Here is a 57671-nt window from a genome sequence, read left to right on the forward strand (position 1 = left end):
CCGCGCCAAGCATTACCGTAAATGCGCCATTATTAACCAACGACAGCACGCCAACAGTTACAGGCACCAGTGATGCACCTAACAGCACCATTACGGTTACGTTTACCGATGCCGCCAATGCAGTACAAAGCATTGATGTACAAACCGATGCAAGTGGTAACTGGAGTGCAACGCCAAGCGGCGATTTAGCGGAAGGTAATTACAGCGTCAGCGCCAGCATTACAGATGCAGCGGGTAACACAGGCACGGGTACAGACAGTGGCGAAGTAGATATAACACCGCCAGATCTGAGAATTATTCCTGGATTTGCCACAGGTAATTTGGTTTCACTATCAGGTACCTCTGATTTACCTGAAGGTACAGTGGTTACAATTACTCAGTATTTAGTAGGTGGCGCTGTAGGCGCGACTTACACAGCTACAACAAATGCTGATGGCTCATGGGGTGTTGCAAACATAACAGTCCCCTTACTTGGTCTTGCTTATGTAACAGCAAGTGCAAGTGATGCAGCAGGGAATATAAAGACGGTTAATACACTTGATTTTGATAACGTAGCGCCAGAACTAACCGTTAGTGTTGATGCTTTATCGAATGATAGTACGCCAGTAATTAGCGGAACCACCGATATGGGACAAGGCACTGTAATTGATGTGACTGTCACCGATAGTGCAGGGCAAAGCCAAGAGTTTACGGCGATTGTTCAAGCCGATGGTAGTTGGTCAGCAGATGTACCAGCAGAGCTAGCGCAGGGTCAGTATACCGTTGATGCAGAGGTTAGAGACAGTGTTGGTAACTTAACAACCGAGCAAGTGCAAGGCGAAATAGACAGTATTGCCCCTACACTAAGTGTGAACGAAGTTAACGCGACAATAGATACAACACCTACAATTTCGGGCACAAGTAATGAGATTGGTGCTGATGTAACCATTCTTATTGGCGGTCAAACACTAACAGCAACAGTGGGTACTGATGGTAATTGGCAAGTAGATGTACCTGTTGCACTTGTTGATGGTGATTATACGGCGCAAGTCAGTATTACCGATGACGCTAATAACACCAGCAGCACGACTATTGATTTAACAATTGATACCCAAGTGCCTGTTGTTGCACTTAATAATATAACTGTATTTAACACCGATACACCCATTATAAGTGGTACTTCAACTGAGCCACAGGGGACGGTGGTCGATATAGTCATTACAGATAGTAATAATGACACACACATTTTAACTGCATTAGTTGATGCTAACGGCGATTGGCAAGTTACAGCGCCAAGCTTACCGGATGGCAGCTATAATGTAGGGGTAAGTATTACTGATGACGCTGGCAATACAGGCTCCGATACAGGTTCGAGTTTTGTTGATACTCAAGCACCAAGTATTACTATAAATGCATTAGGTACAATCAATAACAGCACGCCAACTATTTCAGGCACATCCAATGAACCTGAAAACACGAGTATTACAGTAACTGTGACCGATGGAAATAGTACCGAGACTTACATAACAACCGTTGACGCAGGAGGTGCTTGGAGTGTAGATATAACAGACGCACTGACTGATGGTGAAGTTACACTTTCTGCAACTATTGTCGATATCGCAGGTAATAGTGCTTCAACAAATGCTACCGCAACGCTAAATACTAATGCGCCTACAATCAACATTAATACAATTGTTGATACTAATGACCAAACACCAGAAATATCAGGCACAAGTAGTGCGGCAGATAACACAGAAATCACGGTCGTTATAACTGACGTTAATAACATTTCACATACTGTAACTACTTCGGTAGTAGGCGGGATTTGGAGTGTTGATGCGACAAGTATTCTTCCTGAAGGTGAGTTTACTGTTTCGGCAAGTGTGGCTGAAGGAGGATTAACGAGTAATGCAGCGGGCGGTGGTGTTATCGATTTAACAGCACCAGCACTTAGTATTACACCGCTTGTAACTTTAAATGACACAACGCCAACTATTTCAGGTACAACCACTGCACCACAGGGCGCATTAGTTACTATTTTAATTACGGATAGCTTAGGTGCAGAGCAAACGGTTAATGCTACTGTTGGTGCAAATGGCACATGGTCAGTCGCAGCAAGTACAGAATTGAGCGAGGGTACTTACACTGTTTCAGCTTCAACCACAGATACTGCCGGTAACCCTGTAAACACAAGTACTACAGGGGGAGTTGATATAACAGCGCCAGTTGTAACTATTAATAATATTGTAGGAAGTACAGATCTAACCCCAGGTATTTCAGGAAGTGTGACAGGTGCCAATGTGGGTGATGCTGTTGCAGTGGTATTCACTGATGCACAAGGTAATGAGCATACTGTAAATACAACAGTTCAAATTGGTGGTGTATGGTCTGTAGAGGCAACTAGCTCTCTATCACAAGGAGATTATTTAGTTGAAGTCTCTGTTACTGATAGCGCGGGTAATACCGGGGACGCAACAAATACAGCAACTATCGATACAATTGCCCCCGAAATCAGTATTGATCAAAGTTCATTAATACTGACTCAAGATAGCACACCGCTAATTACAGGCACGTCTAACGAGGCAAATACAAACGTTATTGTTACCTTTACTGATTCTGCTGGAGCTTCTCATCAAATGACCGTTCAAACCGATGGCAATGGAGACTGGCAAGCGGCCGCTGATAATATTTTAGCTGACGGTGTTTACAGTGTTAGTGCAACTATTAGCGATACTGCGGGTAATACTTCGGTCGACAACAGAACAGGCGGTGAGGTTGATACCGTTGGACCGGAATTAACAATTGTTCCTTCGTTTTTAGTCGGAGGGTTATTATCACTATCGGGTACATCTGATTTGGGCCCCAATGAAACTGTAACTGTAACAACTAGACTGGCAGGAAGCTTAGTTGATAGTACTTATGAAGTACTAACTGATGCTAATGGAGATTGGGAATTACTTGGCCTTACAATTAATATTATAGGCTTGTCAACAGTCACTGCATCAGCTACAGATGAAGCGGGTAATACAACAACTATAACAACAGCAGATATAGATAACACAACGCCGGTACTCGATGCAGTAGTTAACTTTGTAACTGGAGAGGGGGATTTACCAATAATTAGTGGGTCAACCGATCAAGCACCAGGCACGGAAGTGTTAGTTAGAGTGGTAGATAGCGATAATGCAGTACAAGAGCTAGTTGCTATAGTGCAAGCCGATAATACGTGGGCTGTGCAGGTTCCTCAATCATTGGCTGAAGGTACATATAGTGTAACCGTAGATATAGTAAATGAGGTTGGTTTAACAACAACAATCTTATTGACCGAGGTTGTAGATACATTATCTCCTAGCTTAGGCTTAGAAGTTATTGGCACAACATCTGATTCAACGCCAATAATTCAAGGTACTAGTGATTTAATTAACGGCACTGTAAAAATTCAGCTTGATGATGGTTCAATAGTCGAGACGACAGTTAATGCTGCTGGGGTATTCACACTTCAACTAGATGCATTATCTGAAGGGCAGCACGTTGCCAATGTCAGTATTACTGATGATTCGGGCAACGTAGTAACCGATACCCTCGAATTTGTAGTTGATTCATTAGTACCAGTTGTGAGTATTCTACCATTGAGTATTAACAATACCGATTTATTAACTATTTCAGGCACATCGGAAGAAGCACCAGGTACAGATATTGACGTAACAGTGGTTGATAGTAACGGCAATGAAACGGTATTTGATGCGCTTGTTGGTAGCGATGGCACGTGGTCTTTAGTTACAACTAGCTTACCAGATGGTGTTTATGATGTGTATGCAAGTATTACTGATGCCGCAGGTAATACTGGGCAGTCAGCCACTGAACAAGTAACTATAGATACTTTACCCCCAGAGCTAGGAGTTGAGGCTATTGGTGTACTTAATACACTAACACCTACTATTACAGGTAGTAGTGATGAAGGTGCAGGTAGTTCAATTACTGTGAATATCACTGACTCAACAGGCGCAGTACAAACAGTTACTACTACTGTTTTGGGAGATGGTACTTGGTCTGTCATTGCTCCTTTATTACCTGAAGGAGAAATTACCGTTGAGGCTATTAGCATAGATAATGCCGGGAATGAGGCAAAGGCAACGCAAACGGGCACTATTAGTACAACCTTACCTGGTTTATTAATTAATCAAATTGTAGATACAAGCGATACAACGCCTACGATTACAGGTACCACCGATGTATTAGCAGGTGACGTACAGTTAGTTATTACCGATAGTAGCGGTACAGCAACTACTTACAACACACAGGCTATCGCGGGAGTATGGACGTTAATACCTACCGTACCATTAGCTGCAGGTGCGTTTACAGTTGATGCTACAGTCGAAAACTTAGGGCTTATCAGTTCTACAAGTCTTGGTGGATTAATTGATTTTACAGCACCAACAATTGAAGTTGACCAGTTATCAGTAACTAATAATCCGCTACCGACTATAACAGGTATAAGTGATGCATCAGCAGGTACCAGTGTGAGTGTTGTTATTACTGATGCTAATAACGATTCACAAACTATTACAACTCAAGTTGCAACTGATGGCACATGGTCTGTAACAGCTACCACCGCGCTTAGTGAAGGTAGCTTTAGTGCAACAGCATCAATAAGCGATACAGCGGGTAACTCTGCTAGCGATACTATGGGGTCAATCACCGACTACACCGCACCAACTGTAGTCATAGATCCAATATTGGTAGGGCAAGATACAACACCTACTGTTACAGGGTCAGTAACTGGAAGTTTTGCAGGCGCGTTAGTAATCGTTATGTTTACTGATTCAGCTGGTGCCACTCACAATGTTGGCGCATCCGTGGATCCAGATGGGACGTGGAGCGTGACATCAGCAGAAGTACTACCTGAGGGCAACTACCGCGTGGATGTAAGCATTGCTGATGGTCCAGGTAATACCGGTACGCAATCATTAAGTAGCGCAATTGACTCAGGTATTACAATTGACTCTGGGTTAGAAATAACAGCGGATCAAACCCCACTTATTACGGGAACTGCAGGCGCTGGTGAAACTATATTAGTCACCTTTAGTGGCGCTACAGAGGCAACTGAAACAGTAACTGCTAATGCATCTGGTGAATGGAGCGTAACAGCTAATACTACCTTAGCAGAAGGGGCTTATACTGTAACAGCGGTAGCAACTGATACATCAGGTAATACAACTTCGAGCGGTAGTTTATCTGGATTGGTTGTTGATACAACGCCAATCAACTTTACAGTAGAACCTGAGTACTTACTCAATTTATTGGGTATAGGGATATTAGTTGGTTACGAAGGTACATCAGATGGTGGCGAGGGAAGTAAAGTCTATATTATCGACTCATTAGCTTTAGGTATTGATTTAGCATTAACTTCAGCGCCATATGCAGTTGTAGATGCTCAAGGTAATTGGGACTCTACTAATTTAGATCTGAATCTTTTAGGTTTACTGGGTACAGGTCTTGAGAACACGTATTTCTATACTGTGGACGAAGCAGGTAATTATCAAGTTAAAAATGGTAATGATGTATTTATAGAGTCAGGCAATATCTACACCTCTGAATCTGGTGCTGGCGATACAATCCCTGAATCATTTAGCGAAGAGTCAGCATTGGGTGATACAACCCCTAATGAAGTTTCAAGCAACAACATATTAAGCACTGAAACGATTGATTTAGGTAATTTGAGTGGTCTGTCAACACCTGAGCAAACGGTGCAAATGAGTTCGGCAGAACCGCTTAATTTTAATGACGTAATCATTAACGAAGGTGCGGAGCAACTTATAGCGCTAAATACGCTGGTTGAGGATGAAGGTTCTGCAATTGCTTATACTCCAGCGAAAAGTGGGGGAAGCACTGATGCAGCGACACCTGCGGTTGACGTGCAAAATCAATCTGAAGAGATGATTAAACACTTAATTGAAAGTAGTAATAACCAAACGGACATTTAATATCAATATAGCCCTCTTAATTACTTATTAAAGGGCTTACATCATTAAATACCGAATGGGTTTATATTGATATTTAAGAATGGAAGCTATTAAAAAAGCCTTATTGATTAATCAATAAGGCTTTTTTAATGTAAATTTGTAGGCTAAGCTTTTAAATTTCGAACCAGTTTGCTTTCGGTATTTACTGACTTACCATCTTGGTCGTAGGTCATTGACGTTGGCGCGCCAATTAATATCTCTTTTAATTGTTTAACGCTTAGTTGCGCTTGGCGAGCCGCGTGAGCATTGACATTATTTTGTTTTTGGCATTCTACAAGTTGGGTTTTAACTTGAGCAATTAACTCAGAGACTTCAGGATTTTGAAAGTCATTACTAGCAATTAATTTACTTAGCTCTTTATCAAGAGAGCTTAATCTGGTTAAGAAAGACATTTTTTGTTGGGCAATTTCTTTTAAACCAGCACCTCTTCGAGAGGCTATCGTGCTAAGTTCTTCATTTAATAGCGCGTATAAAGCATCTAAACAACTCGCTTGTTGATTTAATTTTACGCTAATTAAACTGTTATGATCAGCCATATATATCAAACTCAAAATCAGCTAAATTTTTAGCAAGCTTTTCGCTGTCCACTTGGTAATTACCTTCAGTGATTGCTTTTTTAAGTTCAGCGACTTTTTCACTGTCAAAACCAGGCGACTGTTGTGCTTTATCTTGAAGTGTTTTTAATTGCTGTGCTTGCGGCGTTAAACTTACAGAATCACTTACAGCTTTCGGCGAAGGAGTCTGTGCAGTTTGCGTGTTTGCATTATCTTTTTTTAAATCAACGTGTTGCTGCTTTGCGTTTGTTAGCGCGTTAGCTTGTCGATTACTACCATTAACTTGACTAACCATAATAATAAACCTGTATATTACCCAACTGATGCCTAGTTATCGGCTTATACTTAGGATACTTTAGTATAAATTTAAATTAAATATTTACTTGAACAGACTCTACACCATCTACTCGCGCATTTAAAATTTTACCAGACTTTTTGTTTTTAATTTGTATTTGTTCACCCAAGGTGCCATCTTCTAAAGCAATACCTGTTGTCTTAATTCGAAGCCCTTTGAGGTTTGCGTAAATATTAACAGAATCTCCCTTACAAACCATACAAATTTGATTAAGCAACACTGGCGTACCACTTCTAATATTTCGCTTACTTCTGCTGCCAATTAATATGCTGGGATCTTTTAAATATTGCACTCTAATAAAATGAGACGGTTTCATTTCTATAGTTAGGTGTGATTTAGTAATTACTTCATCACGTGCTAGGTTTACAGTGGCTACGACAACAGGCTCCATTTCAACAATTCTTACGTGAACATATTGAGCCCAAGCTTGTTCATCATTACATTTTGCTTGAATAGTAACTTGGCGATTGTATGGAGGCTCACCTGCGGACATTAGGTCAAGAGGAGTATTACAGATACGGTCAGGGATCCGGCTATCCAGTGGCAGCGTGCTTAAATGTGTTTTAGTGTCGGTTGTGGTATCTATTTGCTCAGATACATAAGTAACGGCCATCTCTTGTAATAAATCCTTACTAAAAACTTTAGCTTGCAAAGGTAATACAAAGCAGATGCTAGCAAGAATATAAAAAACACTGTATCTTCTGATTTTTTTTAACAAACTCATAATGTTTCGGCTATGCTTATAGTTTAAAACAGGGTATAAATATTTAGCGTCAAATTATAAACGCTCTCGTTGTACTGTGTGGCTTTATAAAATAGAAGCAATTATTGTTCCGTATATTTTTTTTGGAGATTTGAATGGCAGGTGTTTTAGATTCAGTGAATCAACGTACTCAGTTGGTTGGGCAAAACCGCTTAGAATTATTACTGTTTAAACTCAGAGGGCGTCAACGTTTTGGGATTAACGTATTTAAAGTCAGAGAAGTGCTGCAATGTCCCCCGCTAACTAATATGCCTAAATCAAATGCTTATATTCGTGGTGTTGCCCATATCCGTGGACAAACTATTTCAGTTATCGACCTTTCTATGGCTGTTGGTGGGCGACCAATTGAAAATATTAAAGACAGTTTTATAATTATTGCTGAATACAACCGAACTGTGCAAGGTTTTCTTGTCGGTGGAGTTGAGCGTATTGTAAATATGAATTGGGAAAAAATAATGCCGCCACCTGCTGGTGCGGGACGTTATTCTTATTTAACTGCCGTGACTGAAATTGAAGACGAATTAGTCGAAATTTTAGACGTAGAAAAAATATTGAACGAAATCTGCCCAGTTAATACCTTAGTGAGTGAGGATGTTGCGGCTACACAAAGCGATATTCAAAAAGACTTAGGTGAGCGAATTATTTTTATTGCCGATGATTCTTCTGTGGCACGAAATCAGATTAAACGAGCATTAGAGCCTCTAGGTATTCATACTGAACTTGCCAAAAATGGTAAAGAAGCTTTAAAGCGATTGAAAGAAATCGCTGAAAATTGTGAAAAAGATATAACTGAGCGTGTAGGATTACTTATTTCAGATGTAGAGATGCCAGAAATGGATGGTTATACATTAACAGCAGAAATAAAAGCAGACCCTAAATTAGCTCCGTTACATGTTATTTTACACACTTCTTTGAGCGGGGTTTTCAATCAAGCAATGATTGAAAAAGTAGGTGCAGATGATTTTATTGCAAAATTTAATCCTGATGAACTCGCAACAGCAGTAAAAAAATGGGTTAATTGTGATTAATAAACATAGGTGTTATTGATTTGAATAATAAAGATTTACAGCAAAGTGAATACAATCAATTTCGATTATTTTTAGAACAGCAATGCGGTATTGTATTAGGCGAAAATAAGCAATACTTAGTCAAAAGTCGTTTGGCGCCATTAATGAAACGATTTAATGTTGAATCTTTGTCACAGCTAGTAAATAAAACATTAGGCCTGCATGAGCGTCAATTAAGAGCAGCAGTCGTTGATGCGATGACAACTAATGAAACGTTATGGTTTAGAGATCAATATCCGTTTGAATTATTAAAAACTAAATTTTTTCCTGAGTTTAAAGGACTTAACAGACCATTAAAAATATGGTCTGCAGCAAGTTCCTCAGGGCAAGAGCCATATTCAATTGCCATGTCGGTTGCTGAATTCCAGGCAAGCTCGCCGGGTGTGTTACGCATGGGGGCACAAATAGTCGCTACAGATATATCCAACACTATGCTTGATATGTGTAAACACGCAGAATATGACTCTCTAGCACTGGCAAGAGGTTTATCAGCAGAACGCCGTAAAAAGTTTTTCAAAGACAGCGGCAACGGTATGGCTCAGATAAACGATTCAATAAAAAAACAAGTAAGTTTTAGACACCTTAACTTGCTCGACTCATACGCACTTATGGGTAAGTTCGATATTATATTTTGCCGTAATGTGCTGATTTACTTTGCACCAGAAGTAAAAGCTAAAATTATCGCGCAATTCTCTCAAGCACTAAACCCTAAAGGTTATTTACTTTTAGGGGCGTCGGAATCTATGAGCGGGTTAAGTGATGAGTTTGATATGGTTAGGTGCAACCCTGGTATTGTTTATCAAAAAAAGTAATGCTAGTAGCTTATTACCCTTCTAATTTTTTATATTTAAACGACGCACTTAGCGTCGTTTTTTGTTTTTAGCGAACAGATAGAATTCAGATGTAGAGAAATTATCTCTCCGCAGTTCATTTAATTTAAATATTTTTATCTTACATATGTCCATATTAAAGCATTCTATAATATCTGAAGTCTCATACCTAAACCCTCCCATCTCTCTAAATTTAGTTTTTTAACACTGTGTTTAATTATTTGGATAAATAGCTTTAAACAAAAATAAATTTAATGGCTTATTTCTTGCTTTATCTAAGCTAAGTCAATTTTTTGGAGGTGGCTATGGCTATCAGTTTTGATAAAGCGCTTGGTGTGCACCCGCATGCTATGTTGATCCGTTCGCAAAGAGCCGAAGTGCTCGCTGCTAATATAGCTAATGCTGATACGCCTGGCTATAAGGCAAAAGATATTGATTTTGCCACTGCATTAAAAACGGCAAAATCTCACCAGTTAGGCGGCAATACTATGGTAAGAACAAACGATAAACACATTGCCGGAGGAACTCGAAGTGTAGGTGGTTCTGAATTATTTCGTACGCCAAATCAAACAGATACAGGTGATGGTAACTCTGTTGATATACAGGTGGAACGAAACTTGTATACACAGAATGCTATGGAGTATCAGGCGAGTTTACAGTTTTTAACTGGTAGATTTAAAGGTCTGAATAAAGCACTCGGCAGCCAAGGATAATAATTATGAGTTTATATAATGTTTTCGATATTGCTGGTTCAGCTATGAGTGCACAAAATGTGCGCTTAAATACGACGGCCAGTAATATATCTAATGCGAATACGGTTAGTTCTTCTCAGGATAAAACATACCGATCGCGGCAACCAGTGTTTGCTGCCGAACTTACTAAAGCTTCTGCCTCAGCAAGCAACCCACAAGGTTCTTCTGTAGGCGTTAAGGTGTTAGGCATTGTTGAAAGTAATAAACCATTACAAATTGAATATAACCCGAATCATCCTAGTGCTGATGAAAATGGTTATATTTACAAGCCTAACGTAAATGTTGTTGAAGAGATGGCAAATATGATATCTGCCTCTCGTTCGTATCAGACAAATGTACAAGTTGCCGATGCAGCTAAACAAATGTTGAGTAAAACACTGCTGTTAGGGCAGAGGTAACAGAGGGTAGGCTATGAGCAACGATATCAGTACATCCACCACATCCTATTTAGATTCTTTACGGTGGCAAGATAAGCAAGTAGACACTGAAGAGAAAAGTGATGCATTAACTCAGGAAGACTTCTTCTCATTGTTAACGCAACAATTATCGTTTCAAGATCCGAGTAACCCGGCTGATAACGATCAGATGATTGCGCAAATGACGAACTTTACGATGGCTGAAGGTATTTCAAATTTAAATTCTAATTTTGAAACATTAGCTGCATCAATGACTTCAAACTCAGCGTTACAAGCATCTACATTAGTAGGGAAAAAAGCACTTTTAGAATCTGATACTTTAGAGTTAAAAGAATCTGAAGAAGCGCGTGGTTCTGTTGTTGCAGAAAATCCAGTTGAGAGTTTAACACTTCGGATTGAAGATGAATCTGGACAGTTAGTGAGATCCATTGAATTAGGCGCACAATCAGCTGGTGCTATCCGTTTCTCATGGGATGGAAAAAATGAAGGTGGTGAGCGTCTGCCTCCAGGCGATTATAAAATTAAAGCTGAAGGTAGTACTAGCGGTGAGTTTTCAAGTTTGCCTATTGCTACTTTTAAAAATATTGAAAGTGTTAATATTAATGGTGCAAGCGGCATCATTATTAACACTAGAGAAGGTGCGGTTAGGCTGACAGATGTCGCAGAAATCGCGTAATAGATACTTAATATTTCTCACGTTGGCCTTTAGGCTAAAGTTTAATAGATTAGAGGTTAATTATGAGCTTTAACATTGCATTATCCGGCCTTGCTGCCGCACAAAAAGATTTAGACGTTACCGCAAATAATATTGCCAACGTAAATAGTACGGGCTTTAAAGAGTCACGTGCTGAATTTGCAGACGTGTACGCATCATCAGTATTTAGTACAAGTAAAACAAAAAACGGTGATGGTGTTCGAACAGCGATGGTTGCACAGCAATTTCATCAGGGTTCACTTCAGTTTACTCAGAATTCATTAGATTTAGCTATTACTGGTGAGGGTTACTTTGCTACCAGCGCTGTGCTTGGAGAGCAAGATTTTAGTTACACACGTGCGGGGGCCTTCAAACTTGATAAAGATAACTATATGGTTGACTCACAAGGGAATTTTCTTCAAGGGTTTCCTGTTAACCCAACAACGGGTGATACAACATCTGTTAGTTTAAGTACTTCGTCTGCTCTGCAAATACCAGATTCTTCAGGTTCACCGCGTGCAACATCTACTATATATAACTCATTTAATTTAGATTCACGCGAACAAGCAACCACAATTGCGTTCGATCCAAGTGTAAGCGCTAGTTATAATTCATCAACTTCAACAACAGTGTATGACTCACTCGGTGAGCCGCACGTATTGCAGTTTTTCTTTGTTAAGCCTGCGCCAGCAACACCACCAGTTGTAGGTGATGAAAATATGTGGGAAGTACATACAACACTAGATGGTAAGTCGTTTGACGAAAATGGCCTAGAGCAAACTGCCGCACCTTATACTCCTATTTCTACATTTCGCTTCGATGCAAGTGGCCAGCCACTCAGCACAAACGGTGTTGCAAATACAGGAACTACTTTTGACCCTCTTACTGTTACATCAGCCACACCAGGTCTTTCTGACCTGTTAAGCAATGGTGCTACGTTTCCAAATGATATCACTATCAATTGGCGCGATGAGGCTAATGGGGTTACTAAAATACCAACTCAATATGCAAGTAATTTTGAAGTGAAAACCCTTAATCAAGATGGCGCAACAGTTGGCCGTTTAGCAGGTATTGATATCGGTACAGATGGTAAGCTAGTTGCTTCATATAGTAATGGCGATTCTACTTTTTTAGGGCAAGTCGCTATGGTTCGCTTTGCGAACTCGCAAGGCTTGGAACAGGTTGGTAATACGAGCTGGAAAGAAAGTATAACATCGGGGGAACCTATTGCTGGCGAACCTGGTTCTGGTTCACTGGGTAAAATAAATTCATCAGCACTTGAACAATCAAACGTAAATTTAACTAGCGAATTAGTTGATCTGATCACTGCACAGCGTAACTATCAAGCAAACTCGCGTGCGCTTGAAGTTAACTCAACAATTCAGCAAAGTATTTTACAAATACGATAAACTAAAACTGTTTAATTTATCCTTAAAGGCTGCTTAATTGCAGCCTTTTTATTGGCTGATTCAACGTTGGGGTAGTTAATACCAGCCGGCATAAGTATTTATATAATTTAAGCAGATTGGTAAGACACATTTAAACCACGCCATAATAATTTCTTTATAGTATTAAATTTAATCTGGCATCTATATTGCATTTACTATTGCAGAGATTTTTATGTGAGTCGATGTTATGGATAAAATGGTCTATATTGCCGCGTCTGGCGCTAAGCAAAGCATGCTGGGTATGGCTCTTAAAGCCAATAATTTGGCGAACGCCAATACCACAGGCTTTAAATCTGATTTTGCTCAAGCACGATCGATGCAAGCATTTGGTGAAGGTCTACCAACAAGGGTGTTTTCTATGGAAGAACGCCCTGGTTCAGATATGACATCGGGCGGTATTGTTCAAACCGGCCGTGATTTAGACATAGCAATGAGCGACAACGCCTGGCTAAGCGTGCAAGACGCCTCAGGTAACGAAGCTTACACTAAAGTAGGTACGCTTAATATAACTGCCCAAGGTATGTTGGTTACCAGTGGTGGGCGTCAAGTAATTGGCGAAGGTGGTCCTATAATCTTACCTGTTCCGATTGAAAAAATCGGATTCAGTGAAGATGGTGCAATTCAAGTACGACCACAAGGCGCGCCAGCTAACTTTTTAGAAGAAGTTGATCGCTTAAAAATAGTTGAAGCTAATAATTCCACACTTGAAAAAGGTAACGATGGTTTATTTAGGCCAAAGCCAAATCAAACGGTTGAAACCTCAGCCAATGTAAAAGTATTAAGCGGTTCATTGGAGATGTCTAATGTTAACCCAGTTCACGAAATGGTCGATATGATCAGCCATCAACGACAATTTGAATTACAAGTAAAGCTTATGAAAACAGCCGAAGAAATTGACGAGCGTCAAGATCAGCTGTTGAGAATAGTTTAACTTTAAAATGAGGACTCTATTATGAACCCAGCATTATGGATCAGCAAAACTGGGCTTGATGCCCAACAAACCGATATCTCGGTTATATCAAATAACTTAGCTAACGCCAGTACGGTTGGATACAAGAAAAGTCGTGCCATTTTTGAAGATTTACTTTATCAAAATATCAACCAACCTGGTGGCCGTTCATCGCAAGATACCCAAATGCCCTCAGGTTTAATGTTAGGTGCGGGTGCTAAAGTTGTAGCCAACCAAAAAGAATTTACGCAAGGTAACATGTTGACCACTGAAAATTCGTTAGATTGGATGATTTCTGGCGAAGGTTTTTTTGAAGTACTTCAACCCGATGGCAATATCGCCTATTCTCGCAATGGTCAGTTTACTACTGATGGTGATGGTCGAATTGTGACATCGGGAGCAGGTTATGTTATTCAGCCTGAAATGAACGTTCCTGAAGACGCTCAGTCAATCACTATTTCTCAAGATGGCGAAGTGTCTGTACGTATTGCAGGCCAAGCCGACAACGTTGTCATTGGTCAACTTACTATTAGTGACTTTATTAATCCATCGGGTCTTGAGCCAATTGGTCAAAACCTATATACCGAAACAGCTGTAAGTGGCGCTCCAGTGCAAGGTAACCCAGGCGTTGAAGGATTAGGTAGCATTATTCAGGGCTCACTTGAAACATCAAACGTAAATGTAACTGAAGAGCTGGTAAACTTAATTGAAACTCAGCGTATTTATGAGATGAACTCAAAAGTAATTTCGGCTGTTGACGAAATGATGAGTTACATCAATCAACAGCTTTAATAGTGCAGGGGGAATTATGCGTAATATTATTTTATTTGCAGCAGGCACATTATTTTTAAGTGGTTGTATGTCTACGCAAAATAGTGAAATAGTACAGGACGATCCTTACTACGCCCCTATGTACCCTGAGCCTATTTTAGAGCCGATGGTGGCAACAGGTTCATTATTTAATACTCATACATCAAACGATTTGTATTCTGATAAGAAAGCACTGCGCACTGGCGATATAATTACGGTTAAATTGCAAGAGTCAACTCAAGCAACAAAAGCAGCTAAAACAGAAACAGACAAAGAAACCGAAGCAAGCTTAGACCCTGTTATTGGATTTGGTGGCCTACCTGTAAATATAGGTGGCGATAGCATTCAATTTGGTATAGGTAGTGATTCGTCGTTTACAGGCGACTCAAAATCAAATCAATCAAACAGTTTAGTAGGTGATATTTCGGTTAACGTAATGCGCGTTTTACCAAACGGAAACCTGGTGATCCGTGGCGAAAAATGGCTAACGCTTAATACAGGCGAAGAGTTTATTCGGTTAGAAGGGCTAGTTCGTCCTCAAGATGTAAGCGCCGATAATACAGTTGAATCAAACCGTATTGCTAACGCACGTATTCAATACTCAGGTAAAGGGCAGACGCAAGAAGCACAAAGTCCTGGTTGGCTCACACGTTTCTTTAGCAGTTCGCTGTTTCCATTTTAGAGGTAGTCACATGAACAGCTTTAAAACTTTATGCTTAATTGTATTATTAGGCTGGCAGTTTACTGCCAATGCCGAGCGCATAAAAGATGTATCTATGGTTGAAGGGGTACGTTCAAACCAGTTGGTAGGCTATGGTTTAGTAGTAGGTTTACCTGGTACTGGCGAACAAAATTCATATACTCAACAAAGTTTTAGAGGCATGTTGAATAACTTTGGTATCACATTACCTTCAACTCAAAGTCCTAAAATTAAAAATGTTGCTGCTGTCGCAGTGCATGCTGAATTACCTGCATTTAGAAAACCTGGGCAAACAATAGATATAACTGTTTCTTCTATTGGCAGTGCAGGCAGCTTACGTGGTGGTACTTTATTACAAACTTTTTTAAAAGGTGTAGATGGTAACGTGTACGCAATTGCGCAAGGTAGCTTAATTGTAGGTGGTTTTGGAGCTGAAGGCTTAGATGGTAGTAAAGTTGTTATGAACACTCCCACTGTTGGTCGTATACCCAATGGCGCAACTGTTGAGCGCACCGTAGAAAGCCCATTCATGCAAGGTGACTTTATTACCTTTAATCTAAACCGTCCTGATTTTACAACGGCTAAACGTTTAGAAAAAACAATTAACGATTTGGTTGGTCCAAATAGCGCGCAAGCAATTGACTCTGTTTCCGTTCGTGTTGTTGCACCAAGAGATGCCTCGCAACGTGTGTCGTATTTATCAACACTTGAAAATTTAGAATTTAAGCCAGCTGATATGGCAGCTAAAATAATAGTTAATTCGCGTACTGGCACTATTGTTATAGGTAAAAACGTTAAGCTTCAACCTGCAGCTATTACTCACGGCGGCTTAACCGTAACAATTGCAGAGCAACAAAATGTGACGCAACCAAACCCGCTAGGTGCAGGGGATACTGTTGTCACGCAGCAGAGTATTATTGATGTAAACCAAGATGACTCGCGCGCATTTGTATTTAATCCAGGCGTGAGCTTAGATGATTTAGTGCGTGCAATTAATGAAGTAGGTGCAGCACCTGGTGACTTAATGGCTATTTTAGAGGCATTAAAAGAAGCGGGCGCAATTAATGGCCAGTTAGTTGTTATTTAAATATTATAGGCACACAGATTACGTATTACTTAAAGCCCTATATCTTTCAAACAAGATATAGGGCTTTTTTATTTACAGTAACTCAAAATTATTATATTTATCATTTTATTCGGTAGTGGCTCAATTTTTGCATTTTTAACTGCATTATTCATTTTGTGTCAAAAAGCCGATGGAAACGAACCACCTCGATAAGCAAAACTTTTTTGATTTAGGCAACTTAAACTCACTTCGACAAGAAGCCTTAACAAGTGGCGACGCATCGACAGATGCTTCTAAAGCTGCGCTTAAAAAAGCGGCTGCACAATTTGAAGCAATATTTACGCAAATGTTGCTCAAAGGTATGCGCAAAGCAAATGAAGCATTTGAGGACAAAGAAAGCCCATTTAATTCAAGTAGCGTAAAGTTTTTTGAAGAAATGCACGACCAACAGCTTTCATCTGAATTGTCATCTAATGGCTCATTAGGGCTGGCTGATTTAATCGTTCAACAACTCTCCCCTGATGCTAAAAACTACACGCCAAGCTCAGTACTCAGAACGAGCAATGATTTTTTAAGTGATCAGCGTGCAGGCACAGAGTTGCCGCATCAACAGTATAAAAAAGAAACCATTCCATTAACTGATAACAAAATTACAGAAGAGGCTAAGTCGAATGACAATAAGGCAAACTTCGACACTGCCGAAGAGTTTGTAAGTTCAGTGTGGGAGCATGCAAAAACAGCGGCTAAAAAAATTGGTTTAAACCCAGCCGTTATGGTTGCACAAGCAGCACTTGAAACAGGTTGGGGCAAGCATATCATTAATAAAAGTGATGGCGGCAGTTCAAATAACTTATTTAATATTAAGTCAGATAAAAGCTGGGAAGGCGATAAAGCAAGCAAAGTAACGCTTGAATTTGAGCAAGGTACACCCGTTAAAAAACAAGCAAGCTTTAGAGCTTATGATTCAATTAAAGACAGCGTTAATGATTTTGTAGATTTTTTGACGCAAAACCCACGCTACAAAGAAGCATTACAAAATACAGCAAAACCAAATGATTTTTTAGATTCTCTCCAAAAAGCTGGTTATGCAACAGACCCAAATTATGCGGATAAAATTAAACAAGTACTTAATAGTACTGAGCTTAAAAATATTGCAACAAGCGTGATCCGCCAAGGAGTAAAGTAATATGTCGTTTAATTTATTAAACATTGCAAATTCTGGAATAAGAGCAAGTTCTGATTTACTGCAAACGACAAGTAAAAATATTGCCAATGTAAACACGGAAGGTTACGTACGTGAACGGACCGAACATACCACGATGATTGATAATCAAGTGGGGAGAGGCGAGACGTACCGTTTACTTAATGAATTTGCACAAAAACAATTAAACAGAGATACATCAAATAAAACATTTTTTGATCAGTTTGAAAGTGAAGCAAACCGAATTGATACACTATTCTCACAAGAGTCAAATAGTGTATCAACGAGCTTAAATTCATTTTTTAATAATGTTCAAGAAGCACTCAATCAACCATCATCATCTGTAGCTCGCTCTTTAGTTATGAGTGATGCAGAAAACCTACTTGACCAGATGGATAGGCTTTCGGGGATTGTAGTTGAACAAAAACGAGTAGTCGATGAGCAATTACAAATATTCTCCACTGAAGCTAATACTTTAATCGAAAATATTAGCTCTTTAAATCAAGAAATTGTCGGAATTAATGGTACTAATAGTGCCTCAGATGCTAGCTCTGCTTACAACGAGCGTGATAAAGCGATACGTAACTTATCTGAATTAATAGATATTGAAACGCTTGATGGGCCAAATGGTGAAAAGCTTGTATTTATGGGAACCGGTGAAGCTGTCGTTATGCAAAATGGTACTTTTAATCTATTTTCTATGAGTGCAGACCCAGATCCTAACTTTCAAGAGCTTCGCTTAGATGTCAATGGTGGAAAAGCGGTGCCGTTAGATGTTGATGCTAGTAAATTAAAAGGGAAAATTGGTGGATTGCTTGCTTTTCGAGATGATATTTTAATCCCTACACAAAATCAACTAGGTCAAATGGGGCTGGCAATAGCTGATTCTTTCAATCAACAAAATCATTTAGGTATGGATGCAAGTGGTCAGCTTGGCGGTGATATATTTGAAATTCCTAGTGTTGGAGGCTTTCCTTATCAAAACAATACAGGTACGGCCAGTATTACTGCCACTGTAGAGCCTGGTATGGGTAGTGAGTTACCAGCAAGTGATTTTATTATTACTTATACAGCAAATCCTAATGAAGTCAGTATTCAACCAATTGACAATAAAGGTGAGCCGCTTGGAAATCCTTCACTAGCTAATGTAGTGGCCGGTGTTATTGACTCGTCAACAGTTGTGAGCGGAGAGTCTTTTGGTTTGCAAATAAGTGTAGTGGGTGCTGGAAATGCAGGAGATCAATTTCAAGTAAAGTTAAACTCAGGTGCGGCTGGTAACATATCTTTGCTTACTGGGCGCGGTGAAGACTTAGCACTTGCCTCACCAGTGAGAACCGCCGCAGATGTTGATAACACAGGCACGGCTTCCATTTCTGCAGGAGAAGTTAGCGATGTTACAACGGGTAGCTTTACTACTTCCCCATTAGCATTAGCGAATGGACCTATTAATATAGTAAAAACAGCGAATCCAGACGAGTATATAATTTCAGACAACATAAATACCACGACGGTTACAATAATTCCTCCGGCTAATAATCTGCTTAATCAAGCTGGCGGCGCATTTGCAACTTATGGGTTTGACTTTAATATTGAAGGTACACCGGCGGCTGGCGATAGTTTTACTCTAGAATTTAATGAAGGTGGCTTTGATGATAATCGTAACGGTTTAAAACTCGCTGAATTGCAAAATGGCGACCTAGTGCGTCAAAATGTAGTCACTAGTACTAGTGCCGATAATCATAAAACGTTTAACCAAGCATATGCAGGATTGGTTACTGAAATTGGTGTGGTAACTAGTCAGGCTAGAACGAATGGAGCCGCATTTGATGCGTTAGCTGAGCAATCAGAGGCATGGTACGAGTCTTTATCTGGTGTGAACCTTGATGAAGAAGCAGCCAATTTACTACGTTTTCAGCAATCTTATGCGGCCTCAGCTCAGGTGCTTTCTGCCGCTCGTTCTATTTTTGAGACTTTACTCAGTGCTGCGAGGTAATTATGCGCTTATCAAATAACTTAATGTATCAAAATAATATTAATAAAATACTCGATAACCAACAAGGTGTGGCCGGTGCGCAAGAACGTGTAAATACAGGGCAAAAGTATTTAACTGTTTCAGAAGGCCCAGCAGCAATATCTCAAGGAATGTTGTATTCAAATAAAATTCAAACGAATGAGCAGCATACTAAAAATATTAATCAGCTAAAAGGTCGATTAGAAACCGAAGAAAGTATTTTATCGGGAATGAATGACGCTATTTTAGAAGCGCAGATGCTAACTATTCAAGCAGGTAATGGGTCACTCAGCAAAGATGCGCTAGCGTCAATTGCAGGAGAGCTACAAGAGTTACAAAAATCATTACTTAACTTAATGAATACTCAGTCAGAAGGTGGAGAGTACATTTTTTCTGGTTACCAAGATGATATTCAGACGTATACCTTTAATAGTGTCGATGGGAAATATGAATATCAAGGAGATCAAGGACAACATGAAATTACTATTGCAAAAGGGGTTGATATTAAATCCAGCGATAATGGTTTTAATGCCTTTGAAAAAGTAGATGCACGGTTAGATGTCACTTCAAACCAGGGAGTTGCAACAGGTACTATTACTTCTGGCACTGTGTACGTAGAAAACCAAGGTGAATTTGATAAGTTTCATAAAGATAGCTATAACTCAGATCCCGACCCTGCTGTTTCAGCAACAATCAATACTTATAACGTAGTGGTTGTTCCTGGTGCAACACCAGCTGATCCCGCTCAGTATGAGATTCTTCGGGATGGCGCATCTTTAACTCCACCTGTTATTGGCGAAGTAACAGATGAGCCAATTGAGTTTGCAGGTATGCAGATTAGTTTAGAGGGCACCGCGCCCGGCCAATTAGACTTTAGCCTTGAAAAACCACATAAAGAAAATGTACTAAACACCTTACAAGACTTAATTACTAGCTTAAATGATGAAGAGCTTGAGGGCGAGGGACTACAGCAAGCACTGTCAGATGGCCTTATTCAGTTGAAAAATGCCAGCGAGCAGGTTGTTTTTACTCAAGCGAGCCTTGGTGGACGTATGAATGTAGTGGAGCGAGTAACTGATTCAAATAGTGCTTTGGATATAAATAATAAATCAAACAAGTCAGATTTAGTCGAGATAGATACAGCTGCTGCTATTAGTGAGCTAACCAAACAAGAAACCGCACTACAAGCATCACAAGCTACATTTGGTCGCTTAGCTAAACTATCACTATTTGATTATATATAAGATACAGTCAACAGTTATTACCTTTACTTTATAAAGGTAATAACTTGCCTTTTCAAAGCGGCAAAAAATTGTCATCGCAAACCCCCTCTTCAAGTATAAAGCCTAAAAAAGTTAAAAACCTCTCATACTACCTAAAGTTAGTACTGTTAATTTGTTAATAAACAAGTAGTTAGGTTATTTAATTCGAGTTGGCACAACATGTGCATTTCTATAGTCATAGAAAGCGTGGTTCCTGCTAAGTAATTTGAACCACACTCTGATTAAACTAGGAGATGGTAAAATGGCTTTAAGTGTAAACACAAATGTTGCATCACTCAATGGGCAACGCAATCTAACTAAATCTAGCATGGCTCTGGAAACCTCAATGCAGAGACTTTCATCAGGTTTGCGTATTAACAGTGCAAAGGATGATGCGGCAGGCTTACAAATTGCTAACCGCTTAACGTCTCAGGTAAATGGTTTAACCGTTGCTCAACGAAATGCGAACGATGGTATTTCAATGGCGCAAACGGCTGAGGGCGCAATGCAAGAGTCGGCAAATATTCTGCAACGTATGCGTGATTTATCTCTGCAATCAGCCAATGGTTCAAATAGTGCGGTAGACCGTGCATCATTACAAAAAGAAATGAGTGCGCTTCAGCAAGAGCTAACACGTATTGCAGATACAACTAAATTTGGTAACACCAGCCTACTAGATGGCTCATTTGGTACTAAGCAGTTTCAGGTTGGTGCTAATGCCAATGAAACAATTAACGTAAGCTTGGGCAATATGTCGGCTGACGCAATTGGTGCAAATGAAGTTAAAGGCGGAGGCACTGCGTTAGGTGCGGCAGCTGCTGCTGGTACTTTAGCGAGTGTTGCAGCTACTGTTACTGCGGGTAATGTAAATATTAATGGTAAAGACATTACTATTGCAGCAGAAGGGGCTACTAAAATAGCAGACAAAGTCAATAATTCTGCATCGGGAGTTACTGCAACCGCTAAGTTAGATGTGACTATTGCAGGCATTACCAGCGCTGATAACGCAACGATTAAGATTGGTGATGATGAATATGACTTAGGCGGTTATGGCGGTGACATGATCCGCTTAGCACAAGACATGACAGCTGATGGTTATGATGCAGTGTTTGATCCAGACAGTAATTCTATTGCCCTTAAAGCAACTGGAACAGATGGTATTGAAGCCATTGCTGAAACAGTGGGTACCGCAGCGGGTACTTTAACATTTGATGGTGTGGCCGCAGCTACTGCTGATACAGCTAAAACATCACGAGTGGAGTTGTCATCGCCAAACGCGATTGGTATTTCTAATGATGGTACGGCAGATGAAGCAGAGTTTTTAGGTGCATCAAGCAGTACACTAACCACGGTTGAAGATATTGATATTTCTGGAACTACTAGTGTAGGTGCGCAAGCAGCTATTAATACTATTGATGCGGCATTGTCACAAATTGATGCACAGCGCGCTGATTTAGGTGCGGTGCAAAACCGCTTTGGCCATACTATAAGTAACTTAGCGAACGTTGCTGAAAACGTGGCAGGGTCGAGAAGCCGTATTCAAGATACTGACTACGCACTTGAGACTGCAACACTAACAAAAAACCAAATAATGCAGCAAGCCGGTACCACTATATTGTCGCAGGCAAATCAATTACCACAAGCCGCGTTAAGTTTATTAGGCGGTTAACGCCCAAAGCAAACCAGCTACCAAAAAAAGCCAAGCAAATATGCTTGGCTTTTTTTGTTTTATTTCATGGTCTTAAGTTTTTTATTGTTTTTATTGTTATTTATTTTAAAAAAAAGCTAAAGGTAATTTTATAACGGCCGTTAACTTAATCAGAACGGAGCTTGAACAAATTAAATATGTGATGGCTCTTGGTTAAAATCAATTAGTTACATTACGAAAGTAATCAGGAGTTATAACATGGCTTTATCAGTAAATACAAATGTATCGTCTATCAACGCACAAAGAAACTTAGCAAAATCAAGCGAAGCATTAGGTACATCAATGCAACGCCTTTCATCGGGTATGCGTATTAATAGCGCAAAAGATGATGCGGCTGGTCTGCAAATTGCTAACCGCTTAACTTCACAGGTAAATGGTTTAGGTGTTGCACAGCGTAATGCGAACGATGGTATTTCAATGGCGCAAACGGCTGAAGGCGCAATGACTGAATCAGCAAATATTTTACAACGTATGCGTGACTTGTCACTACAATCAGCGAATGGTTCAAACGATGCAGATGCGCGTGCGGCACTACAAAAAGAAGTAGGTGCACTACAACAAGAACTTACCCGTATTGCTGATACGACTAAATTTGGTGGCACTAGCTTGTTAGATGGCTCGTTTGGTACTAAACAGTTCCAAGTGGGCTCAAACGCAAACGAAACAATTAACGTAAGCCTACGTGATGTTTCAGCTGATGCGATTGGTGCAAATGTTATAACTGGAGCGGGCGGTGTTTTAGGTACTGCTGGTGATACTACATTAGCATTACAAAATGCGACTACTGCTGATGCCACGCTTAATATTAACGGTAAAGGCGTTTCGGTTACAGCAGGCGATGGTGCTGAAGATATTGCTGTTAAAATAAATACAGCAGCAGCTGGCGTGACGGCAACGTCAGAGTTAAGCACTACGTTAGAGGGTTTGAGTTCTTCTGATGTAGGTGATTTAAATATAGGTGAAGACACTTATAAGCTTGCTGAGTTTGGTGGTGATGCTGCACGTTTAGCTGAAGCTATGGTAGCAGATGGATATGATGTTGTTGAATCAGGCGGTGATTTAACGATTAAGGCAACGGGTGTTAATGGTATTGAGCTTATTGCTACAGCAGGTACTGCATCATTAGGAGGCGGTACTGCTGCTGGTAGTCAGGCTGTTTCATCTACTTTAGAGTTATCATCTTCGAATAAAATTGGTATTTCTGGAGCATCAGTGAATGAGATACTAGGAGCTGGCGCGGCTGCAATTGGAGCAACGGGTGGCTCAAGTAAGTTAGTATCTGTTGAAGATATTGATATTTCAGGCACTACGAGTGAAGGTGCTCAAAATGCAATTCAAACGATTGATGCGGCATTGGCACAAATTGATGCGCAACGAGCTGATTTGGGTGCGGTGCAAAACCGTTTTGGCCATACAATTAGTAACTTAGCAAACGTTTCTGAAAACGTATCAGCATCAAGAAGTCGTATCGAAGATACTGACTATGCTGCAGAAACAGCTAAACTGACTAAAAACCAAATCATGCAACAAGCGGGTACAACAATTTTAGCTCAGTCTAACCAGTTGCCACAAGCAGCACTAAGCTTATTAGGTTAATTTTTAAATAAGCTCTATACTAAATATAACAAGGAAGGGTCTCCCTTCCTTTGTTGTATTAGTTAATAAATTATCGCTTTAAACTAGGAGCGAATTATGGAAACTCAAAGCTTACAGTTAAACAATATGCTTGCTTTACAAGGCGAGAAAACCAACACGCCTTCCTCCGCACTACAAAATCAAGCTCAGTTAGCCAATGCAAATACATACTCCTCAGAGTTAAAAGTAAACGAAAGCTCAAGTAATGCCGAATTATCACCCGACAAGCTAGAAAAAGTGGCGCAACAATTGCAAAACTTTATGGGTGAAATGAATCGTAGTATTCAATTTAAAGTTGATGAAGATTCAGGTAGAAATGTTATTAAAGTAATTGACAAAGAAAGTGGTGATTTAGTCAAGCAGTACCCGTCTGAAGAGGTGTTAGGCATTGTGTCTAAGCTAGCCGAAGCTACTGGTGTGTTGGTTGATTTTAAGGTTTAGTTAGCAATTAAAGAGGAAGTGTATTATGGCTATTTCATTTACAGGTATCGGTTCGGGTTTACAGGTTAGCGAAATTGTAGATGCTTTAGTTAATGCCGAAAAAGCGCCTTACCAAGCACGAATTACTCGCCAGCAAGCAACTCATACCACTGATATATCAGCTGTTGGTGCGCTTAAATCGTCATTAGAAGAACTTAACACTTCATTAGAGTCGTTGGGGGATGTTGATAATTTTCAAAAACGCACCATTAGCGGAAGTGACGATTTTGTTTCTCTTAGTTCTGAAAAAAATGCACAAACTAATAACTACTCTATAAAAGTTAACAACTTAGCAGAAAACCATAAATTAGTGTCAGAAGCTATTGGCGCAGATGCTGCTGTTGGTGAAGGTAAACTCACTATTAGTTCGGGTAGCAATAATTTTAACATCGATGTTTCTGATACAGCGACTCTGGCTGATATTCGCGATGCTATTAATGACTCTAATGACAATGACTCAGTGAACGCAACTATTATTACTGATAACTCAGGCCAGCATTTAGTACTATCAAGTAAAGAAACTGGCGAAGCAAATGCAATTAAAATTGTTGTAGATGATGTAAGCGATGCTAACAATACCGACAATGCAGGTTTATCGCGCTTAGCATTTGATAGCGATCCAGCTTCACCTACCTATGCCAAAAATTTAAATGAAACAATTAAAGCCACTGATGCATCAATAACAATTGATGGGACTTTAGTTGCAACGAGTAGTACTAATGAATTTGCCGGTGTTATTGACGGCGTAACCATTACAGCTAAAAAAACACATGGCGTTAGTGATGATTTAAGTAAGGCTAAAATAACCGAAAATAATAATAATATAGCGGCAGGATTAAAATCATTTGTAGAGAAATTTAACGCGTTTATTGATTTATCTGCACAATTAGGTAGTTCATCTGCTGAAAATGGAGTGGGTGCATTAGCGGGTGACTCATTGCTGCGAGGTTCAGTGAACCAAGTTAGAGCATTACTTACCTCTGAATTTAGTACAGGAAATGGGAATACTGACTTTTTATCAAATTACGGTATTAGAACGGAGCGATCAGGAAAATTAAGTATTGATGACGATGTGCTAAAAAAGGCAGTTGAAGATGACCCCGCAGCAATAAAGACCTTTTTTGTTGGTGAAAATGAAGATGATGGTTTCGTTGCCAAACTAGATACGGTTATTAAAGGTTATACGGCCTCAGGTGGAATAATTGAGACACGTATAGATGGGCGAGAAGCGCAAATAGATAAACTAGGCGAGGATGCTGAAGACTTTACTTTACGCATGGCTGCTTATGAAAGTCGCTTATTAAGCCAATATAATGCCATGGATTTACTTGTGGCAAATATGAACGCAACAGGTAGTTATTTAACACAACAATTAGCTAATCTCCCTGGTGTAGTTAAACAATCAAGTTAAGCTGGATAAAATTATAAATTTGAGGTCAAGTAAAGTAATAGGTACTCTTCTAACTTGTTACTTTGACCTCATCACTAGAAAAACCTACCTGCATAGCTAACTAAAAGCTATTAGTCCAAAAAACGAATGCTAATTCTAATTAAAACAATACCAAGATGCGTCCTATTATATGCATGACTACTCCAAGATAAATAAACAACCCACCTACTTGCGGAAAATTATTATATCCACGTGTATGAGAGCAGAAACTGGCGATTCTATTCAAGAGAGAAGGTTGAGATCAACCTGTATAAATATTTGAGTCATTTAACGAATTAGATCACTCTATAGCGTCGTTGAAAAATTTTTTAGAACAACCAGATGCAATAATTTTTTCTAGTTCTAGCGGGATTTTCTTATCCTTAAATAGACCCTTCATACAAGCAGATTGATATAATATCAATCCGCAATAATACTTAATCAATTAGGGGGATTGACCGGGCGCTAACTGCGTTAGAAATTTCTGATATAGAGCAACTAAATAACGAGATTCTTGCCTTGTTATCGACGCAGTTTTCTTACCTCAAGATTGACTACTTAATTAACTGAGTTGATATAACTCAAATGTATAACATTATCTAGATAGCTTGCTTCATATCGTAATAATGAGACGTAGATTATTTAGACTATGCAGTTGGCGGTGAAGATTTAATTCTAAGCGATAACAAATCAGCCAAAGTTTATATTTGACTGATTTGTTATGCGTTAAGCAAATTTACGTAGTGGGAGTATTGTAAAAGTGCCGTATTACTAAAATAAAGTGGATATGTAAGTTAACTAAAGGCATTTTTAAAAATGAGATTTATACTTTTTTACTGCATTTTTACTTTTTTGCTTACTGATTATTTTAGTCGCTATATGCCGCTTTTCACTTTCTATCTTATTAGAAAGTTGCTGGATAAGATCAATTAAAAATTTAAGTTCGTCAGCTGAGTAAAAGTTTTTATCTTCAGTAAGTGATTTTTTTAAGTAGCTGTTTAATGTGTGATGCGCATTTAGCGCTTGATCTATATCTGAATCAGCTAAAAGTAAAAGCTCGTTGCACTGCCTGCGTGTTTCGCTATCGGAAATATGAACAGCGGTTACTGTGGTAAAAGACATAGTTACTACAGAGCTCTTTGATCGAAAGGAATTTCTTCCCAACCTGACTTAATTTCTTTAATTAAAAGAATAACTTCATCGATCTTTTGTATATCATTTTCTAAATTAGCGACTAATAAATTACGCTGGCAGTAATCGTACAAAGCATCAAGATTAGATGAAATCTCGTTATCATTCTCAAAGTTTAATACCTGTTGTAGAGCACCCAGTAAAGTAATGCAATCAGAGATAGCAACTCCCTTCTTGGCTAACTCTTTTCGTTCAACAAATCCTTTTGCAGCAGATAACTTACCGATGATATTTACAAAAACAAGTTTAACTTGTTCATATGGCGTCATTTCCTTTACGCTACTAACGGTTATTTGGCGATATTTATTTATTGATGCATGGGCCATGTCTAATCCTAAAAGTTTAATAATATATCTAGCAATTTAAGCAAGTTTAGTTCCAAAATATAAACTAACTACTCTATATCGGCAAAAGTAGCTATATCTTTAAGTATATTTACTATTTGCATAGTCTTACACATTACAGACTTAACCTAAATCACAAAATACCTAAGGACTAGGTATCTACCAAGAGTTAAACCTTATCGTAAAAAGTGAATATATGTTAGCCCCATATGTTAGCTCCATAAAAGTTTATATGCTTATTTGTTACTACTATTTGGTGGTGAAGCATAAATTTTGTATTGTAGAAGTAGTCTGAAAGTATTGGAATTTATTTTAAAGTGTCTGTTTTTTGGCGTTAATGTCAAAAAGTCGCCACTAGTGCTTGCATACAATTTCAACTGGATTACAATTTGGTTAACAGAATAAATTAGTGAAATAAATGGCCGCTAAAAATGATCTTAATTTTAGATAATAATAATAATCGCTCGATAGGATTATATGCCTCACTTACTTTTATTGGTGAAGCGGTGCAATTACATACCGAAGCTGATTTTGAACAAGCATTTAGTAAGTACCAAAATAAAGAATGCATTATAATTTTAGGTGCTTTGCAATCACTTGATCATGAAAGTTTAATAAAGCGCTACCCTACGTTTCCTTTTTTATTAATAGGCGAAACACTCAAACCCTTACTAAGTATTGCTAATGTTGTTGGCTTAGTGTGTGAACCATTTAGCCACGATATAACAACTCAGTTGTTACATGATTGCCAGCAATATCAGCGAATGCTTCCCAATGAGCATAAACATAATAAACCGCATAATACTTTTGATGGCCTTGTGGGTGAAACAACCGCAGTTAAAGATTTACGTTTTTTAATTGAGCAAGTAGCTAAAACTGATGCGAATGTGCTCATTTTAGGTGAGTCGGGTACCGGGAAGGAGGTAGTCGCACGTAACGTACACTTATTGTCAAAACGTCTTAAGGGGCCTTTTGTACCCGTAAACTGTGGTGCTATTCCTGGTGAGTTGCTCGAAAGTGAATTATTTGGCCATGAAAAAGGTGCATTTACTGGTGCTATTTCTGCTCGTAAAGGGCGGTTTGAACTGGCTCAGGGTGGTACGCTATTTTTGGATGAAATAGGCGATATGCCACTGCAAATGCAAGTTAAACTGCTTCGCGTATTACAAGAGCGCAGCTATGAGCGTGTGGGTGGTACAAAGGCAATTCAAGCCGACGTGCGCATTATTGCAGCGACTCATCGCAACCTCGAATCTATGATAGAGCAAGGCACGTTTCGCGAAGATTTATACTATCGTTTAAATGTATTTCCTATTGAGAGCCCGTCTCTTTCTCAGCGTGCTGATGACATACCGTTATTATTAAAAGAGTTAATGCGCCGCGTTAATGAGCAAAGTGGCTCAACCGCTAAGTTTACTGAACGCGCTGTTGAAAGTTTAAAAGAGCATAGTTGGCCGGGTAATATTCGTGAGCTTGCAAATTTAGTGGAACGTATGGTTATTATGTTTCCTGAAAAAGTGGTTGATATCCCCGATTTACCTGATAAATACCGTTATATTGAGGTTGAGGCATACGAGCCTCAATACCCTGAAGAGTTAATGGAAAAAGATGCCTTTAACGATATTTTTAGCTCGGGGTTTAGTGATTATGAGAGTGAACCTGAAGCTGATTTTAGCCAAGCAGGTAGCGGGGTTTTACCTGATGATGGTATTGAACTTAAAGATTACTTAGCTGAACTTGAAATAAGCTTAATAACGCAAGCGCTAGAACGTTACGACTATATTGTTGCTCGCGCTGCAGAAATATTAGGAGTACGCAGAACTACGTTAGTCGAAAAAATGAAAAAATATAATCTTTCAAGAGATTAGAAGTACGAAAATGGTGAAATGCTTTTCGTTATTTATTATTCATTAATGAGCAACTACCTTACGGGCTTTGCCCGTCACGCAAGCTTCGCGTCTACAAGATAACCTAAAATCTAAACCTTGGCGGTAGACGTTGAGCTTGCTCACGTGAAAAGCGTAGCTTTTAATCACTTACCCACTGACTAACTAAATGTCTTAATAATTTCTTCTTTTCTAAAACAATCATTACTGTGATCGTTAACCATACCGCAGGCCTGCATATGAGCGTAAACCGTTGTAGGGCCTAAAAACTTAAAACCCCGTTTTTTTAAATCTTTAGCAAATGCGGTTGATGCCTCTGTAATTGCTGGATAGTCCTCAACGTTATTTAAATTACTTATAAGGGGCTTATTGCCCACAAACTGCCATTGGTAGTTACTAAAGCTTCCAAATTCTTTTTGTATTTCTATAAAGCATTTTGCGTTGTTAACGGTTGCAGCAATTTTTAAGCGATTGCGCACAATGTTCTCATCAAGCATTAATCTTTCCACGTCATCTTGCGTGAATTGTGCCACTTTATTTATATTAAAATTAGCAAATGCTTTTTTATAACCACTGCGTTTTTTTAAAATTGTGTACCAGCTTAAACCTGCTTGCGCAGATTCAAGCGTGATAAATTCAAACAGCTTTGTATCCTCATACAGGGGCACACCCCACTCCTCATCATGGTAAATAACGTAGTCGGGTTTACTCGTATCGAGCCATGGACAGCGGCACTTTATTTTCTCACTCATTATTATTCCTTTTAGCGAGCGTCATTTTTATGTCGCTCAAATTATTGATGTAACATGATGAAAAATATGAAATAAATTTTGGTATAAATCGTGCATTTAGACATGTATCTACATCAATTTGAGATTTGATTATGGCTCTTGCAAGCGTGCTAAAACCACAGTTTTTTTCTGCAAATCAGTATAACCCATGTTTACTCCAAGAGGAGTACATTGGTGAATTAAGCGATCTGCGTAAGCAAGCAAGTTGGCTTTCGCATTTAGTTGATACTATGCCCGCAGGTGTGGTTGTACTTGATGGCAAGGGATTAATTGCTAAAGCGAATCAAATAGCGATTGATATGCTTGGTGAACCACTTGAAGGCGAACGCTGGTTTAATGTTATTCAGCGCTCTTTTAGGCCGCATCAAGATGATGGCCACGAAGTGTCTTTAAAAGACGGACGCTTAATAAAGCTAGATATTACTGCTTTAGCACCAGAGCCTGGGCAACTTATTTTAATGACTGATTTGACCGAAACCCGCCGTTTACAAAAGCGGGTTGCGCATATGCAGCGATTGAGTGCGCTTGGGAAAATGGTTGCCTCGTTGGCACATCAAGTACGTACGCCGCTCTCAGCCGCTATGCTTTACGCGGCTAATTTAGGTTCTAAACGCTTACCGGAAGCATCTCGCGATAACTTTCAAACAAAACTAATGTCTCGCTTGAAAGATTTGGAAACTCAAGTAAATGATATGCTGTTATTTGCAAAAAGTGGTGAGCAGCAAGTTGTAGAGCAAGTTTCAATGCAGCAGCTGTTGACTGAAGTTAAAGCGGGCGCTGATGCGATGGTAGCGCTCAATGAAAGTGAGCTGGATATAAGCTTACCTGAACCAGATATACAAATAGTTGGTAATAAAACAGCATTAGCTAGTGCTATTCAAAACCTTGTGCATAACAGTATTCAAGTTATCGGCAGTGGTGCAAAAGTAAAAATAAGTGCACAAAGAGATTTAAAAAATTTAGATATGGTTTGTATTAGCGTGAGCGATAATGGACCAGGTGTTGATTTAAGCCAAGGCGATAAGATTTTCGAACCATTTTTTACTACTAAAATTCAAGGTACAGGCTTAGGGCTTGCTGTAGTAAGTTCGGTGGCTAACGCACACCAAGGCCGTGTTGAGGTAACTAATAATGCACATGGTGGTGCCTGCTTTAGCTTGTTACTGCCTATTAAGTCAACATCTAAACTAGAGGAATCATCATGAGTAACACTATTTTAGTTGTCGAAGATGACGCAGGTTTACGTGAGGCTTTAATAGATACCCTTGAAATGTCGGGTATTGAATGTGTTGCTGCCAATAGCGCTGAGCAAGCAATGTTATTGCTTAAAAAAGATCAATTTTCGCTTGTTGTAAGCGACGTGCAAATGGGCGCAATGAGTGGGCTTGATCTATTACGTAGTATTAAATTAAACCATCCTGATTTACCGGTATTGATGATGACGGCGTACGCCACAATTGACGATGCTGTAGAGGCCATGCGCCTAGGTGCAATTGACTACATGGCTAAACCATTTGCACCTGAAGTGCTGCTGAATATGGTGAGCCGTTATTTGCCTGAAAAAGCAAAAGAAACTGACGGCCCTATTGTTGCTGACCCAACGAGTATTCAATTGTTAGAGCTTGCAAGTAAAGTGGCACGCTCTGATGCTAGTGTTATGGTACTTGGCCCAAGTGGTTCTGGTAAGGAAGTACTTGCTCGTTATATTCACGATAAGTCGAGCCGTTGTAATGAACCATTTGTGGCGATTAACTGCGCGGCTATTCCTGAAAATATGCTCGAAGCCACTTTATTTGGTTATGAAAAAGGGGCTTTTACGGGCGCGATTCAAGCATGCCCGGGTAAGTTTGAGCAAGCGCAGAGCGGTACTATTTTACTTGATGAAATTACTGAGATGGACTTAGGGTTACAAGCTAAGCTTTTGCGTGTACTGCAAGAGCGTGAAGTAGAGCGTTTAGGTGGCCGTAAAACAATTCAACTTGATGTGCGTATTTTGGCTACCAGTAATCGTGACTTAAAAGAAGCGGTTGCTAAAAACCAGTTTAGAGAAGATTTATATTACAGGCTTAATGTTTTTCCATTGATGTGGCGACCATTGTGCCAACGCCCCGGTGATATTATTGTATTGGCTAAGCATTTAATTGAGCGCCATATTAGTAAAAGTAAAGAGCCGATGGCGTATCTAGATAAAGCGGCTGAGCAAAAGCTATTGGCTCATACATGGCCTGGTAATGTGCGCGAGCTTGATAACGTTATACAACGTGCACTTATACTGCGTACGGGCAACACAATAAACGAGCATGCTATTTTTATCGAAAACTTAGCATCTAATAACTTTGTTATGGAGCCTTCATTGGCACCGGTGCAAATAGCATCGCAGATTGATGTCACTCATACAGATAAAGGCGTCGATACAAGCACGTTAAGCTCTGCATACTACGATGAAAAATCACCTGTTGAGGTTGAACCTAAGCAAGGTTTACTATCTGCAGATACAGGTAGCTATAAAGATGAGCTTAAAGATAAAGAGCATCGCATTATTTTAGAAACCCTTGCACGTTGCCAAGGTAAGCGCAAAGACGTGGCTGAAACTCTGGGTATAAGCCCACGAACGCTACGTTATAAATTAGCGCAAATGCGTGACTTAGGTATTTCACTTCCTGCATAACCTCCAAACCCTAAATTAAACATTTATAATTTAGGGTTGTCAAAACTCTGACTCGAAAATAAACCAGTAACTCACTGTATTAAAAGGTTATTTTAATTGGCATGGTTTGTGCTTTAGTAACTGTAAGAGTTAACTGTATCGTTAGAGACTAAAGTATGAAAATTCAAAATAGTGCTATATTCCAAGAAATGCAATCAATGGCTTTAGAAGCTGGCCGTAATAATCAAATTAATAAATTGCCTACTCAAGTACAATCTACTTCTACTTCACAATTTGGCGAGATGCTGAGTAGTGCATTAAATACAGTACATGAATTACAGCAAGATGCTGGGCAAAAAGTAAAAGCGGTTGAGATGGGCGATCGAAGTGTATCGCTCGCAGAGGCGATGATTGCTTCTCAAAAATCATCAGTTGCTTTTGAAGCCACAGTACAAGTTCGTAATAAACTTGTTGACGCATATAAAGAAATCATGAACATGCCTGTTTAACTAGGTAGTGGAGAATTATTGTGGCGCAATCTAATCAATCTACAGATCTTGCACTCGCTGGTGATGGCATTGAGCAAACAGACGAAAATGATCAACAAGAGCAAAAGTCAGGCTATTTAAGTGCCTTGAATGGTGTTGATGTATTGCGCCAAGTAACATTGGTTATTGCATTAGCCATTTGTTTAGCAATCGCAATTTTTATAATTATCTGGGCTCGTCAGCCAGATATGCGCCCATTAGGCAAAATGCAAACCGAAGAACTTATCCAAACCCTAGACTTTTTAGATGCGCAAAAAATTGAATATCAACTTGATGGCAATGTGGTATCGGTTGATGAAAGTGAGTATCAAAACATTAAGTTGTTAATGACTCGCGAAGGGCTAGACCAAGGGCCAGATTCGGGCTCTGATATTATTATGCAAGATATGGGTTTTGGTGTTAGCCAGCGCTTAGAGCGTGAACGTTTAAAGCATGGCCGCGAACAACAATTAGCACGCACTATTGAAGAGCTCAACAATATAACTCGCGCCAAAGTATTGCTAGCTATTCCTAAAGAAAATGTATTTGCCCGCAGAGAGAAAAAACCATCAGCGACAGTTGTATTAACACTTAAACGCGGCAGATCGCTTGATCGTGAAGAAGTTGACTCCGTTGTTGATATGATTGCCTCTGCAGTACAAGGCTTAGAACCTACACGAGTAACGGTTACCGATCAAAATGGTCGTTTATTAAATTCAGGTTCGCAAAGCTTATTAGCAGCACGCTCTCGTAAAGAGTACGACTTAGAGCGTAAGCGCGAACAGGAATATCTTGAAAAAATAGACAGTATTCTAATACCGGTTGTTGGACTTTCAAATTACACAGCACAGGTAGATTTGAGTATGGACTTTAGCGCGATTGAAGAAACTCAAAAACGCTATAACCCAGACTTACCGGCTGTTAGGAGTGAAACTACATTCGAAGAAAATAATATTGGTGGTTTAGCTGTTGGGATCCCTGGTGCGCTGACAAATCAGCCACCAGTTAATTCAGATATCCCTGAATCAGTTACTGAGGGTGGCGCTGGTACTGCTACTTCACCAAGCCGTACCCATAAAGAAGCAACGCGTAATTATGAACTCGATACAACTATTTCACACAAACGTCAGCAAAGTGGTGTAATACGAAGAATAAGTGTATCAGTTGCCGTAGACTATATTCCTAAAGTAGGAGAAAACGGTGAGACAACCATGGCTCCGCGATCAGTAGAAGCATTGTCAAATATTCGTCGCTTATTACAAGGTGGTGTTGGGTTTGATATGCAACGTGGTGATGCACTTGAAGTTGTTACTGTCCCGTTTGTACGTGAAGCGACAGGTTTAGATATTGAAGTACCATTGTGGGAACAAGATTGGTTCATGAAAATGGTCCGTCTTGTATTGGGTGCCTTGGTGATTATCGTATTAATTATGGCAGTAGTAAAACCAATGCTGAAACGCCTGATTTATCCAGATGATACTTTAGAAGAATACGACGAAGATGCATTAAACTCAGGCGTAGATATTGGCGATAGTACACTTGATATGCTAAATAAAGATTTTGATTCTGCTTCGGTTGGTTTCTCAAGTGATGGTACACTGCAGTTACCTGATTTACATGGCGACGAAGACTTACTTAAGGCAATTCGCGCCTTAGTAGCTAATGAACCAGAACTCTCATCACAAGTAGTAAAAGCGTGGTTAACAGAAGATGACTGATCAAGAACAAAAAAAACTCCCGCAGGCTTTTGATGTTGATAAGCTAGATGGAGTCGACAAAGCAGCTATATTGTTATTGAGTTTAACGGAAGAAGATGCAGCTCAAATACTTAAGCACTTAGAACCTAAACAGGTGCAAAAAGTGGGTATGGCGATGGCTGGATTAGAGGATCTTTCGCAAGCTAAAATAAGCGCTGTGCATCATTTATTTATAGAACAGATTCAAAGCTTTAGTACAATTGGTTTTCAATCGGAAGACTTTATTAGAAAAGCCCTTACAGCAGCTCTTGGTGAAGATAAAGCTGCGAGCCTTATTGATCAAATAGTTATGGGCTCAGGCGCTAAAGGTCTCGATTCATTAAAATGGATGGATTCAAAACAGGTGGCTAGTATTATTCGTAATGAGCACCCTCAGATTCAAACAATTGTATTATCGTATCTAGAGCCAGAGCAATCAGCTGAGATTATTTCTCAATTTCCTGAAAAAGTACGCCTAGATTTGACTATGCGTATTGCAAACCTTGAAGAAGTTCAGCCTGCAGCACTGCAAGAACTAAATGAAATAATGGAAAAACAATTTGCCGGCCAGGCCGGTGCACAAGCAGCTAAAATGGGTGGCTTGAAGGCTGCTGCAAATATTTTAAATTACCTAGATACCAACGTAGAAGGGCAGTTAATGGACTCTATTCGTGAGCATGATGAAGAGATGTCGCAGCAAATACAAGACCTTATGTTTGTATTTGAAAACTTAATGGATGTTGATGACCGTGGTATTCAAGCAATCCTGCGCGAAGTACAGCAAGACGTATTGATGAAAGCAATTAAGGGCACTGACGATGCACTTAAGGATAAAATACTGAGCAACATGTCTAAGCGTGCAGCCGAAATGATTGCTGATGATTTAGAAGCAATGTCACCAGTGCGTATAAGTGAAGTAGAAGCAGCGCAAAAAGAGATTTTATCAACAGCACGTCGTTTATCTGACTCTGGTGAAATTCAGTTGGGCGGCAGTGGTGGTGAGGAGTTCTTATAAACCATGAGCAAATTAAAAGGTCGCACACTTCGTGCTGACGAAGCTGATGAATTATTAAAAAACTGGGCTATTCCAGATATAGCACCAGATGAAAATAGCTTTGGCAATCGCTCTACAGCTTATGGAACACCGCTCAGTGAATTGTATAAAAAAGAATTAGCAGAAGAAATGCCAGTTGACGAGCCGCAAGAACCAGAACTTCCTGCGCTTACCATGGTTGAGCTAGAACGTATTAGGCAAGATGCTTACGAGGAAGGCCTTAAACAAGGTCATGAACAAGGCTACATAGACGGTTTTGAAAAAGGCGTGGGTGAAGGTAAAGAAGCAGGCTACAAAGAAGGGTTAGAACAAGGGAAAACGCAAGGCCGTGATGATGTAAAACCATTAATTGAAGAGCAGTTAACAAGCTTAAAAAGTATTTTAGAAGGGTTAACTGCACCACTAAATAAAGTGGACGAACAAGCTGAAAAGCAATTAATACAACTTGCTAGCATGTTAGCTGAAGCTGTTATTTATCAAGAAGTAAAAACATCACCTGATGTGATTTTACATACTCTAAAACAAAGTATTAATTCACTTAATGCTGAGCAAGAGAAAGTGCGAATTCATTTAAACCCAGAAGACTTGGAGCTAATAAAAGAAAGCTACGGAGAACAAACCATTATTGATAACAATTGGCAATTAATGGCAGAACCCACACTTGAACGCGGTGGCTGTGAAGTCAAAACAGCACAATCGTCACTCGATATGACTCTTAAAACACGTGTCAAAGAAACGTTGGATAGTTTTTTGCATGATAGTGGTATCTAACCATTTTATTGGCGTTTTATGTCAACTCAACGTGCATCATTAAGCGAACGCTTATCTCAATATCAACAACATATTAAAACCCCAGCACCCGCTGTAGCTGGTATTTTAACCCGTGTTGTTGGCCTTACTCTTGAGGCTAGAGGTTTACGTGCGCCCGTTGGTAGTCAATGCAAAATAGAAACCATGAACGGCTTTGTAGACGCTGAAATAGTTGGTTTTAACGATCAAACTTTGTACTTAATGCCTAACGACCATATCTCTGGTGTATTACCTGGTGCACGTGTTATTCCTCAAGTTAATAATTTAGGTTTACCTGTCGGTATGAGTTTATTAGGACGTGTGGTTGATGGCTTAGGCCGCCCGCTAGATGGCCTTGGTAAAATTAATGCTGAACATCATTTAAAGTTTGCACAAAATACTATAAACCCGCTTTCAAGAAGACCAATCACTAATCCTATGGATGTAGGTGTGCGCGCTATTAACTCTGTTATTACAGTAGGCCAAGGACAGCGCATGGGCTTGTTTGCCGGCTCTGGTGTGGGTAAATCAGTACTACTGGGTATGATGACCCGAGGTAGCGAAGCCGATGTCATTGTTGTTGGCTTAGTGGGGGAGCGTGGCCGCGAAGTAAAAGAATTTATTGAAGAAATACTCGGTGTAGAAGGGCGCAAACGTTCAGTTGTTGTCGCAGCGCCTGCTGATTCATCCCCGCTTATGCGTTTAAAAGGCTGTGAGAGCGCCGTAACTATTGCAGAATATTTTAGAGATCAGGGTTTAAACGTATTATTGTTACTCGATTCGGTTACGCGTTACGCTATGGCACAACGTGAAATCGCACTTGCTGTTGGCGAGCCGCCGGCTACAAAGGGTTATCCGCCTTCGGTGTTTGCTAAATTGCCAGCGCTGGTGGAACGTGCTGGTAATGGTGGTGAAGGGCAGGGTTCAATTACTGCCTTTTTTACGGTGTTAAGTGAAGGCGATGATATGCAAGACCCTATTGCTGATGCCGCGCGAGCTATTTTAGATGGTCATATTGTACTATCGCGTGATTTAGCCGACAGCGGACACTATCCTGCAATCGATATCGAAAAGTCGATTTCGCGTGTTATGCCTCAAGTTGTTTCTGAGCCGCATATGCAGCAAGCCCGAGTGCTTAAGCAAGTGTACTCCATGTATCAGCAAAACAAAGATATGATCACTTTAGGTGCTTATCAAAAGGGTACCGACCAAATGCTTGACCAAGCCATAAACATGATGCCAAGAGTAAATGCATTTTTACAACAAGGTATGAGAGATGTCATTAGTTATGATGATGGCCTGCAAGGCCTTGCTCAGTTACTAGGGCAGGCATAATGGCTAAGAATAAACTCGATTTATTACTTAAAATTGAAAATGATAAAGAAGAAAATTTGCGTATGAGTTATTTGCAAGCAAACCAAAACTTGCAAGCCAATCAACAAAAGTTACAAGGTCTAAATAGTTTTAGACTTGAATACTCTCAGCAATTACATCTCAAAGGTAAGTCGGGTTTATCCAGTGCAGGGTTTGGGCAATATCATGCTTTTATATCTAAAATTGAAGAAGCGATTCGCCAACAAGCAAGTACCGTAAACACTGCTAAACAAGTTGTTACTCAACGTAAGGCATTGTGGCTTAAGCAGCAAATTAAAGCTAAAGCGATCGCTAAGTTAATCGAAAATCAGAAACTAAAAGCAAATGCATTAATGGCTAAAAATGAGCAGAAAATGTTGGATGAGTTTTCTGCTAACCAATTTTTTCAGCGCCGTAAAGTTTTATAATTCAGGCACGTTAATTGCTATGTTACTTTGTGGAATTTAACTTTTTGGCGATATGCGGTGGCACATTGCCGTATTGGTATTAGGTGACTTATGGCGATAAATAACATTTCTGTTTTAGCTCCTTCAGAAAAAGATGCATTATTAGCTTTTAAAGACAATAGCTTAAAAAATGATGAAGAAGATTCAGGTGCGGAGTTTTTAAGTCAACTAAACGCAGCGCACAGTTTTATTGAACCTTTGCAAAAAGGCAATAAAAGCCCCGATGCTGAAAATTCGATTGCCAGTCTCAAGAATGAAGAGTCTAGTGAGGAGACAGAGACACCTATAACCTTGGATGGAAACACAATAAGTGAAGTCATAGTCGTCTCTGGTGATAGTATGCTGGCTCAAATAAGTTCGGCACAGGCCATTAATACCTCTGTTTCAAAACCAACAGAAAAAGTTGATGGACCAGCTGGCGAGGTTAATGGAGTAACTGACGAAGTTGATTTTAAGAAGGCATTAACTACAGATAGTTTTAAAGTTGATATTGCTATTGAAAAATCCATAAGTAGAATTGTTTCTGAGAGCAAAAATATTCCTAGCATTGATTCACCTAGTATTGATTCATCAGTTGCTGCATCTGCAACAGCAATTACACAAATAACCGAAAGAGATAAAAGTACTGCTGTAGATACATTAATGACTAAAGATACTGATTTAATTAAAGCAGATAAAATACTTGCCAGTTTAACGCCAGAGCAAAGGTTACAGCTAAGTGTGCAAACTCAAGCATTAGATAAGCCTAGTAACGTAGCAGCTTTAAAGCTGCTGCTTGCACAGTTTATTACTGATAATGAAGAAGCGCAGAGTAGCGTAACTAAGCAGTCTTTCAGTTCTGAGATTGATACGCTTAATACGACTGAAAAACAAAGCTTATTAACTCAATTAAATGATTATATTAAAGCTGAGCAGCCTAAAGGCGAGAGGTTGGAAGCACTCAAGCAAACAATTACTGAGTTGAAAGCTTCAATTGAAATAGGACTTGCTGATACCGATACCGCTAAATCAGAATCAAAAACGTTTTTAACGCCAAGCACTCAAAGTACTGTAAATGACTCCCAAAAGGTAGGCTCAAAATTTTCTACAAGTGAAAATACTGAACTAAATAAAGTGGCTACAACTTCATTGAAAGATGAAAGCGCAGTAAAGTTATCTGAGCAAATGCAAAAAGATGGGTTGAAAAATATAAGCGCAGAGCAAGTACCGGCTCGCGTAGCGCAAGTATTTACGCAAATTACAGCTGCTTTCAATATTCAGAAAACGAGCACATTAAGCCAAGACGATTCAATAGGCTTCGATCAGAGCTTACTGGATACTCAAATATTGCAAACTCAACAATTACAAAGTACATCGCAAGTTAAGCAGGTAGGTATTGACCCAGGTGTTATGCAAGCAATTAATATAGTTAAAAGTGATGCGGCTAAGTTACTGCAAGAACGTGTTAGCTCTATGTTGAGTATTAATAACAAAGAAGCTGAAATTCGTCTTGATCCACCAGAAATGGGCAGCATGCAAATTCGTATTAGAAGCGATGCAGAACAAGCACATATAAACTTTGTAGTACAAAACCAACAAGCTAAAGAAGCACTTGAACAATCTATGCCACGTTTGCGCGAAATGTTAGCGCAACAAGGGTTAGAGCTTGGTGAAAGTACTATTTCGTATGGGCAATCGGGTGGTGAATCGTCTGAGCAAGGCGAGAATAGGACTCAAGGTGGCTTGGTTGATAATGAAGCAATTAATAATGGCGATCAGGAGCTGGCTGATAATATTGCGCACAGTTCTCGAAAACAAACTTCATCATCAATAGATTACTATGCCTAAGTACTGCTATTATAATAACTAAAACAAGCAAGTACCTTTGCGATTAAAGGAATCATGATGGCCGAAGACAAGAGTTTAAAAATAGAAGAAACCGATAAAAGTAAAAAGAAATTAATAATAATCATAGCGGCAGTAGTGCTTATTATTGTTGTTATTGCTGGTTATTTCTATATATCGGGTTCGGATGCGTCGGTTGATAACTTAGAAACTGCAGATACATCTTTAGCAGAGTCAGGTTCATTAGCTGAGTTAGGAAATGCTTTATATGTTGCTATGCCACGACCGTTTATATTTAACGTACCTGGCTCGAGTCGCGATAGAATTGTACAAATTAAAGTACAGCTGTTAGTGCGTGGTAGTATAAATGAAGAAACAGCCAAAAAGCATATTCCACTTATTGAAGGCACATTATTAAGCGTTTTTTCTACTACAACAGCAGATGAGCTAGGTACGAGTGCAGGTAAAGAGACACTGCGCTTTTCTGCCCTTGAGAGAGTACAAGCCGCTTTGATGAATGTTGAAGGCAGTAAAGTAATCGAGCGGGTATTATTTACCGGCTTTGTGATGCAATAAGGGGCTAGTGTGAGCGATTTATTATCCCAAGACGAAATTGATGCACTATTACACGGTATTGATGACGTTGATGAGGAGGATATAAACGAAGGTGAGGACGGCGGAGGTACGCTCCAGTACGATTTTTCTTCGCAGGATCGCATCGTGCGCGGTCGCATGCCGACACTGGAAATTGTTAACGAACGTTTTGCTCGCCATATGCGAATTAGCTTATTTAATATGATGCGCCGCACCGCAGAAGTGTCTATTAACGGCGTACAAATGATTAAATTTGGCGAGTATGTCCATACTCTTTTCGTCCCAACTAGTTTAAATATGGTTCGTTTTAGGCCATTAAAAGGGACGGGTCTTATCACCATGGAAGCACGGCTTGTGTTTATTTTGGTAGATAATTTTTTTGGTGGGGATGGCCGTTACCATGCAAAAATAGAGGGTCGAGAATTTACACCGACAGAGCGTCGAATTGTGCAAATGTTACTTAAGATAATTTTTGAAGATTATAAAGAAGCATGGGCACCAGTCATGGATGTATCTTTTGAATATCTCGATTCCGAAGTAAACCCGGCTATGGCTAATATTGTAAGTCCAACAGAAGTCGTTGTTGTTAGCTCTTTTCATATTGAACTTGATGGTGGCGGTGGTGATTTTCATATTGCTTTACCTTATTCTATGCTTGAGCCAATTCGGGAACTGTTAGATGCAGGTGTTCAGTCGGACACTGAAGATACTGATTTCCGATGGAGTAAAGCGCTTCGCGACGAAATCATGGATGTAGAGGTTGATATGTCGACTCAATTGCTTGAAGTTGATTTAACCCTAAGACAAATTATGGAACTCAAAGCGGGTGATATCATTCCGGTTGAAATGCCTGAACATATAACCGTATTTGTTGAAGAATTACCTACATTTAGAGCTAAAATGGGTCGTTCACGCGACAATGTTGCACTCCAAATTAGTGAAAAAATTAAACGACCTGATTCAGTTAAATCTGAGCTGCATGTATTTACCAAAGGCGGCAAGAAGATTGATTCAGATGCAGAATTAGAAGAACTAGAAGATGATTTATATCTCTCTAAAGGTGTAGACTTAGACTGGTAATTGATTTAAAGGCGAAAAGTATGAGTGATGACCAAGATACTATGGATGAATGGGCTGCAGCATTAGCTGAGGCAGAAACTCCGGAAGAGGGGAGCGAAGCACAGGTTGCGGAGCTAGACGAATTAAGTGATGAACGACATGAAATGAGTGGCGATGAAAAGCGTAAATTAGATACGATTTTAGATATCCCAGTAACTATTTCAATGGAAGTTGGACGTTCTAAAATTAATATACGTAATTTACTGCAACTCAATCAAGGTTCAGTCGTTGAACTTGATAGAGTCGCAGGTGAACCACTCGATGTGCTTGTCAATGGTACATTGATTGCTCATGGTGAAGTTGTAGTGGTTAATGACAAGTTTGGTATCAGGTTAACGGACGTTGTTAGTCAAGTTGAACGGATTAAGAAGTTACGATGAGTAGTTTAAGTATATTAGCAAATTCAGTTTTTCCAGTAGCAGAATCAGCAGCTCCATCAGGTGATATAATCTCTATGGTGCTTTCATTAGCTGTTGTACTGGTACTCATACTTGTATTGGCTTATTTTGTAAAAAAATTAAACCCAAATTTAGTCAATAGCGACGAATTTAAGGTTGTTCGTAGCCTACCTTTGGGTTCTCGGGAGCGTTTATTGGTTATTGAAATTGATAACGCCCAGCACTTATTAGGAGTAACACCGCACAGTATTAATTATTTACATAAATTAGAGACACCTTTAACTGAAAAAGAGTTACCAGAGCTAGCTAAGCGTTTTGGGAAACTTTTAAACCCGCAATCAAACCAAAATAAAAAGAATTAAACCTATGACAAAGTGGCTACTTATTATTCTTGCCATGGTGTTTGTGCCAAGCGTAAGTGCTGAAGGAATTGATGCGCTAACTATTACAACAAATGCAGACGGCACGCAGGATTACTCAGTAACGTTACAAGTTTTAGCTATTATGACAGCACTGAGCTTTATACCTGCTGCTATAATAATGATGACTTCCTTCACACGAATTATTGTAGTCCTTGCTATTTTGCGCCAAGCAATTGGCTTACAGCAAACACCGTCTAATCAAGTGTTGCTAGGTATGTCACTTTTTTTAAGTATTTTTATAATGGCGCCTATTTACGAGCAAATTAATGAGCGGGCCATAGAACCTTACTTAAATGAACAAGTTACTTCTATACAAGCTTTAGAGCTTGCCAAAGAGCCGATGAAAGCATTTATGCTTTCCCAAGTTCGTCTTAAAGATTTAGAAACATTTGCTAAAATTGCTGGTTACGATCAGCTCGACTCGCCAAAAGACACGCCATTAATAGTATTGATCCCTGCATTTGTAACTAGCGAATTGCAAACCGCGTTCATAATTGGCTTTATGTTTTTTATCCCATTTTTAATCGTTGATTTAGTTGTCGCCTCAGTACTGATGGCAATGGGTATGATGATGCTTTCTCCGATGATAGTGTCTTTGCCATTTAAAATTATGTTATTTGTGCTTGTAGACGGCTGGAGCTTGGTGATGGGTACCTTAGCAAAAAGCTTTGGTCTGGGGACTTAGTATGCTTAGCATCAATGTGACTCAACAATAAGGGAACAACATGGAACCTGAAATATTTGTTGATATTCTAAGCGACTCTTTATTTTTAGTCATTAAGTTAGTGTCTGCAATTGTAATACCCGGTTTAATTGTTGGTTTAGTGGTTGCCGTATTTCAGGCTGCAACGTCTATTAATGAACAAACATTAAGTTTCTTGCCTCGTTTATTAATTACCATTAGTGCACTTATTGTTGGTGGGCACTGGCTTACCCAAGAGTTAATGGACTTTTTTACCGGACTAGTATTACTTATCCCTGAAATTGCAGGTTAAATGTGGAGTATCCATTTTCAGTAATCATTCAATGGTTGAGCGACTTTTTGCTGCCCTTAGTACGGATCAGCTCAATGATTATGATTATGGCCGGCTTGGGCGCTAAAAATGTTCCAACAAGAATAAAAATGGGCTTGTCGGTTGTTGTAACTTTTGTTGTTGTGCCTGTTCTTCCACCGGCTACATTTACTAATTTGTTTTCGTTTGAGATGATTTTAGTGGTTATCCAACAAATACTAATTGGTACTGCCATTGGTTTTGCATCTCTACTTTTATTAAATACTTTTGTGTTAGCAGGGCAAATATTAGCAATGCAAACCGGTTTAGGTTTTGCCTCTGTTATTGACCCCTCTAATGGTGCAAGTGTTCCAGCGGTTGGTCAGTTCTTCCTTATTTTAGCGACGTTGCTATTTTTTGTGTTTAATGGTCATTTAATGATGATTCAAATGGTCGTGCATAGTTTTGATGTATTACCCATTGATGGCAATTGGTGGGCCGTCGATCATTATTGGGACATAGTGACATGGGGTGGCTGGATGTTTACGACAGCACTTGTACTCTCACTGGCACCGCTTACGGCTATGCTCGTTATTAATATGTCGTTTGGTATTATGACGCGTGCAGCTCCTCAACTAAATATTTTCTCTATCGGTTTTCCATTTACCTTGGTAGCTGGGCTCATTATTATTTGGGCGACACTAGGTAACTTTGTTACTCAGTTTGAATTTCAATGGTTAAAAATGGTTGAGCTAATGTGTACTCTAGTTGGTTGTTCACCTTAGGAGAAAGGCATGTCTGAAGACTCAGGACAAGAAAAAACAGAAGAACCCACATCCAAAAAGCTTGAAGAATCTAAAAAGAAAGGTCAAATAGCGCGTTCTAAAGAGCTAGGTACCATGTTTGTACTTATTTTTTCGGCTATATCGCTTTTGATGTATGGACCTGAAATTGGCAAAGGTTTATACAATGTAATGGGCCGTACGCTTAACTTGAATCGTAACGAAGCCTTTGACACTACTAAAATGTTTGCTGTATGGGGAGAAGTTGCGGACGCTTTAATATTTCCTATGGCCATGTTCGTATTTATTATTGTTTTAGCTGCGTTTATAGGTAATACCTTGTTAGGTGGTTTTAATTTTAGCTGGGAAGCAGCCGCGCCTAAAGCAAGTAAAATGTCGCCAATGAAAGGCTTTAAGCGAATGTTTGGCCCGCAAGCGGCTGTTGAGCTTGTAAAGTCACTATTAAAGTTTGGCTTAGTTGCAAGTTTCGCTATATTTCTAATTAATACCTTTTTTGATGAAATACTGCACTTAAGTTTAGAAAGTGCACCGGGTAATATTATTCATGCCTTAGAAATTTTAGCTTGGATGTTCTTGGGTCTTTCGTGCACTTTAGTTATTATTGCGGCAATTGATGCTCCATTTCAAAGTTATAATCATAACAAACAACTTAAAATGACAATGCAAGAGGTTAAAGATGAGTATAAAAACTCTGAAGGTGATCCACAAATAAAAGCGCGTATAAGACAGACTCAAAGGCAAATGTCACAAAATCGCATGATGCAAGACGTCCCAGATGCTGATGTTATTGTTACCAATCCAACTCACTATTCGGTAGCATTAAAATATGACACAGAGCGTGCAGGAGCGCCTATTGTGCTTGCAAAGGGCATTGATGAAATGGCGATGCAAATTCGTAAAGTAGCAATAGGGAATGAAGTACCTATTTTAGAATCCCCGATGCTGACTCGAGCACTTTATCATACTGCTGAAGTTGGCGAACAAATACCGGATCAGTTATTCACCGCTGTAGCGCAAGTTTTAGCCTATGTATTTCAGCTTAAGCGCTTTAATAAAGGGCGCGGAAAACGCCCAACTAAGCTTAACAATAAGCTACCCATCCCAGATGCCTATAAATATTAAAGTCGTTAACCTAGTAACTTGGAATAGTTATTGCTAATTCAATGCAGTGTCAATTTTTTGAAATTGTAGAATTATGAGTTTTAAAGCGGTATTACAACAACTTAACAGAGACAAAAAAGACTATGCCAAAGGGGTCGGTACTCCTTTGCTTGTACTTGCTGCCTTAGGAATGGTGATTTTACCATTGCCGCCATTTTTACTCGATATTCTTTTCTCGTTTAATATTGCCCTCGCATTAGTGGTTTTACTCGTGACTGTTTATACGATGAAGCCGGTCGAGTTTGGTATATTCCCCTCTGTATTACTAATCGCTACGATTATGCGCTTAGCGCTCAACGTTGCCAGTACTCGAGTTGTATTACTTGAAGGTCATAATGGTGGTGATTCTGCTGGTAAAGTAATTGAAGCGTTTGGCTCAGTTGTTATTGGTGGTAACTACGCTGTTGGTTTGGTTGTATTTTTAATTCTGATCATTATTAACTTTGTAGTAATTACTAAAGGTGCTGGGCGTATATCTGAGGTATCTGCACGTTTCACCCTTGATGCAATGCCGGGTAAACAAATGGCAATTGACGCCGATTTAAATGCTGGTTTTATAAGTGCTGAGCAAGCGCGTGATCGCCGCGAGGAAGTAACCCGAGAAGCCGACTTTTATGGCTCAATGGATGGTGCGAGTAAATTTGTAAAAGGCGATGCCATTGCAGGTATTGTTATATTGATCATCAATATTGTTGGTGGTTTGTTTGTCGGTATGATTCAGCACAATTTGAGCTTTGGCGATGCCATGGAAGTATATACTTTACTTACTATTGGTGATGGCTTAGTTGCTCAGCTACCTTCTTTACTGCTTTCAATTGGTACAGCGATTGTTGTAACACGCCAAAATGAGTCGCTCAACATGGGTGACCAATTCAAGAAACAACTTGGTAATGAAAAATCACTCTTTATTGCTTCTGGTATTTTGATCATTATGGGGTTAGTGCCTGGCATGCCGCACTTTGCTTTTTTAAGTTTAGGTGCGTTACTAGGCTATTTAGCTTACTACACACAGCAAAGTAAATTAAAAGCCGCCGCTGCAGAGGCTGAGGAAGCAGCTAATGGTGGAAGCGCTGCAACGGGTGTTGCAAATAAACAAGAGCAAAAAGAACTTGGTTGGGATGACGTTCAACAGGTTGATGTAATTGGATTAGAGGTAGGTTACAGATTAATTCCTTTAGTTGACCAATCACAGGGTGGTGAGTTACTTAATCGTATTAAAGGGGTTCGTAAAAAGCTTTCTCAAGAACTTGGCTTTTTGGTGCCACCTGTACATATCCGCGATAATTTAGAGCTTGACCCTAATGCATACAGAATAACACTAATGGGTGTTTCAACCGGTGAAAGCGAGCTTAAACATGGCGACGAGCTAGCGATTAATCCTGGGCAAGTGTTTGGACCAATTAAAGGAGTCGACACTAAAGACCCTGCTTTTGGTCTTGATGCAGTTTGGATTAAGCCTGATCAAAAAGATGAAGCACAATCACTTGGTTACACCGTTGTCGATTCTGCCACGGTAGTTGCAACCCATATTAGCCAGTTATTAACTAACAGTGCGGCGTTGCTACTAGGACATGAAGAAGTCCAAAACCTGCTTGATATGCTTGCTAAAAGCCACCCTCGTTTAGTGGAAGGATTAGTACCCGATGTATTACCATTAACTGCAATTGTAAAAGTACTGCAAAATTTATTGAATGAAGGGGTGGCTATTCGCGACATGCGCTCAATTGTTCAAACCCTTGTTGAATATGGTCCGCGTAGCCAAGACCCTGATGTACTAACGGCTGCGGTACGTATTTCACTGCGAAGATTAATCGTTCAAGATGCCGTGGGCATGTCATCAGAAATTCCTGTCATAACCTTGGCGCCTGAGTTGGAACAGATGTTGCATCAGTCATTGCAAAATGCAGGCGACGAAGGTGCCGGTATAGAGCCAGGACTTGCTGAGCGACTTCAAGTGTCATTGACGCAAGCGCATCAGAACCAAGAAATGGCTGGAGAGCCTTCGATATTGCTAACGTCAGGAATGTTACGCACTGTGTTATCTCGTTTTGTTAAGTACACCATTCCAGGATTGAGAGTGATGTCTTATCAAGAGATACCAGATGAAAGACAGATCAAGATTGTTAGCTCTGTAGGCCAACAATAAGAATTTAAAGGGGTTGAATCATGAAAATAAAACGTTTTTTTGCTAAAGATATGCGCACAGCACTTAAAGAAGTTAAAGATGAATTAGGTGTTGATGCGGTTATTATGTCAAATAAGAAGCTGGCTAACGGTGTAGAAATTGTAGCGGCAGTTGATTATGACAAAGCAGCCCCTAAAGAAGCAGCGCAACCACAACGTACTGCTGAGCCTCGTGTTCAAGCAGCACAGCAAAGTATGCATAATTTTATAAAGCCAGAGCCTCAGCGTGCCAAACCTGAACCTCAAGCAAAAGTGGCTGACAGCTTACAAGCATTACTAGAGCGTCAGTCGCCGCGTCCACGTTCCCCTGAACTTGCATCTATGTTTTCACAATCGGGTATTGATACTACTGATAACTATCAAGAACCAGCTGCGCAGCCGCGTATTAAAAATATGTTTGCTCCTGAAAATGCAGCGCCAGTTCGCCCACAAACTCAAGCAGATAGTTTGGGTTTTGATGATTTAGATCGCGACTTTGATGATTTAGATAGCCCAGTAACGACTCTTCAACAAAAACCAAATAATGAAAGCCAAGAAATGACAACCATGCGTGAAGAAATGAACGCAATTCGTCAATTATTAGAACATCAAGTGTCTGGTTTAATGCAGCAAGATATGGCGCGACGCGATCCTACACGTGCTTGTATGGTTGACCGTTTAGTCGGCATGGGTATTGATAAAGAAGTCGCGCAACAAATGGCATGTTTCGTACCTGATGACGTATCTCGTCAACAAGGTTGGAAAGCATTGTTAACGATGGTCGAGGATCAAATGCAAACAACTAATAATGAAATACTTCGCCAAGGTGGGGTATATGCATTAGTAGGTCCAACAGGTGTTGGTAAAACAACGACTGTTGCTAAACTTGCAGCTTTAGGCGCACAAAAATATGGCGCTGATAAAGTGGCTCTAATAACCACTGATACTTACAGAATTGGTGCATATGAGCAGCTTGCAACTTATGGCCGTATTATTGGTTGTGGTGTAAAGCAAGTTAAAGATGCTAATGAACTAGCTGAAGTTTTATATCATCTGCGTAATAAACGACTAGTATTAATTGATACTGCAGGTATGAGTCAACGAGATTTGCGTTTAACAGAGCAGTTGAATACGTTAATGCGCAACCAACGTGTGGATATTCGTAGCTACCTGGTACTAAGTGCCACAGCACAAATTAATGTACTACAAGAAACAGTACGCCACTTTAAAAAAGTACAGTTAAGCGGCTGTATTTTCACTAAGTTAGATGAGTCATTAAGTTTAGGTGAAATTATTAGTATTGCGATTCAAAATCGTCTTCCAATAGGGTATCTTACTAATGGTCAACGAGTACCAGAAGATATTCGTGTTGCAAATGCTGAAAAACTAGTAAAAAAGGCTGAGCAATTGTATTTAAAAAGAATAAAAGCACAAGATTCAAGGCATCAATCAGTGGCGTCAAGTTCAGTAGGGATGTATGATTAACACAGTATTAGATCAAGCAAGCGGCCTGCGAAAAATGAGTCAGAACAGTAACAATGGCGTAAAAGTTATTGCTGTAACCGGTGGTAAAGGTGGAGTAGGGAAAACAAATGTTTCTCTAAATACCGCTATTGCATTAGGGCAGCAAGGTAATAGAGTGTTAGTACTGGATGCCGACTTAGGTTTAGCAAACTGTGATGTTATGCTTGGTTTGCGTGTTGAGCGCAATTTATCACACGTTTTGTCTGGTGAATGCGAGCTTGACGAAATTTTAGTTGAAGGCCCAGCAGGTATTAAAATTGTACCCGCTACATCGGGTTCGCAAAGTATGGTTGAACTGTCACCATCTGAGCATGCGGGGCTAATTCGTGCATTTAGCGAATTGAATACCGAATTTGATATTTTGATAGTAGATACAGCCGCTGGTATTTCAGACATGGTACTGAGCTTTTCACGCGCGGCACAAGATGTAATGGTTGTCGTGTGTGATGAACCAACATCGATAACGGATGCTTACGCACTTATTAAAGTATTAAGTCGTGAACATGGTGTTTATAAGTTCAAAATTGTTGCCAATATGGTCCGCAGTATGCGAGAAGGCACTGAATTGTTTGCAAAGCTTTCTAAAGTTACAGATCGCTTTTTAGATGTATCAATGGAGCTAGTAGCCACCGTTCCTTATGATGAAAATATGCGTAAAGCAACGCGTCGTCAAAGAGTGATTGTAGAACTTTTTCCAAATTCGCCAGCCGCTCTTGCTTTTAAAGCGTTGGCAACCAAAGCAGTTAAATGGCCAATACCAAACCAACCATCTGGTCATTTAGAGTTTTTCATTGAGAAGCTAGTAAACGGCTAATTATGACAACATTGGTGAATAGAGCTATGGGATATCAATCAACACAAAATTTAAATGTGATTGTTGAGAAGCATGCATCACTTGTCAAAAAGGTGGCGTGCCATCTAATTGCTCGATTACCTCCTAGCGTTCAACTTGACGATTTAATTCAGTCGGGGATGATAGGTTTAATAGAAGCTTCAAAAAACTTTGATGCGACAAAGGGCGCAAGCTTTGAAACCTTTGCAGGTATTCGTATTCGCGGAGCTATGCTTGACGAAATGCGCCGTGGTGATTGGGCTCCTCGCTCAGTACACCGAAAAAGCCGACAGGTTGCAGAGGCAATTACTTGGCTCGAAAGTAGTCTTAATCGTGAACCAACGAATACAGAAGTTGCTGAAAAACTTGAAATTTCGCTTAATGAATACCATCATATTTTAAGTGATGTAAATTCTAGTAAAGTATTAGGTATTGAAGACCTTGGCATAGATGAGGATGTTATTACTCCCATAGACCAGGATTTTGCACTAGATAGACCTTTTAATAATGTAAAAAAAGAGCGGTTTAATGCATCTTTACTAAGTGCAATTAAGTCACTACCGGAGCGTGATGCAATGGTGCTCTCTTTGTACTATAACGATGAAATGAATTTAAAAGAAATAGGACATATACTCGATGTAAGTGAATCGCGTGTAAGTCAGATACATGGTCAGGCGATGATTAAGCTCAAGGCTAAAATCAATGACTGGATAAATTAGTAGTAAGTAAACACAGGTTAAGGCCTCACTGGAGGATGTTTTGGATAAAAACATGAAAATTCTTGTAGTTGATGATTTTTCAACAATGAGAAGAATTATAAAAAATTTGTTACGTGATTTAGGTTTCACTAACGTTCAAGAAGCTGATGATGGTTCTACAGCTTTGCCTATGTTACAAAATCAGGTGTTCGATTTTGTGGTTACCGATTGGAATATGCCAGGAATGCAAGGCATTGATCTTTTAAGAGCAATTCGTGCGGATGATAAGTTAAAACATATTCCCGTATTGATGGTAACAGCAGAAGCTAAAAAAGAACAAATAATAGCAGCAGCGCAAGCCGGTGTTAATGGTTATATTGTTAAGCCATTCACGGCTGGAACATTAAAAACTAAATTAGAAAAAGTATTTGAACGTTTAGGCTAAATGATAAGGGAGAGGCTTATGCCAGCACCTGCTGCGCCTCAAATAACGTTAGAACAAGCTCGTCAACTCGTTGTTTTTTTAGAAAATGATGAACAAGATAAAGCAAATCAATTAATTTTGGAGACTGCGTCTAAAGAACACTCTGAATTATTTGCTGAAGTTGGAAAATTGACTCGTCAATTGCACGAATCACTAAAAGGCTTTGAGCTTGATACTCGTTTGGCTAATCTAACTACAGATGCTATTCCAGATGCTAAAAAGCGACTTAATTATGTTATAGAAATGACAGAAAATGCCGCTAATAAAACAATGGATGCCGTTGAAGCTAGTTTACCTATAGCTCAACAATTGGCCGATGAAATATCCCATATCAAACCGACATGGGATCGTTTAATGAGCCGCGAGATTGAGCTCGGTGAGTTTAAATCGCTGTGTCACAGTATCGATAAGTTTATGAATAACTCTCATCATAAAACGGATGAGCTACAGAACTTAATGACTAATGTATTAATGGCTCAAGACTATCAAGACTTAACAGGGCAAGTTATCCGTCGCGTTATTGAGCTTGTTAGAGAAGTAGAAGAAAGCTTACTTCATCTTTTAACAGCATTTGCTGCTCAAGATGACAGCACAGCTGAGATAATAGAACAACAAAAAATAGAAGAACCAGTTGTTACACAAACTTTAGCAGGTCCAGAAGGCCCTATTATTGATAAAGAATCGCGTAATGATGTTGTGTCTGATCAAGATGAAGTCGATGATCTTTTATCAAGCTTGGGCTTTTAAGAGGAGAGTAACTGCATGTTTGAAGTCGATGAAGATATTTTACAAGACTTTCTTGTAGAGGCAGGAGAAATCCTAGAGCTTTTATCTGAACAGTTAGTTGAACTGGAAAATAATCCAGAAGATACTGAATTATTAAACGCTATATTTAGAGGCTTCCATACTGTTAAAGGTGGTGCAGGCTTTCTTGCAATGACGGAGCTTGTTGATGCTTGTCATGGTGCTGAAAACGTATTTGATTTATTACGTCAAGGCGTGCGAACGGTTAATTCAGAATTAATGGATGTTATTTTACAAGCACTCGACACTATTAATGAAATGTTCGCAACTATTCAAAATAGAGATAAGCCTGAACCTGCAGACCCTCAATTACTTGAAACCCTTCATATATTAGGCTTACCTCCAACAGAAGCTGAACTGAACGGAGTATCTTCACAAACAGATGTTGAGCAATCTCAAAATGAGGTGGTTGATACGCCAGCAGCTGACGATGATCCATTTGCATTTGATGAATTATTTAGCGGAACTCCTTCAGTTAGTACTGGTGACATAGATGAAATCACTGAGGATGAATTTGAAAACTTACTTGATGAACTACACGGTAAAGGCCAAGGTCCTGTTGTTGAAAAACCGCTAGTAAGTAGTGACTTTAATGGTGACATTACAGATGACGAATTTGACAACTTACTAGATGAGTTACACGGTGTTGGCAGTTTTGGTAATGTTACAACTAAAGAGCCTAAGCAAAATAACGCTGTAAAACTACCAGCAGAACCTGCTAAATCAAACTTAAATTCATCAGATGATGAAATTAGTGATGACGAATTTGAAGCATTCCTTGATGAACTTCACGGTAAAGGTACTGCTCCTAAATCAATAGAGAGTACTCCCGTTGTAAAGCAGCCTACTTTGCCTGCTGCACCAGCTTCTAAAGCAAGTATGCCTATAAAAAAACCAGAACCTGCGGAAGTTCCTGCTTCTAAGCCGGCAGAAAAATCCGTTATTAAAGCAGCACCTAAAAAAACAGCGCCGCCTGCAGCCGAAACAACAGTTCGCGTAGATACAAAACGACTTGACCAAATTATGAATATGGTTGGTGAATTAGTACTTGTACGAAATCGTCTGGTTAGTTTAGCAACTAGTTCAGATAGCGAGGCGATGGGTAAAGCAATATCGAACTTAGATGTAGTGACTGCTGATATTCAGGGCGCGGTTATGCAAACGCGAATGCAGCCAATTAAAAAGGTATTTGGCCGTTTCCCTCGCGTAGTACGCGATTTAGCACGCAGCTTAAACAAAGATATCAACTTACAACTTGTAGGTGAAGAAACCGATTTAGATAAAAATTTAGTTGAAGCTCTTGCTGATCCACTTGTGCATTTAGTTAGGAACTCAGTTGATCATGGTATTGAAATGCCAGCGGTTCGTGAGGCTGCAGGTAAGCCTAGAACAGGTAACGTTACTTTATCAGCATCCCAAGAGGGCGATCATATATTGCTAACCATTAAAGATGATGGTGCTGGTATGGATGCTGAAAAACTGAAAAAAATCGCAATTAGTAAAGGTGTACTCGATCACGACCAAGCGAGTCGACTTTCTGATACTGATGCTTATAACCTTATTTTTGCACCAGGCTTTTCTACTAAAGAAGAGATTTCTGATATTTCTGGTCGTGGTGTTGGAATGGATGTGGTGAAAACTAAAATCACCCAACTAAATGGCTCTGTAAGTATTCAATCGGAGTTAGGCGTAGGTACTATTTTAGAAATAAAAGTACCACTTACTTTAGCTATATTGCCGACCCTAATGGTAATTGTTGGTGCACAAACATTTGCGTTACCACTAGCTGGTGTTAGTGAAATATTCAATTTAGATTTAACAAAAACAAATGTGGTTGATGGGCAACTAACAATTATAGTGCGTAAAAAAGCAATACCGTTGTTTTACTTAGAGCATTGGTTAGTTAAAGGCACAGATCGTTCGCAGCGAAAAGCAAAAGGCCACGTAGTTATTGTTCAAATTGGTACGCAGCAAGTTGGTTTTGTTGTTGACTCATTAATTGGTCAAGAAGAGGTAGTTATTAAACCGCTCGATGCATTATTGCAAGGTACGCCAGGCATGGCTGGCGCTACAATTACTTCGGACGGTGGCATTGCACTAATTTTAGATGTTCCAAGCATGTTAAAACATTACGCTGGCTAATAATAAAGTAGGTATATATTTAATATATACCTACGCATAAATTTAATAAGAGAGCTAAATGGCCGTTAAAGTTTTAGTTGTTGATGATTCAAGTTTTTTTCGCCGTAGAGTAAGCGAAATCCTTGAGCAAGATAGCGACATACAAGTTATAGGCTTTGCTGTTAATGGCAGAGAAGCTGTTGAGAAAGCAGCTCAATTACGTCCTGATATGATCACCATGGATGTCGAAATGCCAGTGCTTGATGGCATTAGCGCAGTTAAAGAAATAATGGCGAGTAATCCAACTCCTATCCTAATGTTTTCATCACTAACACGTGATGGCGCAACAGCAACTTTTGATGCACTTGATGCTGGAGCAATGGATTTTTTACCGAAAAAATTTGAAGATATTGCCCGTAATAATGAAGACGCTATAAAGCTTTTGCAAAATAAAGTGAAAGATATAGGGCGAAGACGTTTAGCAGGAACATTTAGGCCTGTAACACCACCTAAGTCAGTAATACCAACTAGAGCGATAACAAGCTCACTTCCGCAAGGAACGAATACATCAACGCCCCCTGTAAAACAACCAGATAGAAGTTTTCAAAGATCAGCACCTGCTGCATTTATACATTCGGATGTAGCCACAGTGCGAGCAAGTGGAAAACAATACCAACTCGTTGCTATTGGTACGTCCACAGGTGGGCCTGTTGCGCTACAAACTATATTGACCCAACTACCAGCTAATTTTCCTCACCCTATTTTACTTATTCAGCATATGCCTGCAGCATTTACACCCGCATTTGCGGCACGTTTGAATGGCCTGTGCCAGATAAAAGTGAAAGAAGCACAACAAGGTGATCGCTTACAGCCTGGAACTGCTTATTTAGCACCTGGTGGACAGCAGATGATGGTCGAAGGGCGCGGGGCAAATAGAACACTGCGTGTATTTGAGGATCATAGCGAGAGAATAAGCTACAAACCGAGCGTAGATGTTACTTTTGCTAGTGCAGCCAAAGCGTATCAAGGTGATGTACTTGCTATTGTTCTAACAGGTATGGGTGCTGATGGACGCGATGGTGCGAGAATGTTAAAACAAATGGGTGCAACCATTTGGGCACAAGATGAAAAGAGTTGTGTTGTTTACGGAATGCCTCAAGCAATTGCTAATGCGGGGCTTTCAAGTGAGAGTTTAGCACTTAGTGATGTTGCTGCACGGATAAAGAGAGAGGTGGGTTGTGGATAAGCTCTCAATATTCGGACTATTTGTGGCATTGGGTGCAATAGGACTAGGTTACTCTTTAGAAGGAGGCGTTGTTTCTGCCCTATTTAATGGCCCTGCGCTTATTATTGTATTCGGCGGCACGCTTGGCGCTGTTATGTTGCAAACATCGGCTAGCACATTTAAGAAAATGCTAAATATGAGTTCTTGGGTTTTTGTCGCGCCACAATACGATATTGAAGAAGCAATAGAGCAAGTTAAACGATGGTCTTATAAAGCGCGCCAAGAAGGTTACTTAGCGCTTGAAAATGAAGCGTTAGCCAATTCAGATGCTTATGCTGCAAAAGGTCTAAGCTTACTTGTCGATGGCTGCTCAGAGCAAAAACTACGTGATACTCTTGAAATAGATTTACTGCTAGAGCGCGATCGTTTACTCGAAGCCGCTCGTGTTTATGAAGCAATGGGGGGCTACAGCCCTACTATTGGAATTTTAGGCGCCGTGCTTGGTTTAATACAGGCAATGTCGTTCATTACCGATCCGCAAATGCTTGGTGCTGGCGTTGCAACTGCATTTATTGCGACGATTTACGGTGTTGGTTTAGCTAATTTATTGTTTTTACCTATGGCAAATAAATTAAAGCAGCGTGTAGAGCAAAAAATGCTTTACCATGAAATGCTTGCCGAAGGCATCATTGCAATAAGCATCGGCGAAAGCCCAGTCAATATAGAATTAAAGCTTGAAGCCTACCGCGTAGAGCGTCCTAATTTCGTGGACGAGTAAACATGTTGCGCCGACGACTTCGCCATTCTGCCCCTAAAAACCAGCATACAGAACGTTGGCTTGTATCGTATGCCGATTACATGACCATTATGTTTGCCTTTTTTGTCGTGCTGTATGCAATAGCGATTAACAAAGAAGAGCAATTTCAAATATTGTCAGACTCCCTCGAACATGTTTTTGATAAATCAGCCCGCCAGCACTCTGCTCAAGGTGAAGGCGTTAATGGTAATGGGATATTGACTGATAGAGTAACACCTGAACAAGAAGTTCTTTACGGCGAAAGTATTTTAAAAGAAGAACAAGGCCCAGAGCTACTCGACGGTCAAAGTGATACAAGTAACATACAACAAAAATATCTAGGAAAGCCTCTCGACAGCTTATTAACTAAATTACAGTCAGCGCTTATTGATGAAATTCGTGATGGGGAAGCTAGTTTAGAGCTTAATCAAGATTGGCTGATTATAGAGCTAAGCTCAGGTATGTTATTTTCAAGTGGCAGCTCAGTTGCTCACTCTCGAGCAAAACAAGTTGTAAAGATTGTTAAAGATATTATTGCTCCAGTAGATAACTATATTAGAGTACGTGGCTATACTGATGATGAAAGTATTCGTAATGAAATGTTTCGCTCAAATTGGGAACTCTCGGTAGCTAGAGCAACGTCAATTTTAGTAGAGCTTGAAGCATTGGGTATTAATTCTGCCAGAATGGCGATAGAAGGTTATGGTCAATATTCACCTTTTGTAAGTAATGATACAGAACAAGGGCGAGCAGAGAATCGTAAAGTTGTTATTGCACTTTCTAAGTATGGTTTA

The 57671-nt window shown here is 39.7% G+C and carries 52 protein-coding genes (1 of these 52 running past the window's edge); 46 read left to right on the forward strand and 6 right to left on the reverse strand.

Annotated features, from left to right (window positions below; all coding sequences use genetic code 11):
* Positions 1 to 5963: Ig-like domain-containing protein (locus GQR54_RS06400; RefSeq protein ID WP_206017627.1), on the forward strand; the 5963-nt coding region annotated here is incomplete at its 5' end.
* Positions 5964 to 6106: 143 nt separating this feature from the next.
* Here GQR54_RS06400 and GQR54_RS06405 read toward each other — a convergent pair.
* The 3 genes from GQR54_RS06405 to flgA all read right to left on the reverse strand — a co-directional run bounded on the left by GQR54_RS06405 (position 6107) and on the right by flgA (position 7635).
* Entirely contained in the window at positions 6107 to 6538 is a 432-nt protein-coding gene (locus GQR54_RS06405) for a flagellar protein FlgN (RefSeq protein ID WP_166376882.1), read from the reverse strand.
* Entirely contained in the window at positions 6531 to 6851 is a 321-nt protein-coding gene (gene flgM / locus GQR54_RS06410) for a flagellar biosynthesis anti-sigma factor FlgM (RefSeq protein WP_166376883.1), read from the reverse strand. The genes GQR54_RS06405 and flgM overlap by 8 nt, the downstream gene beginning before the upstream one ends.
* Before the next feature lie 76 nt (positions 6852 to 6927).
* Positions 6928 to 7635: a flagellar basal body P-ring formation chaperone FlgA gene (gene flgA, locus GQR54_RS06415; RefSeq protein ID WP_166376884.1), complete on the reverse strand. Its 708-nt coding sequence runs from the start codon at positions 7633 to 7635 to the stop codon at positions 6928 to 6930.
* 134 nt (positions 7636 to 7769) lie between these two features.
* On the opposite strand from flgA, the gene GQR54_RS06420 reads away from it, so the two are divergent.
* From GQR54_RS06420 to fliD, 17 genes are all read left to right on the forward strand, one after another.
* Complete coding sequence (locus GQR54_RS06420) at positions 7770 to 8702, forward strand: chemotaxis protein CheV (RefSeq protein WP_166376885.1); 933 nt, start codon at positions 7770 to 7772, stop codon at positions 8700 to 8702.
* Positions 8703 to 8722: 20 nt separating this feature from the next.
* Positions 8723 to 9553, forward strand: coding sequence for a protein-glutamate O-methyltransferase CheR (locus GQR54_RS06425; protein WP_166376886.1), 831 nt, complete (start codon positions 8723 to 8725; stop codon positions 9551 to 9553).
* Positions 9554 to 9876: 323 nt separating this feature from the next.
* Positions 9877 to 10284 carry a flagellar basal body rod protein FlgB gene (flgB, locus tag GQR54_RS06430; RefSeq protein ID WP_166376887.1) on the forward strand — a complete coding sequence of 136 codons (408 nt, stop codon included), beginning with the start codon at positions 9877 to 9879 and terminating at the stop codon, positions 10282 to 10284.
* A 5-nt stretch (positions 10285 to 10289) separates the two neighbouring features.
* The gene (gene flgC / locus GQR54_RS06435) at positions 10290 to 10721 is read left to right on the forward strand and encodes a flagellar basal body rod protein FlgC (protein WP_166376888.1); all 432 of its coding nucleotides are present in this window, start codon (positions 10290 to 10292) and stop codon (positions 10719 to 10721) included.
* A gap of 13 nt (positions 10722 to 10734) precedes the next feature.
* Positions 10735 to 11415, forward strand: a complete 681-nt coding sequence (locus GQR54_RS06440; RefSeq protein WP_166376889.1) for a flagellar hook assembly protein FlgD — start codon at positions 10735 to 10737, stop codon at positions 11413 to 11415.
* A gap of 62 nt (positions 11416 to 11477) precedes the next feature.
* A complete protein-coding gene (gene flgE, locus GQR54_RS06445; protein ID WP_166376890.1) occupies positions 11478 to 12842 on the forward strand; it encodes a flagellar hook protein FlgE in 1365 nt (454 codons plus the stop codon).
* A gap of 226 nt (positions 12843 to 13068) precedes the next feature.
* Positions 13069 to 13812, forward strand: coding sequence for a flagellar basal body rod protein FlgF (locus GQR54_RS06450; RefSeq protein ID WP_166376891.1), 744 nt, complete (start codon positions 13069 to 13071; stop codon positions 13810 to 13812).
* Between the two features lie 21 nt (positions 13813 to 13833).
* Complete coding sequence (flgG, locus tag GQR54_RS06455; RefSeq protein ID WP_166376892.1) at positions 13834 to 14622, forward strand: flagellar basal-body rod protein FlgG; 789 nt, start codon at positions 13834 to 13836, stop codon at positions 14620 to 14622.
* 16 nt (positions 14623 to 14638) lie between these two features.
* Positions 14639 to 15322 carry a flagellar basal body L-ring protein FlgH gene (flgH, locus tag GQR54_RS06460; protein ID WP_166376893.1) on the forward strand — a complete coding sequence of 228 codons (684 nt, stop codon included), beginning with the start codon at positions 14639 to 14641 and terminating at the stop codon, positions 15320 to 15322.
* A 10-nt stretch (positions 15323 to 15332) separates the two neighbouring features.
* Positions 15333 to 16427: a flagellar basal body P-ring protein FlgI gene (locus GQR54_RS06465; protein ID WP_166376894.1), complete on the forward strand. Its 1095-nt coding sequence runs from the start codon at positions 15333 to 15335 to the stop codon at positions 16425 to 16427.
* Between the two features lie 169 nt (positions 16428 to 16596).
* Positions 16597 to 17592: a flagellar assembly peptidoglycan hydrolase FlgJ gene (gene flgJ, locus GQR54_RS06470; RefSeq protein ID WP_166376895.1), complete on the forward strand. Its 996-nt coding sequence runs from the start codon at positions 16597 to 16599 to the stop codon at positions 17590 to 17592.
* A gap of 1 nt (position 17593) precedes the next feature.
* Positions 17594 to 19600 carry a flagellar hook-associated protein FlgK gene (gene flgK, locus GQR54_RS06475; RefSeq protein ID WP_166376896.1) on the forward strand — a complete coding sequence of 669 codons (2007 nt, stop codon included), beginning with the start codon at positions 17594 to 17596 and terminating at the stop codon, positions 19598 to 19600.
* Between the two features lie 2 nt (positions 19601 to 19602).
* Positions 19603 to 20862, forward strand: coding sequence for a flagellar hook-associated protein FlgL (gene flgL / locus GQR54_RS06480; RefSeq protein ID WP_166376897.1), 1260 nt, complete (start codon positions 19603 to 19605; stop codon positions 20860 to 20862).
* A gap of 280 nt (positions 20863 to 21142) precedes the next feature.
* Positions 21143 to 22549, forward strand: coding sequence for a flagellin (locus tag GQR54_RS06485; RefSeq protein WP_166376898.1), 1407 nt, complete (start codon positions 21143 to 21145; stop codon positions 22547 to 22549).
* Between the two features lie 237 nt (positions 22550 to 22786).
* Positions 22787 to 24184 (forward strand): flagellin, encoded by a 1398-nt coding sequence (locus GQR54_RS06490; RefSeq protein WP_166376899.1) that lies wholly within the window; start codon positions 22787 to 22789, stop codon positions 24182 to 24184.
* Between the two features lie 96 nt (positions 24185 to 24280).
* The gene (locus GQR54_RS06495; protein WP_166376900.1) at positions 24281 to 24664 is read left to right on the forward strand and encodes a flagellar protein FlaG; all 384 of its coding nucleotides are present in this window, start codon (positions 24281 to 24283) and stop codon (positions 24662 to 24664) included.
* 25 nt (positions 24665 to 24689) lie between these two features.
* Complete coding sequence (gene fliD, locus GQR54_RS06500; protein WP_166376901.1) at positions 24690 to 26114, forward strand: flagellar filament capping protein FliD; 1425 nt, start codon at positions 24690 to 24692, stop codon at positions 26112 to 26114.
* Between the two features lie 828 nt (positions 26115 to 26942).
* Here the strand turns inward: fliD and GQR54_RS06505 are convergent.
* Positions 26943 to 27254 carry a hypothetical protein gene (locus GQR54_RS06505; protein ID WP_166376902.1) on the reverse strand — a complete coding sequence of 104 codons (312 nt, stop codon included), beginning with the start codon at positions 27252 to 27254 and terminating at the stop codon, positions 26943 to 26945.
* Between the two features lie 5 nt (positions 27255 to 27259).
* Positions 27260 to 27649 carry a flagellar export chaperone FliS gene (fliS, locus tag GQR54_RS06510; protein WP_166376903.1) on the reverse strand — a complete coding sequence of 130 codons (390 nt, stop codon included), beginning with the start codon at positions 27647 to 27649 and terminating at the stop codon, positions 27260 to 27262.
* Positions 27650 to 28098: 449 nt separating this feature from the next.
* Between fliS and GQR54_RS06515 the strand changes: the two genes are divergently transcribed.
* Positions 28099 to 29535: a sigma-54-dependent Fis family transcriptional regulator gene (locus GQR54_RS06515; RefSeq protein WP_166376904.1), complete on the forward strand. Its 1437-nt coding sequence runs from the start codon at positions 28099 to 28101 to the stop codon at positions 29533 to 29535.
* Positions 29536 to 29714: 179 nt separating this feature from the next.
* Here GQR54_RS06515 and GQR54_RS06520 read toward each other — a convergent pair whose 3' ends face one another.
* Positions 29715 to 30305 (reverse strand): DNA-3-methyladenine glycosylase I, encoded by a 591-nt coding sequence (locus GQR54_RS06520; protein ID WP_166376905.1) that lies wholly within the window; start codon positions 30303 to 30305, stop codon positions 29715 to 29717.
* A gap of 131 nt (positions 30306 to 30436) precedes the next feature.
* Here GQR54_RS06520 and GQR54_RS06525 point away from each other — a divergent pair, with 131 nt between their 5' ends.
* The 27 genes from GQR54_RS06525 to GQR54_RS06655 all read left to right on the forward strand — a co-directional run.
* Positions 30437 to 31549 carry an ATP-binding protein gene (locus GQR54_RS06525; RefSeq protein WP_166376906.1) on the forward strand — a complete coding sequence of 371 codons (1113 nt, stop codon included), beginning with the start codon at positions 30437 to 30439 and terminating at the stop codon, positions 31547 to 31549.
* Positions 31546 to 33012, forward strand: a complete 1467-nt coding sequence (locus GQR54_RS06530; RefSeq protein ID WP_166376907.1) for a sigma-54 dependent transcriptional regulator — start codon at positions 31546 to 31548, stop codon at positions 33010 to 33012. The genes GQR54_RS06525 and GQR54_RS06530 overlap by 4 nt, the downstream gene beginning before the upstream one ends.
* Positions 33013 to 33167: 155 nt before the next feature.
* Positions 33168 to 33500 carry a flagellar hook-basal body complex protein FliE gene (fliE, locus tag GQR54_RS06535; protein WP_166376908.1) on the forward strand — a complete coding sequence of 111 codons (333 nt, stop codon included), beginning with the start codon at positions 33168 to 33170 and terminating at the stop codon, positions 33498 to 33500.
* Between the two features lie 20 nt (positions 33501 to 33520).
* The gene (gene fliF, locus GQR54_RS06540) at positions 33521 to 35236 is read left to right on the forward strand and encodes a flagellar basal-body MS-ring/collar protein FliF (protein ID WP_166376909.1); all 1716 of its coding nucleotides are present in this window, start codon (positions 33521 to 33523) and stop codon (positions 35234 to 35236) included.
* Positions 35229 to 36269 carry a flagellar motor switch protein FliG gene (gene fliG / locus GQR54_RS06545; RefSeq protein ID WP_166376910.1) on the forward strand — a complete coding sequence of 347 codons (1041 nt, stop codon included), beginning with the start codon at positions 35229 to 35231 and terminating at the stop codon, positions 36267 to 36269. Before fliF ends, fliG begins: the two co-directional genes overlap by 8 nt.
* A 3-nt stretch (positions 36270 to 36272) precedes the next feature.
* Entirely contained in the window at positions 36273 to 37079 is an 807-nt protein-coding gene (gene fliH / locus GQR54_RS06550; protein WP_166376911.1) for a flagellar assembly protein FliH, read from the forward strand.
* A gap of 18 nt (positions 37080 to 37097) precedes the next feature.
* On the forward strand, positions 37098 to 38432 hold the full coding sequence (gene fliI, locus GQR54_RS06555; protein ID WP_166376912.1) for a flagellar protein export ATPase FliI: 1335 nt from the start codon (positions 37098 to 37100) through the stop codon (positions 38430 to 38432).
* Complete coding sequence (gene fliJ / locus GQR54_RS06560) at positions 38432 to 38878, forward strand: flagellar export protein FliJ (protein WP_166376913.1); 447 nt, start codon at positions 38432 to 38434, stop codon at positions 38876 to 38878. Before fliI ends, fliJ begins: the two co-directional genes overlap by 1 nt.
* A 90-nt stretch (positions 38879 to 38968) precedes the next feature.
* The gene (locus GQR54_RS06565; protein ID WP_166376914.1) at positions 38969 to 40744 is read left to right on the forward strand and encodes a flagellar hook-length control protein FliK; all 1776 of its coding nucleotides are present in this window, start codon (positions 38969 to 38971) and stop codon (positions 40742 to 40744) included.
* A gap of 57 nt (positions 40745 to 40801) precedes the next feature.
* Complete coding sequence (gene fliL, locus GQR54_RS06570; RefSeq protein WP_166376915.1) at positions 40802 to 41317, forward strand: flagellar basal body-associated protein FliL; 516 nt, start codon at positions 40802 to 40804, stop codon at positions 41315 to 41317.
* A gap of 9 nt (positions 41318 to 41326) precedes the next feature.
* Positions 41327 to 42415 (forward strand): flagellar motor switch protein FliM, encoded by a 1089-nt coding sequence (fliM, locus tag GQR54_RS06575; RefSeq protein WP_166376916.1) that lies wholly within the window; start codon positions 41327 to 41329, stop codon positions 42413 to 42415.
* 20 nt (positions 42416 to 42435) lie between these two features.
* Positions 42436 to 42834: a flagellar motor switch protein FliN gene (gene fliN, locus GQR54_RS06580; RefSeq protein WP_166376917.1), complete on the forward strand. Its 399-nt coding sequence runs from the start codon at positions 42436 to 42438 to the stop codon at positions 42832 to 42834.
* A complete protein-coding gene (fliO, locus tag GQR54_RS06585) occupies positions 42831 to 43214 on the forward strand; it encodes a flagellar biosynthetic protein FliO (RefSeq protein ID WP_166376918.1) in 384 nt (127 codons plus the stop codon). Before fliN ends, fliO begins: the two co-directional genes overlap by 4 nt.
* Positions 43215 to 43218: 4 nt before the next feature.
* Positions 43219 to 43959, forward strand: coding sequence for a flagellar type III secretion system pore protein FliP (gene fliP, locus GQR54_RS06590; protein ID WP_166376919.1), 741 nt, complete (start codon positions 43219 to 43221; stop codon positions 43957 to 43959).
* Positions 43960 to 43999: 40 nt separating this feature from the next.
* Complete coding sequence (gene fliQ, locus GQR54_RS06595; RefSeq protein WP_166376920.1) at positions 44000 to 44269, forward strand: flagellar biosynthesis protein FliQ; 270 nt, start codon at positions 44000 to 44002, stop codon at positions 44267 to 44269.
* 2 nt (positions 44270 to 44271) lie between these two features.
* The gene (gene fliR / locus GQR54_RS06600) at positions 44272 to 45051 is read left to right on the forward strand and encodes a flagellar biosynthetic protein FliR (RefSeq protein ID WP_166376921.1); all 780 of its coding nucleotides are present in this window, start codon (positions 44272 to 44274) and stop codon (positions 45049 to 45051) included.
* A gap of 9 nt (positions 45052 to 45060) precedes the next feature.
* A complete protein-coding gene (flhB, locus tag GQR54_RS06605; protein WP_166376922.1) occupies positions 45061 to 46191 on the forward strand; it encodes a flagellar biosynthesis protein FlhB in 1131 nt (376 codons plus the stop codon).
* Positions 46192 to 46264: 73 nt separating this feature from the next.
* On the forward strand, positions 46265 to 48376 hold the full coding sequence (flhA, locus tag GQR54_RS06610; RefSeq protein ID WP_166376923.1) for a flagellar biosynthesis protein FlhA: 2112 nt from the start codon (positions 46265 to 46267) through the stop codon (positions 48374 to 48376).
* A gap of 20 nt (positions 48377 to 48396) precedes the next feature.
* Entirely contained in the window at positions 48397 to 49878 is a 1482-nt protein-coding gene (gene flhF, locus GQR54_RS06615) for a flagellar biosynthesis protein FlhF (protein WP_166376924.1), read from the forward strand.
* Complete coding sequence (locus GQR54_RS06620; RefSeq protein WP_166376925.1) at positions 49871 to 50731, forward strand: MinD/ParA family protein; 861 nt, start codon at positions 49871 to 49873, stop codon at positions 50729 to 50731. Before flhF ends, GQR54_RS06620 begins: the two co-directional genes overlap by 8 nt.
* A gap of 26 nt (positions 50732 to 50757) precedes the next feature.
* Entirely contained in the window at positions 50758 to 51468 is a 711-nt protein-coding gene (locus GQR54_RS06625) for an RNA polymerase sigma factor FliA (protein WP_166376988.1), read from the forward strand.
* A 40-nt stretch (positions 51469 to 51508) separates the two neighbouring features.
* The gene (gene cheY, locus GQR54_RS06630; RefSeq protein WP_008132609.1) at positions 51509 to 51892 is read left to right on the forward strand and encodes a chemotaxis response regulator CheY; all 384 of its coding nucleotides are present in this window, start codon (positions 51509 to 51511) and stop codon (positions 51890 to 51892) included.
* A gap of 18 nt (positions 51893 to 51910) precedes the next feature.
* Positions 51911 to 52678, forward strand: coding sequence for a protein phosphatase CheZ (locus GQR54_RS06635; RefSeq protein WP_166376926.1), 768 nt, complete (start codon positions 51911 to 51913; stop codon positions 52676 to 52678).
* 15 nt (positions 52679 to 52693) lie between these two features.
* Positions 52694 to 54877, forward strand: a complete 2184-nt coding sequence (locus GQR54_RS06640; protein WP_166376927.1) for a chemotaxis protein CheA — start codon at positions 52694 to 52696, stop codon at positions 54875 to 54877.
* Between the two features lie 58 nt (positions 54878 to 54935).
* Positions 54936 to 56102 carry a chemotaxis response regulator protein-glutamate methylesterase gene (locus GQR54_RS06645; protein WP_166376928.1) on the forward strand — a complete coding sequence of 389 codons (1167 nt, stop codon included), beginning with the start codon at positions 54936 to 54938 and terminating at the stop codon, positions 56100 to 56102.
* Entirely contained in the window at positions 56095 to 56859 is a 765-nt protein-coding gene (locus GQR54_RS06650; protein WP_166376929.1) for a flagellar motor protein, read from the forward strand. Before GQR54_RS06645 ends, GQR54_RS06650 begins: the two co-directional genes overlap by 8 nt.
* A gap of 2 nt (positions 56860 to 56861) precedes the next feature.
* Positions 56862 to 57671: the 5' portion of a flagellar motor protein MotB gene (locus GQR54_RS06655; RefSeq protein WP_166376930.1), read on the forward strand. Its footprint extends 147 nt past the window's final position; the window shows 810 of its 957 coding nt (coding positions 1–810); it begins with the start codon at positions 56862 to 56864; its stop codon lies beyond the right edge, outside the window.

The sequence above is a fragment of the Pseudoalteromonas sp. Z9A4 genome (assembly GCF_011378845.1).
In the GTDB taxonomy this organism is placed as follows: domain Bacteria; phylum Pseudomonadota; class Gammaproteobacteria; order Enterobacterales; family Alteromonadaceae; genus Pseudoalteromonas; species Pseudoalteromonas arctica.

What these genes read in the sequence shown, in the direction of transcription:
- fliQ (WP_166376920.1), top strand. Translation starts at nt 44,000, where the DNA reads ATGGAACCTGAAATATTTGTTGATATTCTAAGCGACTCTTTATTTTTA.
- flgC (WP_166376888.1), top strand. Translation starts at nt 10,290, where the DNA reads ATGAGTTTATATAATGTTTTCGATATTGCTGGTTCAGCTATGAGTGCA.
- flgM (WP_166376883.1), bottom strand. Translation starts at nt 6,851, where the DNA reads ATGGTTAGTCAAGTTAATGGTAGTAATCGACAAGCTAACGCGCTAACA.
- flgB (WP_166376887.1), top strand. Translation starts at nt 9,877, where the DNA reads ATGGCTATCAGTTTTGATAAAGCGCTTGGTGTGCACCCGCATGCTATG.
- GQR54_RS06405 (WP_166376882.1), bottom strand. Translation starts at nt 6,538, where the DNA reads ATGGCTGATCATAACAGTTTAATTAGCGTAAAATTAAATCAACAAGCG.
- flhB (WP_166376922.1), top strand. Translation starts at nt 45,061, where the DNA reads ATGTCTGAAGACTCAGGACAAGAAAAAACAGAAGAACCCACATCCAAA.
- GQR54_RS06525 (WP_166376906.1), top strand. Translation starts at nt 30,437, where the DNA reads ATGGCTCTTGCAAGCGTGCTAAAACCACAGTTTTTTTCTGCAAATCAG.
- fliH (WP_166376911.1), top strand. Translation starts at nt 36,273, where the DNA reads ATGAGCAAATTAAAAGGTCGCACACTTCGTGCTGACGAAGCTGATGAA.
- GQR54_RS06505 (WP_166376902.1), bottom strand. Translation starts at nt 27,254, where the DNA reads ATGTCTTTTACCACAGTAACCGCTGTTCATATTTCCGATAGCGAAACA.
- GQR54_RS06490 (WP_166376899.1), top strand. Translation starts at nt 22,787, where the DNA reads ATGGCTTTATCAGTAAATACAAATGTATCGTCTATCAACGCACAAAGA.
- GQR54_RS06515 (WP_166376904.1), top strand. Translation starts at nt 28,099, where the DNA reads ATGATCTTAATTTTAGATAATAATAATAATCGCTCGATAGGATTATAT.
- fliN (WP_166376917.1), top strand. Translation starts at nt 42,436, where the DNA reads ATGAGTGATGACCAAGATACTATGGATGAATGGGCTGCAGCATTAGCT.
- GQR54_RS06625 (WP_166376988.1), top strand. Translation starts at nt 50,758, where the DNA reads ATGGGATATCAATCAACACAAAATTTAAATGTGATTGTTGAGAAGCAT.
- GQR54_RS06495 (WP_166376900.1), top strand. Translation starts at nt 24,281, where the DNA reads ATGGAAACTCAAAGCTTACAGTTAAACAATATGCTTGCTTTACAAGGC.
- fliS (WP_166376903.1), bottom strand. Translation starts at nt 27,649, where the DNA reads ATGGCCCATGCATCAATAAATAAATATCGCCAAATAACCGTTAGTAGC.
- flgH (WP_166376893.1), top strand. Translation starts at nt 14,639, where the DNA reads ATGCGTAATATTATTTTATTTGCAGCAGGCACATTATTTTTAAGTGGT.
- GQR54_RS06635 (WP_166376926.1), top strand. Translation starts at nt 51,911, where the DNA reads ATGCCAGCACCTGCTGCGCCTCAAATAACGTTAGAACAAGCTCGTCAA.
- flgJ (WP_166376895.1), top strand. Translation starts at nt 16,597, where the DNA reads ATGGAAACGAACCACCTCGATAAGCAAAACTTTTTTGATTTAGGCAAC.
- fliD (WP_166376901.1), top strand. Translation starts at nt 24,690, where the DNA reads ATGGCTATTTCATTTACAGGTATCGGTTCGGGTTTACAGGTTAGCGAA.
- GQR54_RS06465 (WP_166376894.1), top strand. Translation starts at nt 15,333, where the DNA reads ATGAACAGCTTTAAAACTTTATGCTTAATTGTATTATTAGGCTGGCAG.
- GQR54_RS06420 (WP_166376885.1), top strand. Translation starts at nt 7,770, where the DNA reads ATGGCAGGTGTTTTAGATTCAGTGAATCAACGTACTCAGTTGGTTGGG.
- flgA (WP_166376884.1), bottom strand. Translation starts at nt 7,635, where the DNA reads ATGAGTTTGTTAAAAAAAATCAGAAGATACAGTGTTTTTTATATTCTT.
- flgK (WP_166376896.1), top strand. Translation starts at nt 17,594, where the DNA reads ATGTCGTTTAATTTATTAAACATTGCAAATTCTGGAATAAGAGCAAGT.
- fliE (WP_166376908.1), top strand. Translation starts at nt 33,168, where the DNA reads ATGAAAATTCAAAATAGTGCTATATTCCAAGAAATGCAATCAATGGCT.
- flgL (WP_166376897.1), top strand. Translation starts at nt 19,603, where the DNA reads ATGCGCTTATCAAATAACTTAATGTATCAAAATAATATTAATAAAATA.
- GQR54_RS06520 (WP_166376905.1), bottom strand. Translation starts at nt 30,305, where the DNA reads ATGAGTGAGAAAATAAAGTGCCGCTGTCCATGGCTCGATACGAGTAAA.
- GQR54_RS06565 (WP_166376914.1), top strand. Translation starts at nt 38,969, where the DNA reads ATGGCGATAAATAACATTTCTGTTTTAGCTCCTTCAGAAAAAGATGCA.
- fliJ (WP_166376913.1), top strand. Translation starts at nt 38,432, where the DNA reads ATGGCTAAGAATAAACTCGATTTATTACTTAAAATTGAAAATGATAAA.
- fliO (WP_166376918.1), top strand. Translation starts at nt 42,831, where the DNA reads ATGAGTAGTTTAAGTATATTAGCAAATTCAGTTTTTCCAGTAGCAGAA.
- fliG (WP_166376910.1), top strand. Translation starts at nt 35,229, where the DNA reads ATGACTGATCAAGAACAAAAAAAACTCCCGCAGGCTTTTGATGTTGAT.
- flhA (WP_166376923.1), top strand. Translation starts at nt 46,265, where the DNA reads ATGAGTTTTAAAGCGGTATTACAACAACTTAACAGAGACAAAAAAGAC.
- GQR54_RS06645 (WP_166376928.1), top strand. Translation starts at nt 54,936, where the DNA reads ATGGCCGTTAAAGTTTTAGTTGTTGATGATTCAAGTTTTTTTCGCCGT.
- GQR54_RS06620 (WP_166376925.1), top strand. Translation starts at nt 49,871, where the DNA reads ATGATTAACACAGTATTAGATCAAGCAAGCGGCCTGCGAAAAATGAGT.
- fliP (WP_166376919.1), top strand. Translation starts at nt 43,219, where the DNA reads ATGACAAAGTGGCTACTTATTATTCTTGCCATGGTGTTTGTGCCAAGC.
- flgG (WP_166376892.1), top strand. Translation starts at nt 13,834, where the DNA reads ATGAACCCAGCATTATGGATCAGCAAAACTGGGCTTGATGCCCAACAA.
- GQR54_RS06640 (WP_166376927.1), top strand. Translation starts at nt 52,694, where the DNA reads ATGTTTGAAGTCGATGAAGATATTTTACAAGACTTTCTTGTAGAGGCA.
- GQR54_RS06440 (WP_166376889.1), top strand. Translation starts at nt 10,735, where the DNA reads ATGAGCAACGATATCAGTACATCCACCACATCCTATTTAGATTCTTTA.
- fliL (WP_166376915.1), top strand. Translation starts at nt 40,802, where the DNA reads ATGGCCGAAGACAAGAGTTTAAAAATAGAAGAAACCGATAAAAGTAAA.
- GQR54_RS06450 (WP_166376891.1), top strand. Translation starts at nt 13,069, where the DNA reads ATGGATAAAATGGTCTATATTGCCGCGTCTGGCGCTAAGCAAAGCATG.
- fliI (WP_166376912.1), top strand. Translation starts at nt 37,098, where the DNA reads ATGTCAACTCAACGTGCATCATTAAGCGAACGCTTATCTCAATATCAA.
- flhF (WP_166376924.1), top strand. Translation starts at nt 48,397, where the DNA reads ATGAAAATAAAACGTTTTTTTGCTAAAGATATGCGCACAGCACTTAAA.
- flgE (WP_166376890.1), top strand. Translation starts at nt 11,478, where the DNA reads ATGAGCTTTAACATTGCATTATCCGGCCTTGCTGCCGCACAAAAAGAT.
- GQR54_RS06530 (WP_166376907.1), top strand. Translation starts at nt 31,546, where the DNA reads ATGAGTAACACTATTTTAGTTGTCGAAGATGACGCAGGTTTACGTGAG.
- GQR54_RS06485 (WP_166376898.1), top strand. Translation starts at nt 21,143, where the DNA reads ATGGCTTTAAGTGTAAACACAAATGTTGCATCACTCAATGGGCAACGC.